At 63.7% G+C, this 57,671-nt stretch carries 44 protein-coding genes, 3 rRNA genes and 1 pseudogene (2 of these 48 only partly in view); 13 read left to right on the forward strand and 35 right to left on the reverse strand.

Features of this window, described 5'->3' with window-relative positions; genetic code table 11:
- The 4 genes from scpB to AC3ANQ_RS15000 all read right to left on the reverse strand — a co-directional run.
- Positions 1-236, reverse strand: partial view of an SMC-Scp complex subunit ScpB gene (gene scpB / locus AC3ANQ_RS14985; RefSeq protein ID WP_488301773.1) — the beginning only. 430 nt of this gene lie to the left of the window's left edge; only the first 236 of its 666 coding nucleotides appear in the window; the start codon lies at positions 234-236; its stop codon lies beyond the left edge, outside the window.
- Entirely contained in the window at positions 233-1,081 is an 849-nt protein-coding gene (locus tag AC3ANQ_RS14990) for a segregation and condensation protein A (protein ID WP_488305340.1), read from the reverse strand. The genes scpB and AC3ANQ_RS14990 overlap by 4 nt, the downstream gene beginning before the upstream one ends.
- Positions 1,082-1,236: 155 nt before the next feature.
- On the reverse strand, positions 1,237-2,136 hold the full coding sequence (locus AC3ANQ_RS14995) for a ParA family protein (protein WP_306866907.1): 900 nt from the start codon (positions 2,134-2,136) through the stop codon (positions 1,237-1,239).
- Between the two features lie 243 nt (positions 2,137-2,379).
- A complete protein-coding gene (locus tag AC3ANQ_RS15000) occupies positions 2,380-3,705 on the reverse strand; it encodes a cation:dicarboxylate symporter family transporter (RefSeq protein WP_488301774.1) in 1,326 nt (441 codons plus the stop codon).
- A 152-nt stretch (positions 3,706-3,857) separates the two neighbouring features.
- Between AC3ANQ_RS15000 and AC3ANQ_RS15005 the strand changes: the two genes are divergently transcribed.
- The 6 genes from AC3ANQ_RS15005 to AC3ANQ_RS15030 all read left to right on the forward strand — a co-directional run bounded on the left by AC3ANQ_RS15005 (position 3,858) and on the right by AC3ANQ_RS15030 (position 10,646).
- Positions 3,858-5,525 carry a sensor histidine kinase gene (locus AC3ANQ_RS15005; protein ID WP_488301775.1) on the forward strand — a complete coding sequence of 556 codons (1,668 nt, stop codon included), beginning with the start codon at positions 3,858-3,860 and terminating at the stop codon, positions 5,523-5,525.
- Entirely contained in the window at positions 5,522-6,235 is a 714-nt protein-coding gene (locus AC3ANQ_RS15010) for a response regulator (protein WP_488301776.1), read from the forward strand. Before AC3ANQ_RS15005 ends, AC3ANQ_RS15010 begins: the two co-directional genes overlap by 4 nt.
- A 121-nt stretch (positions 6,236-6,356) precedes the next feature.
- A complete protein-coding gene (locus AC3ANQ_RS15015) occupies positions 6,357-6,998 on the forward strand; it encodes a GntR family transcriptional regulator (RefSeq protein WP_488301777.1) in 642 nt (213 codons plus the stop codon).
- Between the two features lie 8 nt (positions 6,999-7,006).
- The gene (locus AC3ANQ_RS15020) at positions 7,007-8,527 is read left to right on the forward strand and encodes an MmgE/PrpD family protein (protein ID WP_488301778.1); all 1,521 of its coding nucleotides are present in this window, start codon (positions 7,007-7,009) and stop codon (positions 8,525-8,527) included.
- Positions 8,528-9,436: a methylisocitrate lyase gene (gene prpB, locus AC3ANQ_RS15025; RefSeq protein WP_488301779.1), complete on the forward strand. Its 909-nt coding sequence runs from the start codon at positions 8,528-8,530 to the stop codon at positions 9,434-9,436.
- Between the two features lie 70 nt (positions 9,437-9,506).
- Positions 9,507-10,646 (forward strand): bifunctional 2-methylcitrate synthase/citrate synthase, encoded by a 1,140-nt coding sequence (locus AC3ANQ_RS15030; protein WP_488301780.1) that lies wholly within the window; start codon positions 9,507-9,509, stop codon positions 10,644-10,646.
- Between the two features lie 118 nt (positions 10,647-10,764).
- On the opposite strand, the gene AC3ANQ_RS15035 is transcribed toward AC3ANQ_RS15030, so the two are convergent.
- The 14 genes and pseudogenes from AC3ANQ_RS15035 to AC3ANQ_RS15100 all read right to left on the reverse strand — a co-directional run bounded on the left by AC3ANQ_RS15035 (position 10,765) and on the right by AC3ANQ_RS15100 (position 23,604).
- Positions 10,765-11,682: a hypothetical protein gene (locus AC3ANQ_RS15035; RefSeq protein ID WP_488301781.1), complete on the reverse strand. Its 918-nt coding sequence runs from the start codon at positions 11,680-11,682 to the stop codon at positions 10,765-10,767.
- Positions 11,683-11,750: 68 nt separating this feature from the next.
- Positions 11,751-12,287, reverse strand: coding sequence for an NUDIX domain-containing protein (locus tag AC3ANQ_RS15040; protein ID WP_488301782.1), 537 nt, complete (start codon positions 12,285-12,287; stop codon positions 11,751-11,753).
- Positions 12,288-12,351: 64 nt separating this feature from the next.
- Positions 12,352-13,677, reverse strand: coding sequence for a hypothetical protein (locus AC3ANQ_RS15045; RefSeq protein ID WP_488301783.1), 1,326 nt, complete (start codon positions 13,675-13,677; stop codon positions 12,352-12,354).
- Between the two features lie 2 nt (positions 13,678-13,679).
- Positions 13,680-13,946 (reverse strand): RNA polymerase sigma factor, encoded by a 267-nt coding sequence (locus AC3ANQ_RS15050; RefSeq protein WP_488301784.1) that lies wholly within the window; start codon positions 13,944-13,946, stop codon positions 13,680-13,682.
- A 73-nt stretch (positions 13,947-14,019) separates the two neighbouring features.
- Positions 14,020-14,190: pseudogene (locus tag AC3ANQ_RS15055) on the reverse strand (sigma factor); the annotation flags it as partial.
- 166 nt (positions 14,191-14,356) lie between these two features.
- Positions 14,357-15,319, reverse strand: coding sequence for a site-specific tyrosine recombinase XerD (xerD, locus tag AC3ANQ_RS15060; RefSeq protein ID WP_488301785.1), 963 nt, complete (start codon positions 15,317-15,319; stop codon positions 14,357-14,359).
- Between the two features lie 2 nt (positions 15,320-15,321).
- Positions 15,322-15,984, reverse strand: coding sequence for an NUDIX domain-containing protein (locus AC3ANQ_RS15065; protein ID WP_265979110.1), 663 nt, complete (start codon positions 15,982-15,984; stop codon positions 15,322-15,324).
- Positions 15,985-16,011: 27 nt separating this feature from the next.
- Positions 16,012-17,754: a CTP synthase gene (pyrG, locus tag AC3ANQ_RS15070; RefSeq protein WP_488301786.1), complete on the reverse strand. Its 1,743-nt coding sequence runs from the start codon at positions 17,752-17,754 to the stop codon at positions 16,012-16,014.
- A 212-nt stretch (positions 17,755-17,966) separates the two neighbouring features.
- Complete coding sequence (recN, locus tag AC3ANQ_RS15075) at positions 17,967-19,706, reverse strand: DNA repair protein RecN (RefSeq protein WP_488301787.1); 1,740 nt, start codon at positions 19,704-19,706, stop codon at positions 17,967-17,969.
- A gap of 3 nt (positions 19,707-19,709) precedes the next feature.
- Entirely contained in the window at positions 19,710-20,732 is a 1,023-nt protein-coding gene (locus AC3ANQ_RS15080; protein WP_488301788.1) for an NAD kinase, read from the reverse strand.
- Between the two features lie 13 nt (positions 20,733-20,745).
- Positions 20,746-21,558: a TlyA family RNA methyltransferase gene (locus AC3ANQ_RS15085; RefSeq protein WP_488301789.1), complete on the reverse strand. Its 813-nt coding sequence runs from the start codon at positions 21,556-21,558 to the stop codon at positions 20,746-20,748.
- 2 nt (positions 21,559-21,560) lie between these two features.
- Positions 21,561-21,785, reverse strand: coding sequence for a hypothetical protein (locus tag AC3ANQ_RS15090; protein WP_488301790.1), 225 nt, complete (start codon positions 21,783-21,785; stop codon positions 21,561-21,563).
- Positions 21,786-21,794: 9 nt separating this feature from the next.
- Complete coding sequence (locus tag AC3ANQ_RS15095; protein WP_488301791.1) at positions 21,795-22,784, reverse strand: HAD-IIA family hydrolase; 990 nt, start codon at positions 22,782-22,784, stop codon at positions 21,795-21,797.
- Positions 22,777-23,604, reverse strand: coding sequence for a hypothetical protein (locus AC3ANQ_RS15100; RefSeq protein ID WP_488301792.1), 828 nt, complete (start codon positions 23,602-23,604; stop codon positions 22,777-22,779). The genes AC3ANQ_RS15095 and AC3ANQ_RS15100 overlap by 8 nt, the downstream gene beginning before the upstream one ends.
- A gap of 6 nt (positions 23,605-23,610) precedes the next feature.
- Here AC3ANQ_RS15100 and AC3ANQ_RS15105 point away from each other — a divergent pair, with 6 nt between their 5' ends.
- On the forward strand, positions 23,611-24,624 hold the full coding sequence (locus tag AC3ANQ_RS15105) for a hypothetical protein (RefSeq protein WP_488301793.1): 1,014 nt from the start codon (positions 23,611-23,613) through the stop codon (positions 24,622-24,624).
- Between the two features lie 655 nt (positions 24,625-25,279).
- Here the strand turns inward: AC3ANQ_RS15105 and rrf are convergent.
- The 5 genes from rrf to AC3ANQ_RS15130 all read right to left on the reverse strand — a co-directional run bounded on the left by rrf (position 25,280) and on the right by AC3ANQ_RS15130 (position 34,921).
- Positions 25,280-25,396 (reverse strand): 5S ribosomal RNA (gene rrf / locus AC3ANQ_RS15110).
- Positions 25,397-25,567: 171 nt separating this feature from the next.
- Positions 25,568-28,704: ribosomal RNA gene (locus AC3ANQ_RS15115) — 23S ribosomal RNA — on the reverse strand.
- Between the two features lie 538 nt (positions 28,705-29,242).
- Positions 29,243-30,767, reverse strand: a 16S ribosomal RNA gene (locus AC3ANQ_RS15120).
- The 16S, 23S and 5S rRNA genes sit together here, the layout of an rRNA operon.
- 570 nt (positions 30,768-31,337) lie before the next feature.
- Complete coding sequence (gene tyrS / locus AC3ANQ_RS15125; protein WP_488301794.1) at positions 31,338-32,648, reverse strand: tyrosine--tRNA ligase; 1,311 nt, start codon at positions 32,646-32,648, stop codon at positions 31,338-31,340.
- Between the two features lie 44 nt (positions 32,649-32,692).
- On the reverse strand, positions 32,693-34,921 hold the full coding sequence (locus tag AC3ANQ_RS15130; RefSeq protein ID WP_488301795.1) for a HelD family protein: 2,229 nt from the start codon (positions 34,919-34,921) through the stop codon (positions 32,693-32,695).
- 158 nt (positions 34,922-35,079) lie between these two features.
- Here AC3ANQ_RS15130 and AC3ANQ_RS15135 point away from each other — a divergent pair, with 158 nt between their 5' ends.
- Complete coding sequence (locus AC3ANQ_RS15135) at positions 35,080-35,715, forward strand: GNAT family N-acetyltransferase (RefSeq protein WP_488301796.1); 636 nt, start codon at positions 35,080-35,082, stop codon at positions 35,713-35,715.
- 15 nt (positions 35,716-35,730) lie between these two features.
- On the opposite strand, the gene AC3ANQ_RS15140 is transcribed toward AC3ANQ_RS15135, so the two are convergent.
- On the reverse strand, positions 35,731-36,381 hold the full coding sequence (locus tag AC3ANQ_RS15140; protein WP_488301797.1) for a DNA-3-methyladenine glycosylase: 651 nt from the start codon (positions 36,379-36,381) through the stop codon (positions 35,731-35,733).
- 95 nt (positions 36,382-36,476) lie between these two features.
- Between AC3ANQ_RS15140 and AC3ANQ_RS15145 the strand changes: the two genes are divergently transcribed.
- The gene (locus AC3ANQ_RS15145; protein ID WP_488301798.1) at positions 36,477-38,042 is read left to right on the forward strand and encodes an AlkA N-terminal domain-containing protein; all 1,566 of its coding nucleotides are present in this window, start codon (positions 36,477-36,479) and stop codon (positions 38,040-38,042) included.
- Here AC3ANQ_RS15145 and AC3ANQ_RS15150 read toward each other — a convergent pair.
- The 9 genes from AC3ANQ_RS15150 to argC all read right to left on the reverse strand — a co-directional run bounded on the left by AC3ANQ_RS15150 (position 37,948) and on the right by argC (position 47,567).
- Positions 37,948-38,685: a maleylpyruvate isomerase family mycothiol-dependent enzyme gene (locus tag AC3ANQ_RS15150; RefSeq protein WP_488301799.1), complete on the reverse strand. Its 738-nt coding sequence runs from the start codon at positions 38,683-38,685 to the stop codon at positions 37,948-37,950. The two genes, AC3ANQ_RS15145 and AC3ANQ_RS15150, sit on opposite strands and share 95 nt — an antisense overlap.
- Positions 38,686-38,837: 152 nt before the next feature.
- Positions 38,838-40,259: an argininosuccinate lyase gene (gene argH, locus AC3ANQ_RS15155; protein WP_488301800.1), complete on the reverse strand. Its 1,422-nt coding sequence runs from the start codon at positions 40,257-40,259 to the stop codon at positions 38,838-38,840.
- Positions 40,256-41,461 carry an argininosuccinate synthase gene (locus tag AC3ANQ_RS15160; protein ID WP_265978315.1) on the reverse strand — a complete coding sequence of 402 codons (1,206 nt, stop codon included), beginning with the start codon at positions 41,459-41,461 and terminating at the stop codon, positions 40,256-40,258. The genes argH and AC3ANQ_RS15160 overlap by 4 nt, the downstream gene beginning before the upstream one ends.
- Before the next feature lie 89 nt (positions 41,462-41,550).
- Complete coding sequence (locus tag AC3ANQ_RS15165; RefSeq protein ID WP_488301801.1) at positions 41,551-42,087, reverse strand: arginine repressor; 537 nt, start codon at positions 42,085-42,087, stop codon at positions 41,551-41,553.
- Positions 42,087-43,106 (reverse strand): ornithine carbamoyltransferase, encoded by a 1,020-nt coding sequence (gene argF, locus AC3ANQ_RS15170; RefSeq protein WP_488301802.1) that lies wholly within the window; start codon positions 43,104-43,106, stop codon positions 42,087-42,089. Before argF ends, AC3ANQ_RS15165 begins: the two co-directional genes overlap by 1 nt.
- Positions 43,103-44,419 carry an acetylornithine transaminase gene (locus tag AC3ANQ_RS15175; protein ID WP_488301803.1) on the reverse strand — a complete coding sequence of 439 codons (1,317 nt, stop codon included), beginning with the start codon at positions 44,417-44,419 and terminating at the stop codon, positions 43,103-43,105. Before AC3ANQ_RS15175 ends, argF begins: the two co-directional genes overlap by 4 nt.
- On the reverse strand, positions 44,416-45,360 hold the full coding sequence (argB, locus tag AC3ANQ_RS15180; RefSeq protein ID WP_488301804.1) for an acetylglutamate kinase: 945 nt from the start codon (positions 45,358-45,360) through the stop codon (positions 44,416-44,418). The genes AC3ANQ_RS15175 and argB overlap by 4 nt, the downstream gene beginning before the upstream one ends.
- A gap of 12 nt (positions 45,361-45,372) precedes the next feature.
- Complete coding sequence (gene argJ, locus AC3ANQ_RS15185) at positions 45,373-46,539, reverse strand: bifunctional glutamate N-acetyltransferase/amino-acid acetyltransferase ArgJ (protein WP_488301805.1); 1,167 nt, start codon at positions 46,537-46,539, stop codon at positions 45,373-45,375.
- Positions 46,536-47,567, reverse strand: a complete 1,032-nt coding sequence (argC, locus tag AC3ANQ_RS15190; protein WP_488301806.1) for an N-acetyl-gamma-glutamyl-phosphate reductase — start codon at positions 47,565-47,567, stop codon at positions 46,536-46,538. Before argC ends, argJ begins: the two co-directional genes overlap by 4 nt.
- Before the next feature lie 187 nt (positions 47,568-47,754).
- Between argC and AC3ANQ_RS15195 the strand changes: the two genes are divergently transcribed.
- The 4 genes from AC3ANQ_RS15195 to AC3ANQ_RS15210 all read left to right on the forward strand — a co-directional run bounded on the left by AC3ANQ_RS15195 (position 47,755) and on the right by AC3ANQ_RS15210 (position 55,482).
- Entirely contained in the window at positions 47,755-48,843 is a 1,089-nt protein-coding gene (locus AC3ANQ_RS15195; RefSeq protein ID WP_488301807.1) for a fatty acid desaturase family protein, read from the forward strand.
- 134 nt (positions 48,844-48,977) lie between these two features.
- Positions 48,978-49,943, forward strand: a complete 966-nt coding sequence (locus AC3ANQ_RS15200) for a quinone oxidoreductase family protein (RefSeq protein WP_488301808.1) — start codon at positions 48,978-48,980, stop codon at positions 49,941-49,943.
- Positions 49,944-50,086: 143 nt separating this feature from the next.
- Positions 50,087-54,019, forward strand: coding sequence for a Pls/PosA family non-ribosomal peptide synthetase (locus AC3ANQ_RS15205; protein WP_488301809.1), 3,933 nt, complete (start codon positions 50,087-50,089; stop codon positions 54,017-54,019).
- An 83-nt stretch (positions 54,020-54,102) separates the two neighbouring features.
- A complete protein-coding gene (locus AC3ANQ_RS15210; protein WP_488301810.1) occupies positions 54,103-55,482 on the forward strand; it encodes a M1 family metallopeptidase in 1,380 nt (459 codons plus the stop codon).
- A gap of 13 nt (positions 55,483-55,495) precedes the next feature.
- Here AC3ANQ_RS15210 and AC3ANQ_RS15215 read toward each other — a convergent pair whose 3' ends face one another.
- Positions 55,496-56,149: a 4'-phosphopantetheinyl transferase family protein gene (locus AC3ANQ_RS15215; protein WP_488301811.1), complete on the reverse strand. Its 654-nt coding sequence runs from the start codon at positions 56,147-56,149 to the stop codon at positions 55,496-55,498.
- Positions 56,150-56,187: 38 nt separating this feature from the next.
- Positions 56,188-57,671: the 3' portion of a phenylalanine--tRNA ligase subunit beta gene (pheT, locus tag AC3ANQ_RS15220; protein ID WP_488301812.1), read on the reverse strand. Its footprint extends 1,066 nt past the window's final position; 1,484 of the gene's 2,550 nt are visible here — the last part of the coding sequence; its start codon lies off the right edge, out of view; its stop codon occupies positions 56,188-56,190.

Consider the following 57,671-nt stretch of genomic DNA (forward strand, 5'->3'; position numbering starts at 1 on the left):
TGCAAGCCTTCAGCGTCCCTGCCCGGGGCTTTAACAGTATAGCCGCTGTACTCCTGCTTCAGTCCCGCCAGCAAATCCTCGACGACGGCGACAGTCAGGTTGAGCCCGGCGGCGAGCTCTTCCGCCGTGGCCGGTTCGTCGATCACCATCAGGACTGCCTCCAGAGCCGCACGGGCGCCACCGGGTAGGCCTTCAAGCTCGGCAAGGCCGTCCCCGCCTGTTTCCTGCTCGCTCACAGCGGCTCCTCTGCCTTGTCGATAGTGCCAGTGTCTGTTTCTGCGGTGAGGTCCGATTCATGGTCGACAGGGCCGGAGTCGTACTCGTCGCTCAAGTTGTCGCTGCTCCATCCTTCCGGACGCCCAGTCCAGCGGACGGTCAGTTCGGCGAGGGGCCCCGGCTGTTCAAAGGCCACGACGCGGTCGCGGAACAGTTCCAGGAGCGCCAGGAACCGGGCGACGACAACAAGCGTGGACTCCGCGTCGGCAATGAGGGCCCTGAAGGATTGTGGCAGGCCGCGTTGCAGGCGGTACCCGATGATCTCGGCCTGTTCCTTGACACTGACGGGCGTTCCGTGGAGATGGTCGAGCCCGACTTCCTCAGGCGTGTTGTCCTTCGGCGCCAGGGTCTTGGCCGCCAAGGCCGCGAATTGCTCAGGCGTGTGGCGCCAGATCAGTTCGGGCAGCAATGCCGCGAAATGCCCTTCCAATGCAACTTGCCGCGGGAAGCGCCGGGCCTCGGACTCCAAAGTGCCGGACATGATCGCGGCCACTTGCTTGAAAGCCTTGTACTGCAGAAGCCGGGCGAAGAGGAGATCCCGCGCTTCCAGCAAGGCGACGTCCTCGGCATCTTCGACTTCGCCGGCCGGCAGGAGCCTTGCGGCCTTGAGGTCCAGGAGAGTTGCGGCAATGACCAGGAATTCGCTGGCTTCGTCCAGCGCCCAGTCCTCCCCCAGTTCCTGAAGGTGCCGAATGTACTTGATGAACTCGTCCGTGACGGTGGCCAATGCAACTTCCGTGATGTCCAGCTTGTGCGTTGAGATCAAGCCGAGCAGGAGATCGAAGGGTCCGGTGAAGTTCGCCAGCCGTACCTCAAAGCCGGCCTTCCGAGCGGTGGGCGAGACTCCGGCGTCGTCCGCGGCGCTTGCCGAAGAGGTCGACGGCGGGGCGTCACCGGACTGTGCGAGCCGGGCAGTCTGGGCGGGCGGGGCCGCAGGGGTGAGTGGCTCTGCCACGCTGGCTAGGGCGCGCCGCCGCGCGAAATCAGTTCCTTGGCCAAACGACGGTAGGCGTCAGCGCCGATGTGGTTTCCGGCGTAGCTGGTGATGGGCTCTGCGGCAACCGTGGCGTCGGCGAACTTGATGGAGCGCTTGATGACGGTCTCGAAGACTTTGTCGCCGAACGCCTCCACGAGGCGCGAGATGACTTCACGGCTGTGCAGGGTGCGGGCGTCGTACATCGTGGCGAGCACGCCGTCCACCTGCAGGCGCGGGTTCAGCCGGTCCTGGACCTTTTCGATCGTTTCGACGAGCAGTGCCACCGCGCGGAGGGCGAAGAATTCGCAGATCAGCGGGATGATGACGCCGTGCGCAGCCGTCAAGGCATTGACCGTCAGGAGGCCAAGGGACGGCTGGCAGTCGATGAGCACGACGTCGTAGTCGTCCTCGACGCTCTTGAGCGCGCGGTCAAGCACTTGTTCGCGGGCTACCTCGTTGACCAACTGGACTTCGGCGGCGGAGAGGTCGATGTTTGCCGGCAGGAGGTCGATGCCTTCGACGCCGGTCTTCTGGATGGCGTCGCGGATGTCCACCTTGCGGTCCATGAGTACGTTGTAGACAGTGAGGTCGAGCTCGTGCGGGTTCGCACCCAGGCCCGCGGAAAGGGCTCCCTGCGGATCGAAATCGACGAGCAGGACGCGCCGGCCGAACTCTGCGAGCGCAGCGGCGAGGTTGATGGTTGACGTGGTCTTGCCAACGCCGCCCTTCTGGTTGACCATGGCGATGACCCGGGCCGGGCCGTGGGAGGCCAGTGGCGCGGGTTCAGGAAAGTCGCGGTGCGGACGGCCCGTGGGCCCCATGACGGCGTCTTCCAGATCGAAATCCGTGCCTTCCAGCGTAGTTGCTCCCCATTCGCTGCTCACGTATCTATCTACTCTCTCCACGACGGTCATTTCCTGCGGCTGTTTCCGGCACCAGCACTGCTCCCCACCTAGGCTACAGCGCCCGACACGGCATTCCACGGAACTTGACATTGCTCGCAATTTGAGCCTTTACCTTCTAGTTGAGGTATAAGGTTTGTTCTCCGGCCGCCAAAAAACGAGCAAGGCAGGTCCCGCCAGGGGTCCTGCCTTGCTCGTGTTGATGCTTCTAGGCTGCGTGCCGCACTAAGCGGCCACGGCCTCTTTCACCACGGGTTCCGCGTGGTGGCTGATCATGGTCACCTCGTCGAACGGCTTCGCGCCGGACAGGACGTTTGTGACCTGGTTGCGGTCGATTTCCTTGACCCACGTGCCGATCAACACCGTGGCGACCGCATTGCCCGTGAAGTTGGTAAGGGCGCGGGCTTCGGACATGAAGCGGTCGATGCCCACGATCATGCCTACGCCGCCCAGGAGTTCGGGACGGTGGGCTTGCAAGCCCGCTGCGAGGGTGGCCAAGCCGGCACCGGAAACGCCGGCCGCTCCCTTGGACGCGATGATCATGAAGACCAGCAGCGATACTTGGGCGCCGAGGTCCAGCGGGATGCCCATTGCGTTGGCAACGAACAGGGAGGCCATGGTCAAGTAGATGGCAGTTCCATCCAGGTTGAAGGAGTAACCGGTGGGCACAGTGACACCGACAACCGGCTTGGAGATGCCCAAGTGCTCCATCTTGGCGATGAGCCGCGGCAGCGCTGCTTCGGAGGAAGACGTGGAGAAGATGAGCAGGTACTCACGGGCCAGGTACTTCATCAACTGGAAGATGCTGACGCCGGCCACAACCCGGAGCAAGGAACCGAGGACCACCACGATGAACAGCGCACAGGTGATGTAGAACGCGACCATCAGGGTGAGCATGCCGAAGATAGCCTTCACTCCGGTGGCACCGACCACTGCGGCGATCGCACCGAAGGCACCGACTGGCGCCAGCCACATGATCATGATGAGGATGCGGAAGACGAGAGACTGCCCGTGCTGGATGGCCTTGAGGACCGGCTGCCCCTGCGAGCCCATGCGCTGCAGCGCGAAGCCCACCAGAATGGCGGTCAGGAGCGTCGGCAACACGGGAATGTCTCCGGGGATAATACCCAGCAGGAAGTCGGCGGTACTGTTCGTGGCAGCCTTCGCGTTGGGGTCGTAAGGGATCAGCTTCAGGCCCTCGCCGGGGTGGATGATGTTGCCCACCACCAGTCCAATGGCGAGCGCGAAGGTGGACATCACCAGGAAGTACACCAGTGCAAGCCCGCCGACCTTGCCCACGGTGGCTGCCTTGGCGATGGAGCCAATGCCCAGGACGATGGTGCAGAAAATGACCGGGGCGATCATCATCTTGATGAGCTTGATGAAGCCGTCACCCAGCGGCTTGAGGGATTTTCCGACTTCAGGGAACATCAGGCCGACGACGGCGCCGAGCACAACTGCGGCGATCACGGCGATGTAGAGGTAATGCGACTTGTCCAGCCCCTTGCGCCCGGCCTTTGCGGGTGCAATCTCTCCTCTTTGAGAGGTCATGGCTTTGCTCCTTTTAGATACTCTGGAAAGCGCCGTGGTTCCTGCAAAATGTCCCTGCGTCGCTCTGCTGTGATATCCATCATTCGGGGCAAGGTGACATGTATCACTGTTGCGTTCATATTGGTCGCAGAATTGATCAAAAGGAGGAGCGCGTGATCCGACGCTGGAGCATTGCCCGGAGACTTTTTGTGGCGAACCTGCTGTTCATCCTGGTGCTCACCGCGATCGTGGGGACGGCCGCCTTCGTGGACGCCAGGGACCGGGCCTACAACGACGCCGGCCAGCGCATGCAGGCCGTTGCCGCGGCGATCGCAGCCAACCCCCTCGTACTTCAGGCCGCCGGCACGCCGAATCCCTCGGCGACACTGCAGCCGTACGCGCAGGTAGTGATGGCCAACGCCCACGCCGACTTCATCACCATCATGGCGCCGGACCGGACCCGCTGGACCCACGCGAACCCCGACGAAATCGGCAAACCCTATATCGGCACCATTGACCCGGCATTGCACGGACAAACCTTCACGGAAGTCACAGCTGGCACCCTTGGCCCGTCGGTGCGCACCATCGTTCCGGTGGAAGATCCATCCGGAACCGTTCGGGCCTTGGTAGCCGCGGGCGTCACGGTTCGAACGGTGGACGTCGCAGTGTCGGCGCGGCTCACTGCGATCATCGCAATCTCCCTGGCCATGCTCGCAGGCGGCTCCCTGGCCTCCTGGTTGTTGGGCCGGTACCTGAGCTCCGTGACCCGGGGCTGGGGGCCCGAGCAATTGGCACAGCTGTTCGCGTACTACGAGTCGGTCCTGCACTCAGTCCGCGAAGGCGTGGTGCTCATCGACACCGGAGGCAGGGTGGTCATGTATAACGACCAGGCCGCGGAACTGCTGGGACTGGAACGGGCCGACGTCGACCCCGCAGCAGGAGCAGCCCCGAGCCTTTCGGATCTGCCCCTGGAACCCAGCCTCCACGGCCTGTTCGAATCCGGCCGCACGGCGCACGACGAAATCCACCTCACCGGGTCCCGGATCCTGGTGGTGAACCAAGCGCCCGCGGTGGGGCCACCGGGAATGACGGGTCGCCAGCGCCCCGCCGTGTTCGGCACAGTAGCCACGCTCAGGGATCGCACGGAAATCGAGTCCCTGGGCAGCGAACTGGAGACCATGAAGACGCTGTCCGACGCCTTGCGGGCCCAGACGCACGAGCACGCCAACAGGTTGCACACCATTGTTTCGCTAATGGAACTCGGGCGCACTGCCGACGCCTTGGATTTTGCCACCAAGGACCTCGAACTAAGCCAACAGCTCACCGACCATCTGGTGGCATCAGTGGACGAACCTGTCCTGAGCGCACTCATCATGGGGAAATCGGCAGAGGCACACGAACGCGGAGCGGAGCTCACTGTCACGGTGTCCGGCGGGGACGGCCTTCAGGGCTTGGCCGTCCAGGATTTGGTGACGATCTTGGGAAATCTGCTGGACAACGCGCTCGATGCCGCAGCAGTTGCTCCCCCGCCGCGGAAAGTGGAACTGGGAATCGAGTCGGGACCTAACGGAACCACGTTCACGGTTGTCGATTCCGGCCACGGCATCGATCCCGGCATTGTGGACGACGTCTGGCAATACGGATACAGCACCAAAGCAGCCGGCATCGGACAGAGCGCGGGCCCGGGAGCTCCCTCCCGCGGCGTTGGCCTGGCACTAGTGCGGCAAGCGGTGCAGCGGCTGGGCGGTACGCTGTCCATCAGCGAATCCACCAGCGCCTTGGGCGGTGCGTTGTTCCGTGTGGTGCTCCCCGCGCCGGACTCCAGGAAAGAAGCCGAATGACCGATATCCGCGTCCTCGTTGTCGAGGACGAACCCATCGCCGCAGATGCCCATGGCGTCTACGTCGGCCGAATTGACGGTTTCACTGTTGCTGGGACGGCCCCGGACGGACAGTCTGCCCTGCGGCTGCTCAACGATTTCGCGGCGGCGGGACAGCCGGTGGACCTTGTCCTGTTGGACATGAACCTGCCGGACCTTCACGGACTGGACGTTGCCCGCCGGATGCGCGCGTCCGGCCTGCTAGCCGACATCATCGCCATCACTGCCGTCCGGGAAGTGAACATCGTCCGCAGCGCCGTGTCAATCGGCGTTGTGCAATACCTGATCAAGCCGTTCACCTTCGCGACGTTTGCGGACAAGCTCGCCAGCTACCGCATGTTCCGCGAGCAACTTGCCGCACCGGCGTCGGGCGCGCGTGCCAGCGGGGCCTCGCAAAGCGATGTGGACCAGGCCTTCGCGAGCCTCCGCGCGCCCACCGAGCTCCCACTGCCCAAGGGCCTTTCCGCACACAGCCTGGACTCTGTCAAAGACCTTCTCGCAAGCCTCGGCCGGGCCGTCTCCGCCAGCGAGGCAACCGAGGCCCTTGGCATGTCCCGGGTCACCGTGCGCCGCTACCTCGAGTACTTGGCCGACGCCGGATTGGCTACCAGGAATCCGCGCTACGGCACTCCCGGACGCCCGGAGAACGAGTACCGCTGGAATCGGAGTTAGCCCACGATCCACCGCGGATGTATACACAGTCGGGGCGATGGCTTGTTTTTATCCCCAAAAGCTAGGCCAGGCAGAGGTTTATGTATACACTAAAGACATCCGCACAGCAGAGGGAGGATCCATGCGCGCCAGCGACAAGGCCTATGCTGCCCTGCGCGAGGACATCATTGAATGGCGGCTCGCCCCCGGCACCGTCCTCGCCGAAGTGGAACAATCCGAACGCTTGGGCGTGTCCCGCACACCTGTCCGGGAGGCGCTGGGCCGGCTCAGCGCGGAAGGGTTGACGACGGCGGCAGGGGGCCGCGGCGTCGTCGTCACCGATATCTCGCTGGAGGACATCGACGAGCTGTTCGAGCTGCGCGAGACCTTGGAAGGCAAGGCTGCCGCCCTCGCCGCCGTGCGCGGTGAACGTGCGGTGTTCGAGCAACTCCACGCCGAGCTCCTCCGGGCCCCGGAGCTGATCAGCGAGAGCGATCCCGCACGGCACGACTATTACGCCCTGGTGGGAAGGCTCGACGAAGCGATCGACGAGGCCATCTCCAATTCCTATCTCGCCCAGGCCATGCGTAGCCTGCGAGTCCACCTGGTGCGGGTCCGCCGCCTCGCGGCCGACGACGCCGGGCGCCTCCATGCCGCCGCGGCCGAGCACGCCGCGATCGCGGAAGCCATCGCGGCAGGCAACCCCCGGCTCGCCGAAGCCGCGACCACCCTCCACCTGCACCGCAGCCTTTCCCACGTCAAAGCCACCCACACACCTCACTAAGGAGCACCATGGTGAAGAACAACCACGTCCGCGTCTACAAGAGCGAAGAGAACCTTGCCCGTGAGGAGCAGCTGGCGCACAAGATCGCCACGGTCGCCGCCGACCCCGTCGAGGTCCTTCCCCTGGTCACCGAGATGGTGATCAACCGGATCATCGACAATGCCTCCGTTGCTGTCGCGTCATTGAACCGTGCCCCGATCATCGCTGCCCGGGCGCAGGCCCTGACCCACGCACCGACCACCAACGGCAAGGGCTCCGGTGTCTTCGGGATCAGCGACAAGGTCTCCCCCGAGTGGGCCGCCTGGGCCAACGGCGTCGCCGTACGTGAACTCGACTACCACGACACGTTCCTGGCCGCGGACTACTCCCACCCCGGCGACAACATCCCGCCGATCCTTGCCGTGGCCCAGCATGTCGGTGCCAGCGGCAAGGACCTGATCCGCGGCATCGCCACCGGCTACGAGATCCAGGTGAACCTGGTCAAGGCCATCTGCCTGCACAAGCACAAGATCGACCACGTAGCCCACCTGGGCCCTTCCGCCGCCGCCGGCATCGGCACCCTCCTGGGCCTGGACGTCGAGACGATCTTCCAGTCCGTCGGCCAGGCCCTCCACACCACCACCGCCACCCGGCAGTCCCGCAAGGGTGAAATCTCTACCTGGAAAGCCCACGCCCCCGCGTTCGCCGGCAAGATGGCCGTCGAGGCCGTGGACCGGGCCATGCGCGGCCAGACCTCCCCCGTGCCGATCTACGAAGGCGAAGACGGCGTCATCGCCTGGATGCTCGACGGCCCGGACGCCTCCTACGAGGTCCCGCTGCCCGAAGCCGGGGAGCCCAAGCGGGCCATCCTGGACACCTACACCAAGGAACACTCCGCCGAATACCAGGCCCAGGCCTGGATCGACCTCGCCCGCAAACTCCACAAAGAGCACCCCGAGGCCACTGACCCGGCCAACGTGGCCTCCGTCCTCATCAAAACCAGCCACCACACGCACTACGTGATCGGCTCCGGCGCCAACGACCCCCAAAAATACTCGCCCACCGCGTCCCGGGAAACCCTGGACCACTCCATCCCGTACATCTTCACCGTCGCCCTACAGGACGGCTCCTGGCACCACGTCGACTCCTACAGCCCCGAACGCGCCGGACGCCCCGACACCGTGGAGCTGTGGCACAAGGTCACCACCGTGGAAGACCCCGAATGGACCCGCCGCTACCACTCCCTGGACATCGCGGAAAAGGCCTTCGGCGGCACCGTTGTCATCACACTCGCGGACGGCACCGTCATCACGGATGAGATCGCCGTGGCCGACGCCCACCCGCTCGGCGCCCGGCCGTTCGCCCGCCAGCAGTACATCGACAAGTTCCGCACGCTCGCCAAAGGGCTCGTCGAGGAGAACGAGATCGAAAGATTCCTCGCCGCCGCCGAAGCCCTGCCGGACCTGGGCCCGGGCGAACTGGACCAGCTGAACATCACCGCCGCCCCCGGCGTCATCGACCTCGCCGCCGCACCGAAGGGACTGTTCTAGATGCTCTACTCCAAGACCACGCCGGAGCAGAAGCGCCTCGCCCTGCGCGGGATGCTCGCTTCCGGAACCATCGCCCAGTTCCCCGGCGCGTTCAACCCGCTCTCGGCACGCCTGATCGAAGAAAAGGGCTTCCCCGGCGTCTACATCTCCGGCGCCGTCCTCGCCAACGACCTCGGCCTGCCGGACATCGGGCTCACCACCCTCACCGAGGTCGCCACCCGGGCAGGCCAGATCGCCCGCATGACCGAACTGCCCTGCCTGGTGGACGCAGACACCGGATTCGGCGAACCGATGAACGTGGCACGCACCATCCAGGAACTCGAAAACGCCGGACTCGCCGGCTGCCACATCGAGGACCAGTTCAACCCCAAGCGCTGCGGGCACCTGGACGGCAAGAACGTGGTCGACGTCGACACCGCCGCCAAGCGCATCCGCGCCGCTGCCGACGCCCGGCGCGACCCGAACTTCCTCATCATGGCCCGGACCGACATCCGCGCCGTCGAGGGCATCCAGGCCGCCCAGGAACGTGCCCGGGCGCTCGTCGACGCCGGCGCTGACGCGATCTTCCCGGAAGCCATGAAGGACCTGTCCGAGTTCCAAGCCATCCGTGATGCAGTGGAAGTGCCGATCCTGGCAAACATGACCGAGTTCGGCAAGAGCGATCTCTTCACCGTGGAACAGCTCCAGAGCGTCGGCGTGAACATGGTGATCTACCCTGTCACCCTGCTCCGCATTGCGATGGGGGCTGCAGAGCGTACGCTGGAAACGATCAAGGCCACAGGAACGCAGGAGGCGCAGGTGGAGAACATGCTCACCCGTGCGCGGCTCTATGACCTCGTGGACTACGAGGCTTACAACCACTTCGACACGAGCGTTTTCAACTTCCAGATTCCTGGGCTCAGCCGGTAACTGGATCAATCAAGGGATGCAGGCGCTCCGGCCATTCCGGAGTTCTTGCCGACGAACGAAGGAGGACAGCATGGTAGCTGTTGAGATCAAGAAGGGCCTGGCCGGCGTTGTGGTTGACTACACCGCGATCTCCAAGGTCAATCCGGACACCAACTCGCTGCTGTACCGCGGCTATCCCGTGCAGGAACTCGCTGCCAAGTGCAGTTTCGAGGAAGTTGCCTTCCTGCTGTGGAATGGTGAGCTGCCTACACCGGAAGAACTTACAGAGTTCACAGCCCGCGAGCGCGCGGGCCGAACCCTTGACCCTGTGGTGAAGCAGGTCATCGATACGCTGCCCACTACAGCCCACCCCATGGATGTGTGCCGTACGGCCGCCTCTGTACTGGGAGCACGGCACCCGCTGGCCGACGTTTCCACGCCGGAGGCCAATATGGCCAAAGCAATTGACTTGTTCGCCGCTATGCCGGCGGTGGTCGCTTACGACCAGCGCCGCCGGCGCGGTCAGGGAGTCGTGGAACCCCGCGACGACCTCGGATACTCTTCGAACTTCCTGTGGATGACCTTCGGCGAGGATCCGGTGGAAGAAGTCGTCAAGGCGTTCAACGTCTCGATGATCCTTTACGCCGAGCACTCCTTCAACGCGTCCACCTTCACGGCCCGCGTTGTCACCTCCACCCTCTCGGACCTGCACTCCGCCGTGACCGCGGCGATCGGCGCCCTCAAGGGCCCGCTGCACGGCGGCGCCAACGAAGCCGTCATGCACACCTTCGAGGAAATCGGCATCCGCACCGAGGAATCCCTCGATGACGCCGCCTCACGGGCCAAGACCTGGATGGAACAGGCCTTGGCGCAGAAGAAGAAGGTCATGGGATTCGGTCACCGGGTCTACAAGCACGGCGACTCCCGCGTGCCCACCATGAAGGCCGCGCTGGACAAGATGATCGCCCACTACGGCCGGCCGGAGATCCTGGGCCTGTACAACGGCCTTGAACAGGCCATGGACGAGGCCAAGGCGATCAAGCCCAACCTGGACTACCCCGCCGGACCCACCTACCACCTCATGGGCTTCGACACCCCCACCTTCACCCCGCTTTTCGTAGCCAGCCGCATCACCGGCTGGACCGCACACATCATGGAACAGACCGCGTCGAATTCCTTGATCCGCCCACTCAGCGAATACAACGGCGTGGACGAACGGCACCTGCCGTAATTTCTGGACGTACGACGGCGGGCCGGTCACCTCCCCACGAGCACCCTGACCTCGCAAGCTCGGCCAGGGAACCCTGCTCGCGTGGGCCCAGGTGGCCGGCCCGCCGTCGTACTGCAAGCTATTGAGTGAGCTGCAGGCTGGTGATCATCCGCTTGAGCTTCTTGTATTCAGGTGTCTGCAAGTACTGCGTGGCTTCCGCCATGGTGCTGAAAGTGCGGGAGCCAGAGGCCTGGGCGTCGCTCGTGGCGAAGGACAGCGTGCCCTTGGGCGCGTCGGCCACGAAAGAGTACATCAGGCAGCTGTCCCGGACTTCGCCGCTGGACTTGTCCACCAAACCGATCTGGTAGCCGATGCCGCCGCCCTGGGCTGTCTGATCCAGCACGCGAAAAGAGAACCGGGCTTGCGACGTGGTGACCCACTGACCCGTCAGTGAGGTGGCGGCTTTGTCGAGCTCCGTTTGTTTGTATGTGCCGGGCCCGCAGGCCCCGCCTACGCCGCCGCCCGCGCCATAGTAGAACTTGGCCATGACCCGCCCCGCCTCGTCCTTCACCTGGATCCCGGAGGCGGGATTGCTGGCGGTACCTGCGGGAACATCAGTGGCCGTCCAGCCCATGGGGAGGTCGAACTGAGCGTGTGCGCTGGCACTGACGAAGCTCGTCCAAGTGACGTCGGGCGTGGGAGTTGCTGATGCAACAGCCGAGGCGGTGGCCACCGTTGAAGCCGGAGCCGTCGCCGACGCTGTTGGCGTGGCAGTAATCGTTGCGGGGGCCGTCGTGGCAGCCGGAGCCTGTGGACTTCCGCTCTGCGCCCGGCCCTGGGACCCAAGGTTCCCGGCAACGAGGACTCCCGCGGCCAGGACCGCTGAGGCCACAGCCACCAACACGATGATTCTCAGCCTCCGCATCTTCCTTTTCCGTTCAATGTCTGCTGAGTCCACGCCCAACATGTTCCCGTCGATCTCAGGGCGGTATGAACGCTCCATGCTTTCGTCGTGCATGGACAGTCCGTGGCCATCGTGGCGCTTGGAATCCACCATTCCCCCTTTGTCGGTAAGCGCCCCTAACTGGGCGTCTATCGTGTTAGTTTCCGGCAAACGTCTTGAGGTTACAGCCCGGGTACCCAATTCTGAGCGGGCACATCCGCTGCTGCTCCGTCGTCGGTCCAGTCGGAGTGGAAGACTTCGGCCACGTTCTCGTTGTCGTCGGCGAGCACTACCCGGACGTCCATGCGGCGGCCATTCATCATCGCGGGAAGCCAGTGTTCGGCATCGGCCCACATGTGGGCAACGGGCAGTTCCTCCGCCGGGTACCACTGCGGCGTGATCTCGTCGCTCTCTGTGGGCTCCCCCACCCACGATTCTGCGAGGAACACAGTGGTGTACATGTTCCATTCGGGTTTGGCAGGGAAGACAAAGTCCACAGTGCCCGCGGCCACCAGGTCGTCGGGCTCAACTTGGACGTAGACTTCTTCGCGGACTTCCCGGCAAACAGCCTCGATGGCGGTCTCCCCCTCCTCCACGTGGCCGCCGACGCCCACAACCTTGCCCTTGCCGAAGCCGGTGCGCTTGCGTCCGAGGAGGACCTCCCGACCGGCATCGACCTCGCGGAGGAGAAAACAGAGGGTCACGTGGGCGGCTGTCATGGGATCAAGCCTACGACTGCCTCGCCCCTGAAGAACGACGCCGGGCCGGCGTCGTGGCTCGTCGCTAGCCCGCTTTGGTGATGGTGAGCGAGGTGATGACCGCCTTGAGGTCCTTGTAGCCTTGCGTCTGGGTGAAGGCCGCGGCCTCTTCCATTGTCTTGAACTTGTAGAGGCCCCATGTGGGTCCGCCAAGCGGACGGCGGTCCGTGAAGCTGAAGAACTTCAAAGCTCCGGGTCCTGCGACAGCAAGATCAAGGACGCAGCCAATCCCGTCCTGTCCGGCAATGCGGTTGGTGATGCCAATCCCTGCCTGAACGGGACCTCCGTCATTTGCGGCTGATGTCATGGCGACGAAGACGAATCTTGGTGTTCCTTGACCTGGCAATGCCGGGTCGACGGGCAGCCCGGGCATGGGCTGGCTGTCAAGGATCTTGTAGGGCGCCTTGTTGAGGCAACTGCTCAGGCTCCAGTCGTTGGTTTCCCCCAAGGCGAGCCGTGCCATGGACTGGCCATTGGGGTCCGTGAGCGCTGTCCCAGGACCGCCTGTTAGGGAAAGGCTGCCTGGGTCACCCAATTGCCACGCAGCGGGATAGTTGAAGCTCACTTTGTAGCCTGTGGACCGGTCCTCGTAGGTCTTGATGCCAAGCGCTGCCAGGGATCCCGGCTCCGGGGAGCCGACGAGCGCTGTACGAAGCTCGACTGGGATTCCATTGCTGACAAACGCTTTGTCCATGAATTGCTCAGCCGTCAGGCGATCGTTGTTGGACGCAGCGGCTGCCCAGTTCACAAGGCTGGTTTCCTGCACGTACGTCCCGTTGACAAGTCTGGCGATCCAGAACCAGTCCCCCGGTTCCGGATTCGGATTGTCGCTTGGTGCGGGCGCCATGATGCTCATCCATCCGGCCTTGCAACCCACAAGCCGGAGAATCGGCTTCAGCCGCTCCAATGAAGTCATGGCGCCAGTCAGGTTCTCAATCGTGCATTCACCGTGGCCAACGGCGACGAGGGACGAAGGCGTCGCCGTGGAGCTTGCCGTCGCGGGCGCGGTCGGGCTTGCCGTGCCGGCCGCCGAAGCAGCCCCCGTCGGTGACGCGCTCGGCGCTATCGTGGACGTACCGGCCGGAACGGGCACAGCAATGATCGAACCGAGATGGGTTGCCACGAGCACTCCGGCGGTCACAGCGGCGGCGGCCATCGTCAGCAATCCCGCGATTCTGGCATTCCGGAGCCGTCGCGCGGCCGCCAACGAGCGAACATTCGGCGGCAATTTATCAGCGCCGCCGGCCGGGGCAGCCAGCACCCGGGCCAAAGCCGCCTCTGCATCCGGCACGGGCTCCCCTCCACCGCGCAACGGATCGGCCCCCTCAATCAGATCTCTGATCGGATCCATCCCTACGCCCCCAACTTCTGTGCCACGGCACCGGTACTGGCCGGCAGTAACTTCCGGAAGGCCTCACGCGCCCGGTGCAACCGCACCTTCGCGGCCGACTCACCGCATTGCAGGACCGCCGCGATCTCAGCCACCGTCAGTTGATCCCAATACGCCAACTGCAGAATGTCCCGGTCTTTCTCCCGCAAGGAATCCAACACTTCGTCCACCAGTGAATACCTGCTCCCCGGCGCCATCGCCGGGGACCACGGACTCACGAAGCCGCTCATGCAGCGCTAGCTGGCGCTGATGACTCCGATAAGCATTCCCGAGAAGATTCCTGGCCACCGTGAACAACCAGGCCACATCCACGGACGACGCTTCATCCCATTTCTGCCAAGCCACACGAAACACGTCGGCGGCCAACTCCTCAGCCACCTGTGGGTCATCCACCCGCCGCCGCACAAACCGGAATATGCGCGGATACGTATCCCTGTGCAAGGCGATGAACGTCGATTCCCCCTCGGAAGGCACAATCCCCCACTCTCAATCCGAAACCAAGCCAAAAACCTGACTAACTGTATAGTTTCCGGCACAAGCCCGCAGGTTACAGCTCTGGCACAAAATGGACCCGCGGCAACCAGAGTGTCGCGTTGAGCGACGCGGGGGCAGCGGCCGGAACCGCGTTCAGTGCAAGGTATCAGCCGAGCGCACGGGGATGCGCCGCAGCGTACACCTCTCGCAAGGTGTCGGCGGTGACCAAGGTGTACACCTGTGTGGTGGTCACTGAGGCATGGCCCAGGAGCTCCTGCACAACACGGACGTCCGCACCGCCCTCAAGCAGATGCGTGGCAAACGAATGCCGGAGCGTGTGCGGGGAGACATCCTTGGTGATGTTGGCCTTCTCCGCTGCTGCCTTCAGAATTGTCCAGGCACTCTGCCGGCTGATCCGCCCTCCGCGGGCGTTCAGGAACAGTGCCGGAGTGCCTTTTCCTTTGGCGGCCAACGCGGGCCTTCCGCGGACCACATAGGACCCGACGGCGCGAGCACCATAGGATCCCAGCGGCACCAGGCGTTCCTTGGAGCCCTTTCCGAAGAGCCGTACGATCGCGGGCCCATCGGCTTCCGCTTCGAGCGAGACATCGTCAACGTCAAGCCCCACAGCTTCGCTGATGCGGGCACCTGTGGAGTAGAGGAACTCCAAGAGGGCCCGGTCCCTCAGGCCGGTGGCGGTATCAGCACCGGCCGCTTCGAGGATACGGGTCACTTCGCCGACGCTAATGGCCTTCGGCAGACGCCTGCCGGGCATTGGCGGGTGGACATCGCTGGCGGGGTCCGCCGTCGTCGTCCCCTCCAAAGCCCAAAACTTATGGAGCCCGCGGACGGCAACCACGGTGCGCGCCGCAGAACGCACTCCGAGTGCTGCACCACCATCCGAGCCGTCGGCGAGGGCCTGCACAAAGGCGGTGACATCGTGGCGGGAGATGTTGCCTGGATTGTCGACGCCGGAGGCGGCCAGGAAGTTGGAATAGCGGGACAGATCCCGGCGGTAGGCGGACAACGTGTTGCTTGCGAGGCCGCGTTCCACGCCAAGGTGCTGCAGGTAATCCGTGACGGCCCGGGCAATGGCAGTTTGAATCCGGGCTTCCGCTAGCTGCGGCATGGTCAGCGTTGGCTCGGGTGGGCTGGCCAGGGGGCATGGGCAGGGCGCAGGCTCCTGAAGCCGTCGGCGCGTGCGGCTGCGGCGGCGAGGATCCCGACGACGGCGGACGGGTTGTGAAGGCGGCCTTCCAGCACTGCCACAACAGCTTCGTCGAGAGGGACCCACACCAGCTCGATTTCGGATTCCTCCTCCGTGCGGACGTGGCGTTCGGCCTCGGGCACGTCTCCCAGTCCCCGCGCCAGATAGATTCGGATCGCCTCGCTCGAGGATCCGGGTGAATTGAAGAAGTCCACCAGGACGTTCCAGGTGGCGGCCGTAAGATCGGCCTCCTCAGCCAACTCCCGGGCCGCACCCACTACAAAATCTTCCCCTGCCACGTCCAGAAGCCCGGCGGGAATCTCCCACAGATCCATGCCGACGGGGTGGCGATATTGCTTGAGTAACAGGATTTCGCCGTCGACGTTCATCGGCAACACCGCGACCGCGCCAGGATGGTCAATGTAGTCGCGGACCAAAGTACCAGTATCTTCGCCCAGCTCGAAGGCGTCGCTGACGACGTCCCAAATGCGGCCTTCGTAGACCTTGTTGGACGACAAAAGACGGCGCGGGCTCGGCATGTCCGAAACCTTCCGAAAAGTACTGGGGGTTTCAGAAATACCGGGCATCGCGCCGTCCTTCGTTTGTGTGAGCGATTACTTCGCGGCTACCTTGCGAGCCGACTTTGCAGCCGAATCAACGCCTGCCTGGCGCTCCAGCGCAGCCTTCACGAGGCCCGCAAACAGCGGGTGCGGGCGCGTGGGGCGGGAGCTGAGCTCCGGGTGGGCCTGCGTTGCCACGTAGTACGGGTGTACTTCGCGCGGCAGTTCCACGTACTCAACCAGCTTGCCATCGGGAGACGTTCCGGAGAACACCAGGCCCTCGGCCGCGATCTGCTCGCGGTACTTGTTGTTGACCTCGTAGCGGTGGCGGTGGCGTTCGCTGACAGTCGTTGCGCCATAGGTCTCTGCAACCACGGAGCCTTCGTCCAGCTTGGCTTCATAGAGACCCAGGCGCATGGTGCCACCCAGATCGCCCTTGCCGTCCACGATGTCCAACTGCTCTTCCATCGTTGCGATGACAGGGTATTTGGAGTCGGGCTCGAACTCGCTGGAGGATGCGCCTTCGAGGCCGACCACGTTGCGGGCGTACTCGATGACCATGCACTGCAGGCCCAGGCACAGGCCCAGAACCGGAAGCTTGGTTTCGCGGGCGAACTTGAGCGCGCCCAGCTTGCCTTCCAAGCCACGAATACCGAAGCCGCCGGGAACGCAAATCGCGTCGACGCCGGCCAGGGACTTGGTGGCGCCAGCGAGGGTCTCACATTCGTCCGACGGGACCCAGCGGATCTTGACCTTGGTTTCGTTGGCGAAGCCGCCGGCACGCAAGGCTTCGGTCACGGACAGGTAAGCGTCCGGGAGGTCGATGTACTTGCCCACCAAGGCAACTTCCACGTGGTGCTTGGGGTTGTGGACTGCTTCGAGGAGCTTGTCCCAGCTGGTCCAGTCGACGTCCTTGAACGGGAGATCCAGGGCACGGACGACGTAGGAGTCAAGGCCCTGGGAGTGCAGCGTCTTGGGGATGTCGTAGATGCTGGGAGCATCGGCGGCGTTGACCACTGCATCCATATCGACGTCGCACATGCGGCCGATCTTTTCGCGCATGGCATCGGGCACTTCGCGGTCCGAACGGATCACGATCGCTTCCGGCTGGATGCCGAGGGAGCGCAAGGCGGCAACTGAGTGCTGCGTCGGTTTGGTCTTCAGTTCCTGCGACGGACCGATGTAAGGCACCAAGGAGACGTGGAGGAAAAAGACGTTGTTGCGGCCGATGTCCTGGCGGACCTGGCGGGCCGACTCCAGGAAAGGCTGGGACTCGATGTCGCCAACCGTGCCGCCGATTTCGGTGATGATGACGTCCGGAGCGTTCTTGCCTTCAGCAGGGAGGCGCATGCGGCGCTTGATCTCATCCGTGATGTGCGGGATGACCTGGACGGTGTCGCCGAGGTACTCGCCACGCCGTTCCTTGGCGATGACGGTCGAGTAGATCTGGCCGGTCGTAACGTTGGCCGAACCTTCGAGGTTTTCATCGAGGAAGCGCTCGTAGTGTCCGATGTCGAGGTCGGTTTCGGCGCCGTCGTCAGTGACGAAGACTTCGCCGTGCTGGAAGGGGTTCATCGTGCCCGGATCCACGTTCAGATAGGGATCGAGCTTCTGCATAGTTACAGACAAACCGCGTGCCCGCAGCAGGTGGCCGAGGCTCGAAGCCGTCAGTCCCTTACCGAGCGAGGACGCCACACCGCCAGTGACAAAGATGTGTTTGGTCGTCTTGGACGAGCCCGGGAACCGGGAATTTACACGGGAATTTGATCGCTGCACCACGGAATTCGAGCCTATCATCAATTGCGCCTCCAAAGGATCCGCTAGCCGTTTTCCCAAATGCTCAATAGTCCCCTGCCATCGGGCAAGGATCAAGAGTAAAGTCCACCCGAAACGGCAAAACCAGGTCAGTCGCTCGGGAATCCCCGGCGTGGCAGCGCCCTCCGCGTGAGCCCGCTCCCGCTCCGTCAAGGCCGGGATGTGACTGATGTCCTACGGCTGGAGCCGGCCGGCTAGGCCTGCTGAGGTAGAAGCTTGGCGTCGTCCAGCAATTCCTGGGCATGCGCACGCGCAGACTCCGAGTCTTCCTGCCCCGCCAGCATCCTGGCAAGCTCCTTCACGCGTTCTTCGTCATCGAGGAGCTGTACGTCGCTGGAGGTGAAGCCAGTGGCGGTCTTACCGTCGCTCCCCCTGACTGAGGTCTTGGTGACGCGGATGTGTTGGTCCGCGAACGCGGCGACCTGCGGCAGATGGGTTACCACCAGCACCTGGACGTGGCGCGCCAGCATGGCGAGCCGGCGTCCGATCTCGACGGCCGCACGCCCACCTACTCCGGCATCCACTTCGTCAAAGACGAACGTCGGCACGGGGTCCACAGCGGCAAGGACCACCTCGATGGCGAGCATGACCCGGGACAATTCGCCACCGGACGCTCCCTTGCCGAGAGGACGGGCAGGGGCCCCTGAATGGGGCTGCAGCAGGAAAGAGATGTCGTCGACGCCGTGCGGCCCCAACTGCCCGCCACTGTCTACCTCGATCACCAGGGTTGCGTCGGCCATCGCAAGGGCGGTGAGTTCCGCACTCACGCGCGCTGCGAGGTCCTTGGCGGCCTTCGACCGCGACTTGGAGATCCGCGCGGCCTGCTTCCGCAGTGTGGACTCTGCGGCAGTCACCTCAGCGTCGAGGGCTTCGATCCTGGTGGAGTCGTCCTGCAGTTCGTCCAGCCGGACCCTTGAGGCTTCGGCCCATTCGAGCACCTCGTCGATGCTCGGCGCGTACTTCCGGATGAGTTTGGCCAGCGCCGCACGCCTGTCCTCAATCTCCGCAAGGCGTTCCGGGCCTTCGGAGTCCAAGGAGGCCTGGTAGCTGGACAGCTCCGCCGCGATGTCGTTGATGAGGAAGCCAATCTCGGCGAGCCGCGTGGCCGCTCCTGCCAAGGCTTCGTCATGCTCGGAGACCTGTTCCAAAGTCCGTTTGGCCGAGTCGATCAGAGTCGTGGCATCGGCCGTTTCGCCGAATTCCTCCGAGATCAGAGCTTCATGTGCTGCCGCGGCGGCAATGCGGAGTTCTTCGACATTGGCCAGTTTCACTGCCTCGGCCTTCAGGGAATCGTCCTCTCCCGGCTGGGGGTCGACGTCGTCGATTTCCTGGAGCGCTACGGCCAGCGATTCCGCTTCCCGTAGCCTTTCCCGGGCCTCGCTTCGGAGGGTATCGAGTTCCGCCTGGCTGGACTTCCAATGACTGTAAAGGTCCTGATACTCAGTCAGCGCCGTGACGAGGTCAGCCCCGGCGAAACGGTCCAGTGCGTGCCGTTGCGCCACGGCACCCTTGAGCCGGATCTGGTCCGACTGGCCATGCACCACCACCAGGCTTTCGCCAAGTTCTGCCAAGACGCCCACGGGCGCCGACCGGCCGCCCACGAAGGCACGGCTGCGGCCGTCCGCACCCACGGTGCGGGCCAGCAAGAGCTGAGTGCCGCCGTCGTACTCTTCAGCGTCGCCGCCGGCCTCCACGGCCCGTTCCACGGCGGCGTGCGCCGGATCAAGCAAGAGCCGAGCCTCCGCGGAGGCTGACTTGGCGCCGGAGCGCACCGCACCGGCGTCGGACCGTGCTCCCAAGAGGAGGCCGACGGCGGTGACCACCATGGTCTTGCCGGCGCCGGTTTCGCCCGTCACGACGCTCAGGCCCGGCCCCAACGGCAACGTGGCGTCGGTGATGACGCCGAGATCACGGATCCGGAGTTCCTCGATCATGGTTTACATCTCCTTGGTGGGGTCGGCCGCTCTGCCTGTCCGCACGTCCTGGGGCGTTGGCAAAGGGCTGGGCTTGAAAGTCCTGACCACGGGGGTAGGACCGGTGTGGATGTCCGCCGAACGGGGTGCCGGGCCCCGCCAGCCGTGGATGGGGAGCTCGAACTTCCGGACGAGTCGTGCGGAAAACGGAGTCTGGTGGGTGCGGGCAAGCCGCACGGGCCGCGTGGACCGGGTCACCTCAATCCGGGCGCCCGGCGGCAGGTCCACGGAGCGTCGACCATCGCACCAAAGCACGCCTTGGGCTTCCGTGCGGGTGAGGATCTCCACCGCAAGCCTGGACCGCGGTGAAACGACGAGGGGTTTGGCGAAGAGGGCATGGGCGCTGATGGGCACGATCACCAAGGCTTCCACCTCAGGCCACACCACCGGTCCGCCGGAAGAGAAAGCGTAGGCCGTGGAACCCGTGGGGGTAGCGAGCACCACTCCGTCGCAGCCAAAGGACGTCAGCGGACGTTCATCCACTTCGGTCACTACTTCGATCATGCGCTCCCGGTCAGCCTTCTCAATGGCGGCCTCATTGAGAGCCCAGGTGTGCCAGATCTTCTGGCCACGGACCCACACCTGGACATCAATCGTCATGCGCTCTTCCACGGTATATTCGCGGCTGGCGATCCATTCAACGGTCTGGGCAAGATCGGCCCGCTCGCTCTCGGCAAGGAAGCCGACATGTCCAAGGTTGACGCCCAGCAGGGGAACGTCGACGTTGCGGACCAGCTCGGCGGCGCGCAGGATGGTGCCGTCGCCACCAAGAACCATGACGAGTTCGACGTCCTCCAACCGGACATCCTCGTGGAGGATTTCGATCGGCTTGTCCACAACACCGAAGAACCGTTCGATGTCGTCCAGTTCCGATTTCTGCATCACGGGAATCAGACCTGAGTAGTGGAGCTGCCCGCAGGCATCCCAAGCCGCGCGAAGGGAGTCCTCACGCCCGGTGTGGGCAAGGACCAAAACGCGCCTGCTCATGGTGTTCTGCTTTCTAGTGGGTGGTCCAGATTCGTTCCATCAGTGCAGCAACTTCCTCGTCCCGCTCTTCGATCTTAGGCAAGTCCGCCTGAATCCTGCGTCTTATCCACAGGAAGTACTCCACATTTCCGTCCTGGCCCGGCAAGGGGCTCGGTGCCAGGCCGCGGAGTTCGAGCCCGGCGTCCACGGCCGCCTTCGCAACTTGGGCTACAGCCCGTCGCCGTTCATGATCGGATGTGACCACGCCTGTGCGGCTCAGCCGTTCCTTGCCAACCTCGAATTGTGGCTTCACCATGAGCACAAGGTCTCCCCCGGGTTCGGTGCATGCCGCGAGCGGGTGCAGAACCAGGGTGAGGGAAATGAAGGACAGGTCCGCCACAGTGAGCGCGGCCGGGCCACCGATTTGTTCCGGAGTCATATAGCGGACGTTGAGGCCCTCATAGACAGCGACGCGCGGATCGTTCCGCAAGGACGGCACCAACTGGTCATGCCCGACGTCGACCGCCACCACCTGCGCGGCACCTTGCCGGAGCAGCACGTCCGTAAAGCCGCCGGTGGAAGCTCCGGCGTCGAGGCACCGTTTTCCCTCCACAACAACGGAAGGGAACGCCGCCAGGGCTCCGGCCAGTTTATGGCCGGCGCGGCTGACGTAAATGTCCTCGGCATGGGCCTGGACGTCAAGTTCGGTTGCTTCGGAGACCTGTTGTGCCGCCTTGGCGAGAACGCTGCCCCCGGAGCTGACTTTTCCGTCCGCAATAAGTTTCGCGGCATGGGTCCGCGATCTCGCCAATCCGCGGGTGACGAGTTCCTGGTCGAGTCTGGCCATGCTCAGCGTTCTTCGGCGTCGAGGGCCGCCATCAAGGAGTCGTGGATCTCGGCGTACATGCCGCTGTGCTCGGCCACCGGCAGGGAGGGGATGTCCGCCAGCCGTTCCAGGGCCGAATCCACGGCCACATCACCTATGGGGGCAGCGTCGTCCGGCCATGGAGCATCGTGCGGTTCGACGGCGCTCGGCTCCACGGCGCTCTCCGGGAGATCGTTCAACTCGCTCATTGCACCAGTCTAGTTTTCCAGCCATTCGAGCCGCGGCGATGTAGCCTCTGCCGCGTCCGGGTTGGCGGCCCACCAGGCTGCGCACGCAGCACGCCAGGCGTCCAGGTCCTTCTCGGACCCGGAGATGGTGATCAGGCCATCTTGGACCTCGGCAGTTGCCTTTCCGCAACGGAACGTGCTGTCTTCCTCGACGATCTCAGGGTACGGCTCGTACAGTTCAGTGAGATCAGCCAGCAAGTAGCCGGGGCGTTCCGAACTGCGTGCAGCAAGGATGGACTCGGGCGTGTCGACGCCGGTGAGGACCGCCGCCGTCGCGAAGCCGGCACGGTTGCCGCCGAGGATGTCGGTGTCCAGACGGTCGCCGACGACGATCGGGCGTTTGGACTTCAGCCGCCGCGCAGCGGAGTGGAATAGAGGAGCCTCGGGCTTGCCTGCGACTCGCGGTTGCTTGCCCGTGGCAGACGCGACAGCGGCTACCAGGGTTCCGTTTCCAGGTGCAATGCCGCGGGCTTGTGGAATGGACATGTCCGTATTTGTGGCGACCCAAAGGGCACCCGAAGCGACAACGTAGGACGCCTCGGCCAAGTCCTTCCACGCGATTTCCGGATTGAAGCCCTGGACTACCGCCACGGGCTTCTCTTCGGCGCTGTGGACCGGCGTGAGGCCAACGAGTTCTATTTCGTGAGCCAACGCAGCGCTACCGGTGATCATCACGCGCGAACCGGGAGCCAGGAGACCGGCGAGAAGGTCGCCGGCGGCTTGCGAAGAGCTGACCACCTGATTGTCCTCAGCCGGTGCCCCAAGCTCACGAAGATGCGCCGCAACCTGGGCAGGGGTGCGCGAGGCGTTGTTGGTCACATACCCAAGCCGCACCCCCACCGACTCAAGCCGCTGCAGGGATTCCACCGCACCCGGAATGGCGTGGGGGCCCGCATAGACAACTCCGTCCAGATCGGACAGAACTGCGTCAAAACGTGAAACCAGTGAGGCCTCAGTCATTCTTGGTCTCTTCGCCGCCCTCGGGAGCCTTCACCTGGTCTTCGTCTGCCTCGTCTTCCTCGGCGGAATCGGGATCCGATTCGGCGTCATCGGACTCGAAGTAGTCAGACTCGACGTCGTCGAGTTCCACTTCGTGCTGTTCCGAGTCTTCAGAATCGATGACCGTCTCCGCGCGTGGCGGGGCGGCCTCGGTGCTTGACTCTTCAGCCCGTTCGGTGCCCTCCTCGACGTTCCGGAAGCGGGGCTTGGGAGCTTCGCGCTCGTCGCCTTCGCCGAGGTCGATGATGTCCGGGTCTTCGAACTCTCCTACGCCGAGGGCATTTTCAGCCACGACTGCCTGGCGCTGCCACTTGCCGGCCTCCTCTGTGCGACCCACTGCCGTCAGGGCGTCTGCGTAGGCACGGAACAGGCGCGGGCTGTAGGAGAAGGCGCGGTTGATGTCGAGCTGGATGATCTCCAGCTCGGCCACGGCGGCGTCCAACTGGCCAAGGTCGGTCCTGGCTCCGGAGGCCACAATTGCGAGTTCAACCTTGCCGGGGGCGTCGAGATCCTGTGCTTCGGGAGAGCGGACGACGTCCAGCGCCCGGTCCGGCCGCCCCAGACCGCGTTCGCAGTCGGCCATGAGCGGCAAATGGACGTTGGATCCGCTGATCCGACGGTAGGTGCGGAATTCGCGAAGCGCCTCGCCATAGTGTCCGGCAGCGTAGGCGGTCAGGCCCACGGCTTCACGGACAGCTGCCAGGCGTCCTCCACGGCGGCTGGCAGCCAGGGCGTGCTGGAAGGACAGTTCAGGGTCGATATCGATGAGGCGGCCGGCCATGACGAGGTGCTTGGAAACCCATTCGGCATTGGTGCCTTCGAGGGTCTTGATCTGGTGCTTGGTGACGCGGTCGAGCTCCTGGCCCGTAACGTCGTCGTCGATCTCGGGGGAACGCTCGCGGTCCGGGCGGTTGGCGCTGCGCAGGTCCGCGGCGTTCGGAACCCGAGCGGGACGATCTTCCCAGGATCCGCCGCCGAAGCTACGTCCCTCGGTACGTGGGCCATCGAACTTGCGGGGACCGCGCTCGGGGCGATCACCGAAGCTGCGGCGCTCTCCCTCTCCTTCGCGGCGCGGACGGTCGCCGAAGGGCTTGCGATCACGACGCGGACGATCACCAAACGGCTTGCGGTCGCGATCGCCCTCACGGCTCGGACGGTCGCCAAACGGCTTGCGATCACGGTCACCAAAGGGCTTACGGTCGCGATCGCCCTCACGGCTCGGACGGTCGCCAAAAGGCTTGCGGTCACGATCGCCGAAGCTGCGGCGCTCACCGTCGCCGGCTGGCTTACGATCACCGAACGGCTTACGGTCACGATCACCAAAGCTCGGACGCGCATCCCCATCACGACGCGGACGATCACCAAACGGCTTGCGGTCCCGATCGCCAAAGCTGCGGCGCTCACCGTCGCCGGCTGGCTTACGATCACCAAACGGCTTGCGGTCACGATCGCCAAAGCTCGGACGCGCATCCCCGTCACGACGCGGACGATCACCAAACGGCTTGCGGTCACGATCACCAAAGCTCGGACGCGCATCCCCATCACGACGCGGACGATCACCAAACGGCTTGCGGTCACCATCACCAGCCGGCTTACGATCCCGGTCCCCAAACGGTTTACGGTCACGATCACCGCCGGGAGCGCCGGCAGTGCCGTCACGGTTGTCCCTGGAACGGAATCCTCGCGGGTCGCCCCCGGAATTGTTGTTGGCGCGGAACGGGCCGCGATCGCCTCGGCCACCGCCGAAGTTGCCGCGATTGCCGCCGTTGTGCTCAGCCATAATGGATTCCTCCTGTTGTGAGCTGACCACTGGCGCATGCGCAGCCGCTCTTATCCGTATTTTGATCTCACGCCGCCGGGATCCGGCTCGTATCTCTTATGCAATTCTAGGTGACCGGCCATCCGCGGACGCATTCGAGGACCGCCTAATCAGCTTCCCGTGGGAAGCATCACAAGTTTCGGCCCGCCCGGCTGTCTTGCAGCTGGCTCCCAAAACCAGATCCAGGGATCGGAATATTGACGCTCCTGCAGTTTTGGGGCCTTCCGGCCGGACGCTCGCTCACTTATGGCCGGTCCTGAGCCGACGCGACTGCAGTTCCGGGGCCTCGCCATGTGCGGGTCACGCGGTACAGCTCCATGTGTGATGGAGCGTTCGTGGGAACCCGCCCACATGTGATGGAGGGTTGGTCGTGACCGGCGCATATGTGAAGGAGGGGCCGGGTGTTTCCGGCGCATACGTGAAGGAGGGTCCGGGGTTTCCGGCGCATACGTGAAGGAGGGACCGGGTGTTTCCGGCGCATACGTGAAGGAGCGTTCGTGGGACCCCCCCATATGTGATGGAGGGTCCGGGGGTTTGTGGTGCAGGGGCGGGCGCTCCGGTGGTGTTGTGGTGGGTGTTTAAATGCGGGAGACCCCCCGACCACCGTGGTGGTTGGGGGGTCTCGACCTGGATGGTTGTCCGGCGGTGTCCTACTCTCCCACACCCTCCCGGGTGCAGTACCATCGGCGCTGTGGGTCTTAGCTTCCGGGTTCGGAATGGGACCGGGCGTTTCCCCCACGCTATGACCGCCGTAACCCTGTTGCCCGTCACCGCCGGCCCCCGGGGGGGTGGTGGTGTGGGAAGACTGGTTACAACATTGTGGTGTTGTTATTCAGTTGTGTTGGTTCCTGGAACGGGCAAACAGCCGTGACGGGTGTTTGTTGTCCGGGAACCACATAGTGGACGCAAGCAGTGTTGTGTTTGTGTGGTGTAAGTTGTCGGCCTATTAGTACCGGTCAGCTTCAACAGTCTTTGGTCCTGTCTTCCACATCCGGCCTATCAACCCAGTGGTCTGGCTGGGGGCCTCTCACACACGAGGTGCATGGAAATCTCATCTTGAAGCGAGCTTCCCGCTTAGATGCTTTCAGCGGTTATCCCATCCGAACGTAGCTAATCAGCGGTGCACTTGGCAGTACAACTGACACACCAGAGGTTCGTCCGTCCCGGTCCTCTCGTACTAAGGACAGCCCTTCTCAAATTTCCTGCGCGCGCAGCGGATAGGGACCGAACTGTCTCACGACGTTCTAAACCCAGCTCGCGTACCGCTTTAATGGGCGAACAGCCCAACCCTTGGGACCTACTCCAGCCCCAGGATGCGACGAGCCGACATCGAGGTGCCAAACCATGCCGTCGATATGGACTCTTGGGCAAGATCAGCCTGTTATCCCCGAGGTACCTTTTATCCGTTGAGCGACGGCCATTCCACAATGTACCGCCGGATCACTAGTCCCGACTTTCGTCCCTGCTTGAGATGTCTCTCTCACAGTCAAGCTCCCTTGTGCACTTACACTCGACACCTGATTGCCAACCAGGCTGAGGGAACCTTTGGGCGCCTCCGTTACTTTTTAGGAGGCAACCGCCCCAGTTAAACTACCCATCAGGCACTGTCCCTGACCCGGATCACGGGCCGAAGTTAGATGTCCAAAGTGACCAGAGTGGTATTTCAACGATGACTCCACCCGGACTGGCGTCCGGGCTTCAACGTCTCCCACCTATCCTACACAAGCCACTCCGAACACCAATACCAAACTATAGTAAAGGTCTCGGGGTCTTTCCGTCCTGCTGCGCGTAACGAGCATCTTTACTCGTACTGCAATTTCGCCGAGTTTATGGTTGAGACAGCGGGGAAGTCGTTACTCCATTCGTGCAGGTCGGAACTTACCCGACAAGGAATTTCGCTACCTTAGGATGGTTATAGTTACCACCGCCGTTTACTGGGGCTTGAATTCTCAGCTTCGCCTTGCGGCTAACCGGTCCTCTTAACCTTCCAGCACCGGGCAGGAGTCAGTCCGTATACATCGTCTTGCGACTTCGCACGGACCTGTGTTTTTAGTAAACAGTCGCTTCCCCCTGGTCTCTGCGGCCCCGATCCCCTCCCACCAGCAAGTGGTGTTCAAGGTTGGGGCCCCCCTTCTCCCGAAGTTACGGGGGCATTTTGCCGAGTTCCTTAACCATAATTCTCTCGATCGCCTTGGTATTCTCTACCTGATCACCTGTGTCGGTTTGGGGTACGGGCGGCTGGGACCTCGCGTCGATGCTTTTCTAGGCAGCATAGGATCACCGGATCCCCCCTTGCGGGGGTCCCGTCAGATCTCAGGATCGTCATCAAAGACACAGCGACGGATTTGCCTATCGCTGACCCTACATCCTTAGACCGGGGCAACCATCGCCCGGCCCGGCTACCTTCCTGCGTCACACCTGTTAATACGCTTACCTCCCGGGATCAGGTCCCGCGCTCGGCCAAAACCCGCACACCACAAGGGTGCTTGGGCAGGCTCCGGGCGGTTAGTATCCCCCGCTTGGCATGGGCGGTCCTTCGCCGGTACGGGAATATCAACCCGTTGTCCATCGACTACGCCTGTCGGCCTCGCCTTAGGTCCCGACTTACCCAGGGCAGATTAGCTTGACCCTGGAACCCTTGATCATTCGGCGGACGGGTTTCTCACCCGTCTTTCGCTACTCATGCCTGCATTCTCACTCGTGTAGGCTCCACCGCTGGTTTACACCGCGACTTCACCGCCCACACGACGCTCCCCTACCACTCCAGACGACTGAACCACGAAGGCTTGTCTACTATCTGAAATCCACAACTTCGGCGGTGTACTTGAGCCCCGCTACATTGTCGGCGCGGAATCACTTGACCAGTGAGCTATTACGCACTCTTTCAAGGATGGCTGCTTCTAAGCCAACCTCCTGGTTGTCTTCGCAACTCCACATCCTTTCCCACTTAGCACACGCTTAGGGGCCTTAGTTGGTGGTCTGGGCTGTTTCCCTCTCGACTATGAAGCTTATCCCCCACAGTCTCACTGCTGCGCTCTCACTTACCGGCATTCGGAGTTTGGCTGACGTCAGTAACCTTGTAGGGCCCATCGGCCATCCAGTAGCTCTACCTCCGGCAAGAAACACGCAACGCTGCACCTAAATGCATTTCGGGGAGAACCAGCTATCACGGAGTTTGATTGGCCTTTCACCCCTACCCACAGCTCATCCCCTCCATTTTCAACTGAAGTGGGTTCGGTCCTCCACGACGTCTTACCGTCGCTTCAACCTGGCCATGGGTAGATCACTCCGCTTCGGGTCTAGATCACGCCACTACGATCGCCCTGTTCAGACTCGCTTTCGCTACGGCTACCCCACACGGGTTAACCTCGCGACGTAACACTAACTCGCAGGCTCATTCTTCAAAAGGCACGCCGTCACAACTACAAGGCTGCTCCGACGGATTGTAAGCACACGGTTTCAGGTACTGTTTCACTCCCCTCCCGGGGTACTTTTCACCTTTCCCTCACGGTACTGGTCCGCTATCGGTCATTAGGAAGTATTTAGGCTTATCAGGTGGTCCTGACAGATTCGCACGGGATTTCTCGGGCCCCGTGCTACTTGGGATCCTCTCCAGGCGGCACACAACATTACGGTTACGGGGCTCCCACCCTCTACGGCCGGCCTTTCAAGACCGTTCACCTATGTCCATGCTCTCACCCCACCGGTCCGGCAGAACCAGCACGGAAAGTCCCACAACCCCGCCCATGCAACGCCCGCCGGCTATCACACATGGAACGGTTTAGCCTCATCCGCGTTCGCTCGCCACTACTAACGGAATCACTCTTGTTTTCTCTTCCTGCGGGTACTGAGATGTTTCACTTCCCCGCGTTCCCCCCACGCACCCTATGTGTTCAGATGCGGGTCACCAGATCACCTCACAGCGTCTGGCGGGGTTTCCCCATTCGGACATCCTGGGATCAACGTTCGGTTATCAACTCCCCCAGGCTTATCGCAGATTCCTACGTCCTTCTTCGGCTCCTAATGCCAAGGCATCCACCGTGTGCCCTTAAAAACTTGACCACACAAAGATCAAAAAACTTCTCGAGAGAACCAGGCCACAAGGGCCAGGTTCATAAAAAGAAATTGCTGTAGACACAAACAAGCACAAAGGCCTGCCCGTGTCAGATGCTCGCGTCCACTATGTAGTTCTCAAACAACAACCCCGTACCACACCCCCCGCACCAACCACCCCCACAAAAAAGGGGACAGCCGCCACGCACGAAGACATGCAGCCAGGAAACCAGAAACACCAAACCCGCAACCCCGCACCCCCCCAAAGGAAGGACCCGCAGGCCGCGGCCCTGTTGCCTCAGGACCCAACAGTGTGCCAAACACGAAAACCGGCCCTCCCCCACCCGCACCGTTCCAGGACGCCCCGCCCCGCAAAGGGACAAGACAACCGTACTAGGGGCGGAAAAGGAAACCACCGGCCGCTATCTGCTGATATTCCACCCATGAGCACCCACCGCAGAACAGACGCCTGCGCAATGGGCTTTGCTTCCACCCACCCCCCAACCAACCATGCGGCAGGACAGGAAGCGGAAATGGTGCTCCTTAGAAAGGAGGTGATCCAGCCGCACCTTCCGGTACGGCTACCTTGTTACGACTTAGTCCCAATCGCCGGTCCCACCTTCGACGGCTCCCCCCACAAGGGTTAGGCCACCGGCTTCGGGTGTTACCAACTTTCGTGACTTGACGGGCGGTGTGTACAAGGCCCGGGAACGTATTCACCGCAGCGTTGCTGATCTGCGATTACTAGCGACTCCGACTTCATGGGGTCGAGTTGCAGACCCCAATCCGAACTGAGACCGGCTTTTTGGGATTAGCTCCACCTCACAGTATCGCAACCCTTTGTACCGGCCATTGTAGCATGCGTGAAGCCCAAGACATAAGGGGCATGATGATTTGACGTCGTCCCCACCTTCCTCCGAGTTGACCCCGGCAGTCTCCCATGAGTCCCCACCACTACGTGCTGGCAACATGGAACGAGGGTTGCGCTCGTTGCGGGACTTAACCCAACATCTCACGACACGAGCTGACGACAACCATGCACCACCTGTAAACCGACCGCAAGCGGGGCACCTGTTTCCAGGCGTTACCGGTTCATGTCAAGCCTTGGTAAGGTTCTTCGCGTTGCATCGAATTAATCCGCATGCTCCGCCGCTTGTGCGGGCCCCCGTCAATTCCTTTGAGTTTTAGCCTTGCGGCCGTACTCCCCAGGCGGGGCACTTAATGCGTTAGCTACGGCGCGGAAAACGTGGAATGTCCCCCACACCTAGTGCCCAACGTTTACGGCATGGACTACCAGGGTATCTAATCCTGTTCGCTCCCCATGCTTTCGCTCCTCAGCGTCAGTTAATGCCCAGAGACCTGCCTTCGCCATCGGTGTTCCTCCTGATATCTGCGCATTTCACCGCTACACCAGGAATTCCAGTCTCCCCTACATCACTCTAGTCTGCCCGTACCCACTGCAGAACCGGAGTTGAGCCCCGGTCTTTCACAGCAGACGCGACAAACCGCCTACGAGCTCTTTACGCCCAATAATTCCGGATAACGCTTGCGCCCTACGTATTACCGCGGCTGCTGGCACGTAGTTAGCCGGCGCTTCTTCTGCAGGTACCGTCACCCGAAAGCTTCTTCCCTACTGAAAGAGGTTTACAACCCGAAGGCCGTCATCCCTCACGCGGCGTCGCTGCATCAGGCTTTCGCCCATTGTGCAATATTCCCCACTGCTGCCTCCCGTAGGAGTCTGGGCCGTGTCTCAGTCCCAGTGTGGCCGGTCACCCTCTCAGGCCGGCTACCCGTCGTCGCCTTGGTAGGCCATTACCCCACCAACAAGCTGATAGGCCGCGAGTCCATCCAAAACCGCAAAAGCTTTCCACCACCACACCATGCGGCGGGCGGTCATATCCGGTATTAGACCCAGTTTCCCAGGCTTATCCCAGAGTCAAGGGCAGGTTACTCACGTGTTACTCACCCGTTCGCCACTAATCCCCGGTGCAAGCACCGGATCATCGTTCGACTTGCATGTGTTAAGCACGCCGCCAGCGTTCATCCTGAGCCAGGATCAAACTCTCCGTTGAAGTAAAACAAAAACAGACACAACCCCCGCACCGGAAATAACGGACACGGGAACTGCACAAAATTTGAAACCAGCTGAAAAAACCAGCCCCGCACCACGGAGGTGACACAGGACCAGCCAAAACAACCAATTTAATAAAAAATCGGTATCAACAAACTTGGCACACTATTGAGTTCTCAAACAACAGACACAATCCGAATACTTCTCGGAACAAATTCAATTGAATTCGATGTTCCGCATTTCCTCGCTGCGATATTTCTACTCTATTTCATTCATTTTCACTTTGCAAATCCAGGATTTCTCCCGAAATTCATCCAAAAGTGAGTCGAATATCCCCAAAGGGTCGATAAATTTTCCGATTTCCAGACTTTCGTCCAAACCGGATCATTCACAATTCAATGGGATTTTGTCGCAATTTGTCCGCATCAGCGGCAGCAACTCAGAAAACGATACACGCTCCCCCGGAGCCGCGCAAGTCGGCCTCGGAGGAGCGTGCAATAGTCGGCGTCGGCGCGCGTGCGCCGCAGCACAGAGCGGAACCAACCAGCCCCGCTGTGGAGTCAAGGAACCGTCACACGGTCACTTCGACTGTTGCCAGATTCTTCTTCCCACGGCGCAACAACAGGTACCGGCCGTGAAGCAGTTCCGTCTGGTCGATGACGGCGTCGGGGTCCGTCACCTTGCTGTTGTTCACGTAGGCGCCGCCCTCCCCCACCGTACGACGAGCAGCGGACTTGCTCTCGGACAGTCCTGAAGCGACCAAGAGGTCAACGATACCCAGGCCATCCGCGCCGATCGAGGCTGACGGCAGCTCGGCCGTGGCGGACGCCAAGGTGACTTCATCCAGAGCCGAGAGATCGCCATTGCCGAACAGCGCGGCGGAAGCAGCGATCACCTTCTCCGTTGCCTCGACTCCGTGCACCAGCGACGTGACTTCGTAGGCGAGCCTGCGCTGGCCCTCGCGAGCGAACGGGCGCTCGGCAACAGCGGCCCCAAGTTCCTCAATTTCGGCGCGGCTAAGGAAAGTGAAGACCTTAAGGCGATCAACGACGTCGGCGTCTGCGGTGTTGAGCCAGAACTGGTAGAAGGCATACGGGCTGCACATGTGGGCGTCCAACCAAATCGCGTTGCCCTCGCTCTTACCGAACTTGGTGCCGTCCGAGTTGGTGATGAGAGGCGTGCCCAGGGCGTGGACAACCTTGCCGTCAACCTTACGGATCAGCTCCGTGCCGCTCGTCAGGTTGCCCCACTGGTCCGAGCCGCCGGTTTGCAGCACGCAGCCGTAATCGCGGTTGAGTTGGAGGTAGTCCATGCCCTGCAGGATCTGGTAGCTGAACTCGGTGTAGCTGATGCCTTCGTCGGAACTGAGACGGGAGGCAACGGCATCCTTGCGAAGCATGGTGCCCACGCGGAAATGCTTCCCGATTTCACGCAGGAAATCGATGGCACTCAGGGGCGCCGTCCAGTCAAGGTTGTTCACCATGCGTGCGGCGTTGTCGCCCTCGAAGCTGAGGAAGCGGCGGACTTGGGCCTGAAGGTAGCCAACCCATTCCGAAACCGTGTCCTTGGTGTTCAAGGTGCGTTCCGCCGTCGGGCGCGGGTCACCGATCAGTCCGGTGGAGCCGCCCACGAGGCCGAGCGGCTTGTGACCGGCCAGCTGGAGGCGACGCATGAGCAAAAGCTGGACCAAGTTGCCGAGGTGCAGGGACGGTGCCGTGGGGTCGAAGCCACAGTAATACGTGATCGGGTCCCCGGCGAGCAGCTTTTCCAATTCCGTTTCATCAGTGGAAACGTGGATCAGGCCGCGCCATTTGAGCTCTTGCCAGATATTGGCAAAGCCCGGGTCGTTGTGCTGGGACTCGAGGTTGTTTACGTGTGACACGAGTTCTAAGTTAGCAGGATTGCCATTCAGCTTGCTTGTTTCCCTCAGCGCTCGATACCCGCAGGCAGTGGCGCGGCAGTAATGAGCCGGAGTCGCTGCGTCGGACGGGTCATTGCGACGTAGAGATCGCCCACCTTGCCGTGCTCGTGATTGAGCATGGCAGCGGGTTCCAGAACCACCACGCCGTCGAACTCGAGGCCCTTGGCTTCCTTCGGGCTGATGACCACGATGTCCTGGGAGTAACTCCCCGCTCCGGTGCCCACGCGGTGGCCGTAGACGCCACGGAGGGCGGCTGCAGCGCGCGGCAGGAGGGCGCCGTCGGCAATCACGGCGAGGAGGCCGCCGTCGATCGCTTCCAGTTCCTCAGGAAGGATTTCGACGAGGCGGTCCACCATTTCCGCTTTGTCCACGCGGTCCACGATGGGCGACCATTTGCCTTCGCGGACGGCCTTGGGAGCCGAAACAACCAGGCCTGCACGGTTCGCCATGCGGACCGCCGCTTCGGCGATCTGCGAGGGGGTGCGGTAGTTGACGGTGAGTTCTTCGAGTTGCCAGCGGTCCCCGAACGACGGCGCGAGGGCACTCTGCCAGGAATTCGCCCCAGCCGAGGAACTCGTCTGGGCGATGTCGCCGACGATCGTGAAGGACTTCAACGGGCAGCGGCGGACCAAGAGCCGCCACTGCATGGGCGAGAGCTCCTGGGCTTCGTCCACAACGATGTGTCCGAACGCCCACGAACGATCGGTCGTGGCACGTTCTGCCGCCGTCAGTCGCGTCTCGCGCTCCTGGTTCTGATCGGCGAGTTCCTCGGCCGTCATCAGTACGTCGACACCCATCGCCTCCATGTTGACCAGGGTCTGCTTGGCGTTGGCGATGTCGCGGGCGCGGTCGTGCTCTTGCTGCGCCAGTCCCCTGCCGGCGGCAGGATCCAGCTCGCCCAGAAGCTCAGCGGCCTCGTCGAGCAACGGAACATCGGCTTCCGTCCACGGGGCATCCGCAGGCCGCAGCAGCAACGCACGCTGCGCCGGTGTGAGGTGCGGTGTGCAGGCTTCCAGGATGGCGGGCTTGCTGAAGAGCTCGGACACAAGTTTCTCGGGTGTCATGGGCATCCAGCACAGGTTCAAGACGATCCTGACGTCGCGTGCCGAGCGGACGTCTTCGGCGAGGTAGGAACGGTCGGCGTTGTTGCCGATGTTCGACTCTTCGACGATCTCCGTTAGCTGCTCCGTGAGCTCGCGCAGCAGGATCTTCACAAACGTGACGCGTGCTTCGTTGTGGGGCTTGCCTGTGGCGCGCGCCCTGTCGCGGGCACGGCGTACCTGCCGGACAGACAGCGTGAGCTTGCGGGAATCTACCTCGAGGATGCGGTCCTCTGCGGGAGTCCTCTGCCGGTTGGCCACGGCATTGGCGATGACACCCGCCATGTCCAGCTTGCCCTTGAGTGCTGCGACATCGGGATCCTGTTCCGGCACGGCATGGATCCCGGGCATGAGGCGTCCAAGGCTGGCCATGACGACGCCGGTCTCGCCGAGGGAAGGCAGGACCCGCTCGATGTAGTGCATGAACGACGACGACGGGCCAACGAGCAGCACGCCCGCGGACTTCAGGCGGTCACGGTGGGTGTACAGCAGGTAGGCGGCGCGGTGGAGCGCGACGGCCGTCTTGCCAGTACCGGGACCGCCCTGGACAACCAAGGCACCGGAGATGGACGAACGGATAATGCGGTCCTGCTCGGACTGGATGGTGCCCACAATGTCCGACATGCGGCCGGTGCGCTTGGAATTCAGGGCCGCAAGCAGCGCGCCCTCGCCCTGGAGGGACGCGTTGTCAGCCAGCATGCTGGCATCCAGGACATCGTCTTCGATTGCCTTGACCTCGCGGCCTTGCAGTATCAGGTGACGACGACGGCGGACGCCTTGCCGGTCGAAGGCGGTCGCCTGGTAGAAATGGCCGGCTTCCGGGGCGCGCCAGTCGACCATAAGCCGCTGGAGATCCGCCGTGGAGAGGCCGATGCGGCCAATGTACTGCGCCTCTCCGGTGTCCAGGTCAAGGCGCCCGAACACAAGACGGTCGTCGACGGCGTCGAGCTGGGCGAGGCGGTCCTCGTACAGTGCCGCGAAGGCGTCGCGTTCGGAAACGTTCTGCATGGTGCCCACCGCTCCAGCGCGCCGGACTTGTGCAAGCTGCTGGCGCTTTTCCTCCCGCAACTCATCCAGGCGCGAGTAAAGACCGGCCACGTACTCCCGTTCGTGGAGCAAATCAGCGTCGTGCATCGAAACGTTCCCCTATCGAAAAAGACGGACCGTCCATTCTACAGCGGTTTTGCTTGACGTGTGTGAAACGGTCTCCACGCCGGTACGTCACGCAATGTTCACTCAGAGCTAACCTGCAGAGCTTTTCTGTCCGTACCCGGTAGTGCTTAAATGCTGCAATGCAGCACGACGTTGCCCTGACCCGACACGGCATCAGCTTGGTCCCGCTCTCCCCCGCCCACGCCGGCCCACTGTTTGACTTCGTGGACTCCGGGATGTGGTCCGGGATGGCCGCCGAACAGCCTTTGAGCGCCGCGGAACTGGCCGAACTCTTCTCGGCCCGGCTCGAAGACCCCGCAACCATTCCGTTCGCCGTCGTCGAGCAGCGGACAGGAGCTCTGCTTGGGACCACCTCCCTGTGCGATTACAGTCCCCGACAGCAGCGCCTGGAGATCGGCGGGACCTTTTACGGGCGCCCCTTTTGGGGCAGCCACGTCAATCCTGCGGCGAAACAGCTGCTTCTGGCCTACTCTTTCGAAGTTCTGGACGTCCACCGGGTCGGGTTCCGCTGCGACGCGCGCAATACGCGCAGCGCTTCAGCCATTCAGCGGCTCGGCGCCAGCTACGAGGGCACTCTGCGCGGGCACCGCTTCGCTCCAGACGGCAGCCGCTGCGACACGGCCGTGTTCTCGATCCTGCAGGCGGAATGGCCCCAGGTGCGTGAGTCTTTGCTTGGTCGCCTGGCGCCCTTCGAACTGCCAGACAACCACTGTGCGTATGTCGCCGAGCCAACCCGGACCGAACACGCCGCTTGAGGGATACCTCCGGAGCTAGACGGCGCGGCTTCGGCCCGGCTTGTAGCGGGACACTGTGGGGTCCCCGGAGAGCCAAAACCGCCACGGGTAGTCAGCGGAACCGCCGTCGCCTGATACTCCCACCCGGAGACCGCTGGCGACTGCTGATCGCGCTGCCGGGGTAGCCGGAAGTTCGAGGCCGAACGGCTCAGCCAAGGCATCGCGGCCGCTATCCGCCGCGGTCAACCCCAAAGCGGAGGCTAGCCGGGCGGGCCCGCTGGCGAGGTCGGTCAGGGATCTCGACGCCGGACGGCGGGACTGTGCCAGGGCTTGCCCGGCCACCACCTCGCCTGCCCGCAACAGCAGCGCGGACGCAACGCCGTCGGGACCGCAGACAATGTTGGCGCAATAATGCATGCCATACGAGAAGTAAACGTAGAGATGGCCGGCCGGACCAAACATGGGCGCATTCCGGGCGGTGGGGCCGCCAAAGGTGTGGGATCCAGGATCGGGTTGGGCCGAGTCCCGCGGACCCAGATAGGCCTCGACCTCGCTGATCCGGACGGACACCGTGCCCTCAGGAGTCCGGTGGCTCAGCACAGCGCCAAGGAGCAAAGGCGCTACATCCCGCGGATCTCCGGAAAGGATGGCCCTGATGGCTTCCGGAGCTGCACCCTGCGTTGTCATGCCCAGACCCTAGCAAGAATCCGCCAACTGGATCCGCCGCCGGCAATGTCCGATTTCCGCTAGGAACAGCGTGCGGAGACTGCGAGGATGGAGCAATGGACTTTTGGCAACGCTACCGTGCCATCGATGCGCGGGATCCCCGGTTCGACGGCCAGTTCTTCACCGCCGTCCGCTCGACGGGCATTTACTGCCGGCCGTCATGCCCGGCCCGTACGCCGAAGGCCGAGAACGTGACGTTCTACGAAACCTCGGCAGCGGCACACGAGGCCGGGTACAGGGCGTGCAAGCGATGCCTCCCGGAGGCAGTTCCGGGGACGCCCGCGTGGAACCTACGCTCGGACGTCGCCGGCCGGGCAATGCGGCTCATCAACGATGGCGCGATCTCCCGGATGGGCGTCGAAGGACTCGCCACCAGGCTGGGCTACTCTTCCCGTCAGCTCAGCAGGATCCTCAGCCATGAGCTCGGTGCCGGTCCACTGTCCCTGGCGCGGGCCAGCCGGGCGCAGACGGCCAGGACGCTCCTGGTGTCCACCTCGATGAAGCTCGCGGACGTGGCGTTCGCCGCCGGATTCAACAGCGTCCGCCAATTCAACGACACCATCAATGAAGTCTTTGCCCTGACCCCGACAGCGCTGCGGGCCACCGCGAAGCCTCTTGGCCATGAGGGCAGGCAGGCGGGGGCTACTTCGCTGACTCTCAACCTCCCGTTCCGGGAGCCTTTCGACACCGGGATTTTCGATTTCCTCGCCGCCCGAGCGGTTCCCGGCATCGAGCTGGCCAGTCCTACCAGCTACGCGCGAACCATTCGCCTGCCCCGCGGAAATGCCGCGTTCACTGTGGAGTACGACGCCGGGGCGCGCGGCGGTGCGCTGACCCTCGCCGTCAGCGCCTTGGACCTCCACGATCTTCCAGTCCTCCTGAGCCGCGTGAGACGGTTGTTCGATCTCGACGCCGATCCCGTAGCCGTGGACGAGGCGCTGGCCACGGATGCCCGGCTCAGCCCATCAGTGCGTGAGATCCCCGGGATCAGGGTCCCGGGCGCCGTGGCCCCCCAGGAACTGCTCATCCGGGCGATGATCGGCCAGCAAATCACGGTGGCGGCCGCGCGCACCGCTTTGACCCAACTGTCCGACGCCGGAACCCGCCTGCCGGAAGGCCACGCCGGACATGCACTTGGCCTGGATCGTTTGTTCCCCACGGCGGAGGAAATCGCCCGCTCCGGCGCGAGATTGCTGAGAGGGCCGCAACGCCGCATTGATTCGGTGCTGTCCGCGGCGGGGGCCATGGCCAACGGGGAACTCGACTTCGACTATGGCGACGGCCCCCAAACCCTGGCCGACAAGCTGTTGCCGCTGCCCGGCGTCGGACCCTGGACGGTCGGCTATGTGGCGATGCGGGTGATCGGCGATCCGGACGTTTTCCTGGCCAACGACGCCGCGGTCCGAAACGGACTCAAGAACCTCGCGGCCGCGGAGGAACTGCCTGCCGACTTCCGCAATGTGAGCCCGTGGCGTTCCTACGCCACGATGCACCTCTGGAGGGCAGCAGCGAGCAAACGCAGGCGGACTAATGCGCCGCCGGAACGCTCGATGGCCACGGCAGCAGCTCCGGCAAATCAACACCGTCCGCGTCGGCAGAAGCCCGCAGGCTCCCCAGGGTAGGCGTGCGGCCGGCGAGCCACGCCGCGATATCCGTGATCATGCCGTTAATGGCGACCGACTGGCGCCCCGAGCCTATGACGAGCTGCGGGAGGCCCAAAGGCTGAAGCACGAATTTCTGGTCCGTCGGTACGCGGGCCGAGAGGAAATCGAAGAGATGCTCGCAGAACTGCCGGCTCCAGGTCTCCGGGCCGCGACCCATTCCCAGATCCGTGACGTGAATGACCAGTTCGCGCCAAAGCGCCAGAGCGCCGTCGAGCACAGTTCCGTTCCGGAAGCTGATCCGGGTGTTCCAGCCGGACTCCACAAGTCCATCGAAGGCCCTCAGGGCCCGGGCGAGGGCGGCTTCCGTAGCGGCACGGTGTTCGGTGAGGCTATGGCTGGCTGCGAGCTCAATGGCCTTCGTACGGCCCTCGTAACCGCCGTCGTAGATGTCGATGGTCTCGCCGCGGGCGGCGTATTCCAGTTGACGGGCCATCGCGTTGGAAATGCCGGCAATATGCGCCAGCACGTGGCCGCGGGTCCAGCCGGGCAGTTGGGAGGGAGCTTTGACATCGGCGTCGTTGAACTTGGAGACGACTTCGGTGACAGTGCCGGCTGCTTTGTGGAGCTCGGCAAGAAGCGCTGAGGTAGTGATCTCGGTCATAGCGCCATAGTATCCGACGAGTTAAGCGCGCTGTTAACAGGGATTAACTGACAACGCCCCCTCAGCTTTGGCGTGAAAATCACCGACGCTCCTGCACTTGCTGAAGGAGCGTTGGCGGAAATCATGCCAAAGCTGAGGGAGCGTCCGGGACGCTAGCCCGCGTACTCGCGCACGCGGTCGAGTTCAGCCTCGAGCGCCGTCAGTTGGCGTTCGACGGCGGCCGGTGCCGTTCCGCCCTGCGAGTTGCGGCTGTTGAGCGAACCTTCGGTGCTAAGCACGGAGCGGACCTCGGGAGTCAAGTGCTCCGAAATGCTCGCGTACTCCTCGTCGGTCAAGTCCCAGAGCTCAACGCTGCGTCCTTCGGCCAGCTTCACCGCTGCACCGGAGAGCTCGTGGGCTTCCCGGAACGGCACGCCCTGGCGGACAAGCCACTCGGCGATGTCAGTGGCCAGCGCGAAGCCCTGCGGTGCCAGGGATGCCATGCGCTCGGCGTTGAAGGTGAGCGTCGCGATCATGCCGGAGACTGCAGGGAGCAGCACCTCCAAGGTGTCCGCGGCGTCGAAGACCGGTTCCTTGTCTTCCTGCAGATCGCGGTTGTACGCGAGCGGCAGGCCCTTGAGCGTCGCCAACAGGCCGGCCAGGTTGCCGATGAGGCGCCCTGCCTTGCCGCGGGCGAGTTCGGCAACGTCCGGGTTCTTCTTCTGCGGCATGATCGAAGACCCCGTGGAGTACGAATCATGCAGCGTCACGAAGGAGAACTCCTTGGTGGCCCACAGAATGACTTCCTCGGAGACCCTCGACAAATCGATGCCGATCATCGAGCAGATCCACGCGAACTCGGCGAAGACATCGCGCGAGGCGGTGCCGTCGATCGAGTTGTGCACCGCCGAGAAGAAGCCGAGGTCCGCAGCGACGGCCTCGGGATCCAGGCCCAGCGAGGAACCCGCCAAGGCACCGGAACCGTAAGGCGAGATGCCGGCCCTCTTGTCCCAGTCCTGGAACCGCTGCACATCGCGCAGCAGGGCCCAGGCGTGGGCCAGCAGGTGGTGGCTCAGCAGGACGGGCTGGGCGTGCTGCAAGTGGGTCCGGCCAGGCATGGCAACGCCCCGGTGGGCCTTGGCCTGCTCCACGAGGGCATCGATCGTGGCGAGCACGCCGCGGGCAACGATGCGGGCGTGGTCGCGCAGGAACATGCGGCCCAACGTGGCCACTTGGTCGTTGCGCGAACGCCCTGCCCGGAGCTTGCCGCCCAAGTGGGTTCCAGCCCGCTCGATGAGTCCGCGTTCCAGGGAACCGTGGACGTCCTCGTCGGATTCGGCAGGCTGGTAGGCGCCGCTCGCGACGTCGTCATCCAGCAGGGTCAGCGCTGCGAGCATGCCTTCGAGTTCGCCGTCGTCCAGCAGTCCCGCTTTGTGCAGCACGCGCGCATGCGCCTTGGAACCGGCGATGTCGTAGCGGGCCAGCCGCCAGTCAAAATGCGTGGACTTGCTCAGTGCGGCAAGGGCATCTGCGGGGCCACCGGCGAACCGGCCACCCCACAGAGCGCCTTCATTTGTCCCCGAACGCTCCATCATTGGCCTGACACGCGCAGGTCGCGGCCTGCGGCAACCTTGGAGGACATGCCCCACAGTTCGATGAAGCCCTTGGCCTGCGACTGGTCGAAGGTATCGCCGGTGTCGTACGTGGCGAGGTCGAAGTCATAGAGCGAGGTTTCCGAGCGGCGGCCGTTGACGATGGCCTGGCCACCGTGCAGGACCATGCGGATGTCGCCGGAAACGTAGCGCTGGGTGTCCTCGATGAAGGCGTCCAGGGAACGCTTGAGCGGGGAGAACCACTGACCGTCGTAGACCAGCTCGGACCAGCGCTGGCCTACAGTGGCCTTGAAGCGGGCCTGCTCGCGCTCGATGGTGACGTCTTCGAGGTGCTTGTGCGCGGTGATAAGGGCCATTGCCCCCGGAGCTTCGTAGATTTCGCGGGACTTGATGCCAACAAGGCGATCCTCAACCACGTCGATCCGGCCGACGCCCTGGGCACCGGCGCGGCGGTTCAGTTCCTGGATGACCTGGAGCGGAGTGCGCTTGACGCCGTCGACAGCCACGGGCACGCCGGCTTCGAAGGTGATGGTGACCTCGTCCGGTGCCGGCGGGAACTCCGGGGTGGCCGTGTAGTCGTAGATGTCCTTGGTGGGAGCGTTCCAGATGTCCTCGAGGTAGCCGGTCTCGACGGCGCGTCCCCAGACGTTCTGGTCGATCGAGTACGGGTTCTTCTTGGTGGTCTCGATCGGCAGTCCCTTTTCCTCGGCGAAGGCAATGGCCTTGTCGCGGGTCAGGGCGAGGTCGCGCACGGGGGCGATGCACTTCAGGTCCGGGCCGAGGGTCTGGATGCCCACCTCGAAGCGGACCTGGTCGTTGCCCTTGCCGGTGCAGCCGTGCGCCACGGTGGTGGCACCGAATTCACGGGCGGCCTTGACCAGGTGCTTGACGATCACCGGGCGGGAGATGGCCGAGACCAGCGGGTAGTGGCCCTGGTAGAGGGCGTTGGCCTTCAGCGTGGGCATGGCGTATTCGTTCGCGAACTCGTCGCGGGCGTCGGCCACGTAGGCCTCGACGGCGCCGCAGCCGAGGGCACGCTGGCGGATGGTCTCCAGCGACTCGCCGCCCTGTCCGACGTCGACCGCCACGGCGATGACCTCGGCACCGGTGGCTTCACCGATCCAGCCGATGGCTACGGAAGTATCAAGGCCACCGGAGTAGGCCAGAACAATGCGCTCAGTCACGAGAGTGCTCCTTTATTGTTGCTTGGTTCTTTTGAGTCAAATGCTTGGGACCGACCCGAAGGCCGGAATGGTTCAGTTACTGGGCCGGGTTAGTTTCCCGGTCCGGCTTCCTGGGCCAGTTGGAGGAACCGGGCTGCCAATTCGGCCCCGCCGTCGGGATCCCTGGCAACCAAAAGCAAGGTGTCGTCGCCTGCGATCGTACCCAATACAGACGGCATCACCGAGTGGTCGATGGCCAGGGCCAGGAAGTTGGCGGCACCTGGCGGCGTCCGCAGCACCACGATATTGCCAGAAGCCTCCGCGGTGACCAGCAGTTCCCCGCAAAGCCGCGACAGACGCGCGTCCAGGATTTCCTGGGTGACACCGCTCTTGGCGTTGCGGTCGCCACCCTCGCCGGGCACCGCGTAGACCAGTGCGCCGTCCTTGCCGCGCACGCGCACCGCCCCCAGTTCCACCAGGTCCCTGGAGAGGGTCGCCTGGGTGACCTGGACGCCGCCGTCCGCCAGAAGGGCCGCGAGCTCTGCCTGCGAGCGCACGGACTCACCCGTCAGGATCGCGGTGATCCGCGCCTGCCGGGCAGTCTTGGTGGCGGGGCTGGCGCCATGCGACGCCGGATGGGTGGACACTAGAACGTGTTCTCCGCAGCGCCTTTTCCAAGAGAAACAGCGCCTTCAACGGGGGAAAGCCCGTCGACGAATGCGAGTCCCGATCTGTGCATGAGCCAGGCCATGAGCGCCTTCTGGGCGTGCAAGCGGTTCTCGGCTTCGTCCCAGACGATGGACTGTGGCCCGTCGATAACGCCTGCAGAGATTTCGTAGCCGCGGTAGGCGGGCAGGCAATGAAGCACGACGGCGTCCGGTGCGGCTAGCTCCATGGCAGCCTCGTCCACGGAGTACTCGCGGAAGAGCTGCATCCGGGCTTCCTTTTCGGCTTCCTGCCCCATGGACACCCACGTGTCTGTGGCGACGACGTCGGCCCCCCGAAGGGCTTCTGCGGCGTCAGTGGTGATGAGCACGGAACCACCGGTCTCTGCGGCCCGTTCCTCGGCTGCAGCAACGATGTCAGCGGCTGGCAGATAGCCTTCCGGCCCCGAGATCCGGACGTGCATCCCCGCCGTGACGCCCGCAAGGAGGTACGAGTTGGCCATGTTGTTCGCGGCGTCGCCGAGGTAGGCCATGGTGAGTCCGGCAAGTTCGCCCTTGTGCTCCTTGACCGCCAGGAGGTCCGCCAGAAGCTGGCACGGGTGGTAATCGTCGCAGAGAGCGTTGATGACGGGAACCTTGGAGTTCTCGGCCATCGCCACGAGGCCGGAGTGCGCGCCGGTGCGCCAGACGATGGTCGATACCATGCGTTCGAGTACCTTCGCGGTGTCCTCAACGGACTCCTTGTGGCCGATCTGCGCCTCGCCCGGATTGATGATGAGCGCGTTGCCGCCCATGTCCGCGATGCCGGTGGCAAAGGAGACCCGGGTTCGGGTGGAGGTCTTGTCGAAGATGACGGCGACGGTCTTGCGTCCGTTGCCGTCCGCTGCGAACGGTTGGACGCTGTACGGTGCGGCCTTCATCCGGACTGCGAGCTCTAGCACCTCGGCTTGCTCGGCCGGTGTGAGGTCCGTGTCCTTGAGGAAGTGACGGGTGGTATTCACTGTGCGTCCTTAGCGGTCAGGGGTGCAGCGGTCAGGGGTGCAGCGGTCTGGGCAGCTGCCGCCCGGATGATGCCCGGCAGCGCCTCGAGGAAACGGTCGGCTTGTTCCGTCGTCAGGATGAGTGGCGGAGCCAGCCGGATGGTGCGCGGGCCGGGGCTGTTGATGATGAAACCGGCGTCGAGCGCTGCGGTCACCATGGCGGGCGCGATCTCGGCGTCGAGATCGAAACCGATCAGGAGGCCTTCTCCGCGGACTTCCGTGACGCCGTCGACCTCGGACAGGCCGGCACGCAGCCGGGCGCCGACGGTGAGCACGTTTTCCAGTACGCCCTGGCTTTCGATGGCATGCAAGGTGGCGAGGGCGGCGGCCGTGGCCACCGGGTTCCCGCCGAACGTGGTGCCGTGCTGGCCGGCTGTCAGGAGCGACGATGTCCGCTCACCGAAGGTGATGAGTGCACCAACCGGGAAGCCGCCGCCCAGGCCCTTTGCGAGGGTCACGGCGTCGGGGACGATTCCGGCGTCTTCACTGGCCAGCCACTTGCCGGTGCGCCCGATGCCGGTCTGGACCTCGTCCAGGATCAGCAGCGCGCCAGCAGCGGTGGTGGCTTCGCGGGCCGCGCGAAGGTATTCGACGCTGAGCGGGCGGACGCCCGCCTCGCCTTGGATAGGCTCGAGGAACACGGCCGCCGTCGTTTCGTCGACAGCGGCGCGGAGGGCTTCGATGTCGCCGAACGGGATGTGGACCACGCCGCCAGGCAAGGGTTCGAAGGGCGCCCGGTAGGCTTCCTTGGCGGTCAGGGCCAAGGCACCCATCGTGCGGCCGTGGAAGGCGCCTTCGAGGGCGATGATCTTGGTGCGCTTGGCTGATTTTGCACCGGCCGGCGCTCCACTGTTTCGCCGAGCCAGCTTGAACGCGGCCTCATTGGCTTCGGTCCCGGAATTGGCGAAAAATACCTTGGAACCAGCAGGAGCGCTCGTGATGGACAGGAGCTTCTCAGCGAGCGCGATCTGCGTGGGGCTCGTGAAGAAGTTGGAGACGTGCCCCAGCGTGGCGAGCTGGCTGGAGATGACCGACGTGACGAAGGGGTGGGCGTGGCCAAGGGCGTTGACGGCAATGCCGCCCAGGAGGTCGAGGTATTCCTTGCCGTCGGCGTCCCACACAAGGGCCCCTGCACCACGGACCAAAACACGCTGCGGGGTGCCGAAGACGCCCATAAGCGAAGAAGAGTAGCGCGCCAGCCAGTCCGATCCCGTGCTGTGCCCAGCTATAGCGTCTGCAGGCGTTTCGACCAGTTCTGCTTCGTTGGCGTTCATGAGTTCACTTCCTCGTCGGGGACAACCTGGGTTCCGATGCCCGCGGTCGTAAAGGTTTCCAGGAGCATGGAGTGCGGCAAGCGGCCATCCACGATGTGCGCCCGTTCCACTCCTTCATCAATGGCCTTCAGGCAGGCCGCCATTTTGGGGATCATGCCGGACTCCAGCCGCGGCAACATCTCCCGCAGTTCCGTGGCCGTCAGCGAAGAGATGAGCGAGGACTTGTCCGGCCAGTTGGCATAGAGTCCCTCGACGTCGGTCAGGATAACGAGCTTTGACGCGCCCAGCGCAGAGGCGACTGCGGCTGCAGCCGTGTCCGCGTTGACGTTGAGGACCTGGCCAGTGGTGGAGCCTGTGCCGTCCCCTTCGTCAATGATCTCGGGGGCAACCGTGGAAATCACCGGGATGCGGCCGGCGTCGAGGATGTCCTCGATACCCGTGGGATCAACGCCCACAACCTCGCCCACCAAGCCGAGGTCTACTTCCTCGCCATCCACCACGGTGCCGGTGCGCACGGCGCGCAACAGACCGCCGTCTTCACCGGACATGCCGACTGCATAGGGTCCATGGGAGTTGATAAGACCAACGAGTTCGCGTCCCACTTGTCCGGTGAGCACCATGCGGACTACCTCCATGGCCTCGGGAGTGGTGACGCGCAGGCCGCCCTTGAATTCGGATTCAATGCCGAGCCTGCTGAGCATCGAATTGATTTGCGGGCCGCCACCGTGCACCACGACGGGGTGGATACCCACGTGGTGCAGGAAGACGATGTCCTCGGCGAAGGCACGGCGGAGTTCCTCGTTGACCATGGCGTTTCCGCCGTACTTGATCACCATGGTGGTGCCGGCGAAGCGCTGGATCCAGGGCAACGCCTCAATCAGGGTCGCCGCCTTGTCCTGGGCATCACTCATGGACGTGTTTTCGCGGGTGTGCGCAGTCATGGTCATCCCCGTCTAGCTCGAGTAGGCGCTGTTCTCGTGCACGTAGTCGTGCGTGAGGTCGTTGGTCCAGATAGTGGCCTCCGCGTCGCCTGCCTGCAGGTCGATTTCCACAAGTACCTCGCGGGGCTCAAGATCCACGAGGTTGCGGTCGTCGCCGATGCCGCCGTTACGGCAGATCTGGATGCCGTTCATGGAGACGTTGAGCTGGTCCGGTTCGAAGACGGCGTCCGTGGTGCCCACCGAGGACAGGACCCGGCCCCAGTTCGGGTCCTTGCCGAAGATGGCGGTCTTGAAAAGGTTGGAGCGGGCCACGGAACGGCTGACGACTTCGGCGTCACGTTCGCTCGCCGCGTTGAACGTACGGATGGCAATGTCGTGGCTGGCACCTTCGGCGTCGCCGATCAGCTTGCGGGCAAGTTCGGCACACACCTGAGTGATGCCGGAACCAAGCTGTTCAGCCGATGGGATGGCCTCGGAGGCCCCGGAGGCCAGCAAGACGACGGTGTCGTTGGTGGACATGCAGCCGTCCGAGTCCGTCCGGTCAAAGGTGACGCGCGTGGCGTCGCGGAGCACGACGTCGAGCTCTTCCGCCGGGACCTGGGCATCCGTGGTGAGTACCACCAGCATTGTCGCGAGGCCCGGCGCCAGCATGCCGGCACCCTTCGCGATGCCCCCGACAGTGAAGGTCTTGCCTTCGGCGTCGGCGCCGGTGAAGACAGCCTCCTTGGCAACGCTGTCCGTAGTCATGATCGCCGTAGCGGCGGCAAAGCCGCCGTCGTCGGAAAGCTCCGCAAAAGCTGCGTCAATGCCCGGGATGATCTTGTCCATGGGCAGTTGCTCACCGATGAGGCCGGTGGAGCAGACCACGACGTCGGAGGCGGAGATCCCGAGGACATCCGCCACTTTTTCTGCGGTTGCGTGCGTATTTTGGAATCCCTGTGGCCCGGTGCAGGCGTTTGCCCCGCCGGAATTCAGCACCACCGCATCCACTCGCCCGTCGGAGACCACTTGGCGGGACCAATGCACGGGAGCCGCGGCCACGCGGTTGGAGGTGAAAACGGCTGCTGCCGCTTTGAGCGGGCCGTCGTTGACAACCAAGGCGAGGTCAGGATTGCCCGACGCCTTGATGCCTGCTTTGACGCCGGCGGCCCGGAATCCCTGGGGGGCGGTGATGGTCACGGTGCAACTCCTTGGACGTTGAGGCCTGCGGATTCGTCCAGGCCGAGGGCGATATTCATGGACTGCACAGCGCCGCCGGCGGTCCCCTTGGTCAGATTGTCGATGGCGCACGTGACAATCACGCGGCCGGAGTGTTCGTCGAAAGCCAACTGTATGACTGCATGATTGGAACCCTGCACCGACTTGGTGGTTGGCCACTGGCCTTCAGGAAGCAGGTGGACGAACGGTTCGTCGTCGTAGGCTTCGGCCCAGGTGCTGCGGAGTTCGGCTGCGGTGACGCCTGCCTTGACCTTGGCCGTTGCCGTGCTCAGGATGCCGCGGCTCATGGGCGCAAGGGTGGGAGTGAAGGACACGGTGACTTGTTCACCGGCGGCATTGGAAAGCCCCTGCTCGATCTCAGGCGTGTGGCGGTGGCCGCCGCCCACACCGTAGGGACTCATGGAGCCCATGACTTCGGAGCCGATGAGGTTGACCTTGGCCGCCTTGCCGGCACCCGAGGTGCCGGAGGCCGACACAATCACGACGTCGTCCGGCCGGAGAAGCTTGTTGGCAAAGCCGGGTGTGAGGGCGAGAAGGGCCGACGTCGGGTAGCACCCGGGTACCGCAATGCGCTTGGCGCCTTTGAGGGCTTCACGCTGGCCGGGGAGTTCCGGCAGCCCATACGGCCAGGTGCCCGCATGGGCCGAACCGTAGAACTTTTCCCACGCCAGGGAGTCTTCGAGCCGGTGGTCCGCGCCGGCGTCGATCACAAGCGTGCCTTCCGGCAGTTGCGCGGCGATCCCGGCGGAGGCTCCGTGCGGAAGCGCCAGGAACACGACATCGTGGCCGGCGAGGTTCTCCACGCTGGTATCTTCGAGAATCCGGGTGGCCAAACCATGGAGATGCGGCTGCAACTCCCCTAGTCTGGAACCGGCATTGCTGTGCGCGGTGATGGCACCGATAGTGACGTCCGGATGGCCAGCCAAGAGGCGCAACACCTCACCACCGGCGTAGCCGCTGGCACCGGAGACGGCAACAGAAATAGTCATGGTAAGGACTATACAGTAAAGATATTCATGGTTGCCAATATTTATGCACGCCTTTTCCGGGGCCTCCGATGCCGGATCGTCCCGGCACAGCTGGTTTGGGGGCGTATGCTGAATAGAGGGTGATCTAGACCGTGCAGCCGATCGTCGGTTGCATCGTTGCCCGTTATTGTTACGGGGCAAACTGCATATGTCACCGACCTCCACCACGGAACGTCCCACTAGGAGCGTCCGCCAGCCAAATGCTGTCGTGCTCAGCTATTCCGAACTCCTCAAGACGGTCCGCGCGGAAGGGCTTTTGAAGCGCCGCGTTGGCTTCTATGTCAGCATTTTTGTGGCACTGGTCCTCTTGCTGACCGGCACCTGGTTTGGCTTCGCGCTGATCGGCCCCAGCTGGTACCAACTCCTCATCGCCGCAGCCCTGGGCATCCTCTGCACCCAGTTGAGTTTCCTGGCCCATGAGGCCGGTCACTGTCAGATTTTTGCCTCCCGCAGGGCCAATGACTGGTCCGCCCGCATCCTTGCCACTTCGGTTGCCGGCATCAGTTACTCCTGGTGGGAGCAGAAGCACGGCGCACACCACAACCACCCCAACGTGATTTCCAAAGACCCGGACATCAAGACCGGAGCCTTGGCTTTCCACGTTGAAGCCGCTGCCGGCAGGCAAGGACGCTTCGCGTTCCTCACCCGCAGGCAAGGCTGGTTCTTCTTCCCGCTCCTCATGTTGCTGGGCATCAGCCTGCAGTGGGAGTCCCTGATGTACATCCTTCGGCCCGGCGCCATCAAGCACCGCTGGGTGGAGACCCCCATCCTTCTGGCACGGCTCCTCGCACTCCCGGCCCTCGCCTTCACCTTCCTCCCAATGGGCATGGCCTTCGCCTTCCTGGGCGTCCAGATCATGGTGTACGGCTTCTACATGGGCGCTTCCTTCGCTCCCAACCACAAGGGCATGCCGGTCCTGCCTACCGACTCCCGCGTCGATTTCCTGCGTCGCCAGATCCTGACTGCCAGGAACATCTCCGGAGGACCCTTCATGAACATCCTGCTGGGCGGACTCAACCACCAGGCCGAACACCATCTGTTCCCGGACATGGCACGCCCCCACCTGCGCCGCGCCTCGGAGATCGTTCGAAGCTACTGCGAAGAGCACTCCATTTCTTATACCGAAACCACGCTGATGCAGTCATACGGAATCGTCGTGCGCTACCTCAATGAGGTGGGACTCGCCGCAGGCCGCGGCTTTGACTGCCCGGTGGCTTCCGCGCACGGCAGAGGCTGACACTCGGAGGACCACAGGGGCACATTACGGCGAAACACGGGCCTGTGCCCCTGAGTGGACGCTCGCCGGACTCCGCTCCCTAGGATGGTTGTGTGAATGCGGGCGCGAAAGTGCCTCGACGGAGAAGGAGACCCATGACTCATGCGATCATCGCCCGGCAAGCCGGAGGACCCGAAGTCCTCGAACTCACCGAAGCAGAGGTTCCGGCCCCGGGCCCACGTCAGTTGCTCGTCAAGGTCGCAGCCGCCGGGGTGAACTTCATTGACACTTATCAGCGTGGCGGCATCTACAAAGTTGAATACCCGTTCACTCCCGGCTCTGAGTCGGCAGGCACTGTTGAGGCCATCGGCTCGGACGTCGCGGACTTCGCCGTTGGAGACAGGGTGGCCACGGCTGAAGGATCGCGCAGCTACGCCGGGTACACCCTCGTAGATGCCGACAAGGCGCTTCCGGTGCCGGACGGCGTCGACGACCACGCAGCGGCCGCTCTTCCGCTGCAGGGAATGACCGCGCACTACCTGATCAACTCTTCCTTCCGCGTGGAACCGGGCCACACCGTCTTGACCCATGCAGGTGCCGGCGGCGTGGGGCTCATCCTGACGCAATTGCTCAAGGCCCGCGGCGCCCGTGTCATCACCACTGTCTCCTCGGACGAGAAGGAAGTCCTTTCGCGGGAAGCCGGCGCAGACGAGGTCCTGCGTTACACCGGATTTGCGGACAAGGTCCGCGAGCTCACGGACGGCGAAGGGGTCAACGTGGTGTACGACGGCGTCGGCAAGGATACTTTTGACGGTTCCCTTGCGAGCCTGCGAATCCGCGGCTCGCTTGTCCTGTTCGGGGCAGCTTCCGGGCCGGTGCCTCCCTTTGACCCCCAACGGCTGAACGCGGGCGGATCGTTGTCCCTGACACGCCCGACCCTTGGCCACTTCCTCCAGAACCCGCAGGAACGGCGTTGGCGCTCGGCCGAGGTCTTCAGCGCAGCCGCCAGCGGCGAGCTCAAAGTCCGGATAGGCGGGACGTACCCTCTCGCCGAAGCGGCCCAGGCCCACCGCGACTTGGAAGCCCGCAAGACCACGGGCAAGCTACTGTTGGTCCCATAATCAAAGGAACGGCACACAGTCTTTTCAATTAACACTGTCTTTTCAATTAACGGTGTCTTTTCAATTAACATTGGGCTAAGCCAAAGCAACGGCCACGCGACCGCTGACACTTTTTGTTCACCTCAATCCGAGAAGCTTCGAACGTGACCCAGGAACACGAAATCCCGGCAGACCGCCTGGAACTCCAAGCTGTGCACCTCCCCCAGCTGCAGGGCGCAGGAGCCGCGCCGCCTACGCGCACGCTCATCGAAATCATCGATGACACGGCCCGAACGTTTCCGGAAGCCTCGGCCCTCGATGACGGGCGCAGGTCGCTAAGCTACTCCGAACTCATGGCGCAAGTCCGCGGTTTTGCCGCCACGCTCAGTGCGGCTGGACTGGGCCCCGGGGACAAGATCGGCGTCCGGATCCCGTCCGGTACGAATGATCTCTACATTGCCATCCTGGCGATCCTCTCGATTGCGGCTGCCTATGTGCCCGTGGACGCGGACGATCCCGAGGAACGGGCACGGCTGGTTTTCGGAGAAGCCAAAGTGTCTGCCGTTGTCACAAAGAGCCGAAGGATCGACGTCTCCGGGGAGCGGCCAACACCACACCCGGCTCCGCGTGCACCGGGCCTGGATGACGATTCCTGGGTCATCTTCACCTCAGGCTCCACCGGCACACCCAAGGGCGTGGCGGTGCAGCACCGTTCATCCGCGGCCTTTGTTGACGCCGAAGCCCGGCTTTTCCTCCAGCAAGATCCCATCGGGCCGCAGGACCGGGTCCTCGCGGGTCTTTCCGTGGCGTTTGACGCTTCATGCGAAGAGATGTGGCTGGCGTGGCGGCACGGTGCCTGCCTGGTCCCGGCTCCGCGTGCCCTCGTGCGTTCCGGCATGGATCTTGGCCCGTGGCTCATCAACCATGGAATCACGGTGGTGTCCACCGTTCCCACGCTCGCAGCGCTATGGCCCGCGGAAGCCCTCGAGAACGTGCGCCTGCTCATTTTCGGCGGCGAAGCGTGCCCACCCGAACTCGCCGAACGGCTCGCAGTGGACGGCCGCGAAGTGTGGAACACCTACGGCCCTACGGAAGCAACCGTCGTGGCCTGCGCAGCTCCACTCGGTGGCAGCGGTCCCGTACGCATAGGTTTGCCGCTGGACGGTTGGGACCTCGCCGTCGTCGACGCCGCAGGGATTCCCGTCGAGGAGGGCGAGACGGGTGAGCTGATCATTGGCGGCGTAGGGCTGGCCCGCTACCTCGATCCCGCGAAGGACGCAGAGAAGTACGCGCCGCTGCCGTCCCTGGGGTGGGAACGCGCGTACCGATCCGGCGACCTCGTCCGCTATGAAGAAGCCGGTCTCATCTTCCAAGGCCGCGCGGACGAACAAGTCAAACTTGGTGGCCGGCGGATCGAGCTCGGCGAGATCGACGCCGCACTTCAGGCCCTGCCCGGCGTTGGAGGAGCGGCCGCTGCCGTCCGTACGACGGCGGCCGGGAACCAGATACTTGTCGGCTACCTGGCTCCCGCGGGACCCGAGGACATCGACCTCGCAGCTTCCCGGGAGTTGCTCACCGAAAGCCTTCCCGCAGCGCTGATCCCGCTGCTGACGGTGGTGGATTCCCTACCGACGAAGACCAGCGGCAAAGTGGACAGGCATTCGCTGCCCTGGCCGCTGGCGGGCGCGGGAGCTGCCGAGGCGGAAAAGGCACCACTCAATCTTCCCGAGGATGCCCAATGGGTGGCTGAGCAATGGGAAAGCGTCCTAGGCTCCCGGGTCACATCGCTCGACGCCGATTTCTTCGCCTACGGTGGCGGCTCCCTCGCCGCGGCCCAACTCGTCTCGGCCCTGCGGGTGCGTTACCCCACCATCACGGTGGCTGAGATCTATGCGACCCCCCGAGTGGGTGCCCTGATCGATGCCGCGCGGCAGTCACTGCCGGAAGGCGGGATCCAAGGGCCGGCAGCCGAACGCACGGTTCGCCCGACCTCCCGGAAATCGCAGATCTTCCAGACCCTGATGGGCATTTTCCTGAACATCCTGGTGGGCATGCGCTGGCTCACCTACCTGATGGCCGCCAACCATTTGCTGGCCGACTTCGCCGGTTTCTCAGCCGCCCCTGTGGTGTCATGGTGGTGGATCCTGGCGTCCTGGCTGGTGTTCGTCAGCCCGCCTGGACGCATGGCCATTTCGATTCTGGCTTCGAGGACCCTCCTCCGTGGCCTCCAGCCCGGAACCTACCCGCGCTCGGGCAAAGTTCACTTGAAGTTGTGGCTTGCGGAACAGATCCAGGACCTCTCGGGCGCCATCAGCCTCGCCAGCGCGCCGTGGGTTCCGTACTACGCCAGGGCGCTCGGGGCGAAGATCGGGAACAACGTCCATTTGCATTCCCTGCCTCCGGTCACAGGACTGCTTTCCCTGGGCAACGGTTGCAACATCGAACCCGAGGTGGATCTCTCAGCCTGGTGGATCGACGGCGACTACGTCCACATCGGCGCCATCCATGTAGGTGCCGGCGCAACCGTGGGCTCCCGCAGCACGCTCATGCCGGGAACCAGCATCGGCGCCGGCGCGCGCGTGGAACCCGGCTCCGCAGTCTTGGGCAAGGTCAAGGCCGGACACCTCGTTGCCGGCTCCCCCGCCGAACGCCGTGGCAAAGCCAAGAATGGATGGCCGGAGACTCCGTCGTCACACCATCTGATCGGCAGGCTTTGGTTCGCGGCGTTCGCCGCGGCTTCCGCACTGCTCGCCCTGATCCCCTATATCTCGGCGTTCGCCGGTGCCTGCGTGGTTCTGGGCTTCATCCAAGGCAGGAGTTCCCTCCAGAATGCCTTCCCGGAGCTCTTGCTTGCCATCCCCTTGGCCGCACTGGCCTGGTTCCTCTGCAATCTCCTGTTGATCCTGGCGACCACCCGGATGCTCGGCATCGGTCTCGCCGAGGGGTACTACCGCGTTCGCAGCCGCGTTGGCTGGCAGGTCTGGGCCACTGAACGCGTGCTGGACATGGCACGGGATCTGTTATTCCCGATCTATGCCAGCCTCTTCACCCCCGTGTGGCTGCGCCTGCTTGGCGCCAAAGTAGGCCGGAATGTGGAGGCCTCCACGGTGCTTCTGCTGCCGCGCATGACGACCATCGGTGAAGGTGCATTCCTCGCCGACGACACCATGGTGGCCTCCTACGAGCTTGGCGGCGGCTGGATGAAGATTGGACCCGCCAAAATCGGCAAACGCTCGTTCCTCGGCAATTCCGGCATGACCGCCGCGGGCCGCAGCGTGCCCAAGAATTCCCTGGTCGCAGTGCTGTCGGCTACGCCGGCCAAGGCAAAATCGGGCACCTCCTGGCTGGGCAGCCCGCCGGTCAGGCTACGCCGGACCGCCGTCAATGCCGATCAGAGCCTCACCTTCAATCCCCCTCTTGCACTCAAGACCAAACGGGCCCTGTGGGAACTGTGCCGCCTGATGCCGGTCATCCTGACAGTGGCAATCGCCATCGGCATCATGCTGGTCCTCGACTGGATCGCTTCGGAGTCCTCTTACTGGCTGGCGGCCCTATTGGGCGGCATCGTGGTCCTCGCCGCAGGTGCCGTGGCCGCAGCAAGTTCGGTTGCCGCGAAATGGATTCTGGTGGGCCGCATCAAGAAAGGCGAGCATCCCCTGTGGAGCTCGTTCATCTGGCGGAACGAAGTGGTTGACGCCTTTATCGAGATGGTCAGTGCTCCATGGTTCGCGCGTTCGGCATCCGGGACGCCGGCGCTGGTGTGGTGGCTCAGGGCACTCGGTGCGAAAATCGGCCGGGGCACCTGGTGCGAAAGCTATTGGTTGCCCGAGGCCGACCTTGTCACGCTCGGCGAAAGTTCCACAGTCAACCGCGGCTGCGTGGTCCAGACACATCTCTTCCACGACCGCATCATGAGCATCGATACGGTGGTTCTCGGGGACGGCGCCACGATGGGCCCGCACGGCGTGATCCTGCCGCGCGCCAGCATCGGGGCGGGCGGAACGGTTGGACCGGCGTCGCTCGTCATGCGCGGCGAAACTGTTCCCGCTGGCACCTACTGGATCGGCAACCCCGTCAGCCCATGGTCCGGGCCGTAGCGTAGATTGGCAAGACGACCCGTGAAAATTGACAGCCCATGACAACAGCAGCACAGCAAGCTACACGGAGGCAGCCAGCACACATGAGCCGCAGCGAACCAGGAACAACAAGAACTGCCGCCGATCCCTATACCCTTCACCACGGGAGTACGGCATTCCAGGTGTTGCGGTATGAGTTGGATCTGGACTACAGCCTGGGCAGCAATAGGCTCAACGGCCGCGCGACGCTTCGTTGCATGGCGCTTGAAGACACAGACTCCGTAGTCCTGGATCTGGTGGGGTTGAAAGCTTCCAAGATCCTCGTGGACGGCAAGAAGGTGCCGAAGTTCAGCCCTCGCGGCGAGCACGTTGTTGTCACCGTAAAGGACCAATTGCGGGCTGGCCAAGCCTTCACTGTCGAGCTCCGCTACGACGGCAATCCGAAGCCGCGCCGGGGCCTGTGGGGCGAAGTCGGTTGGGAGGAGCTCGACGACGGCGTCTTGGTTGCGGGCCAGCCGAACGGTGCCGCTTCCTGGTTCCCGTGCAACGACCACCCGCGGCACAAGTCCAGCTACTTGATCAGCATCACCACCGACGACAACTACCGCGCCATCTGCAACGGCCGCCTCGTCTCGCACAGCCGGAAGTCAAGCCGTGAGACCTGGGTGTACGAACAGAGCGAACCGATGGCCAGCTATCTTGCCACGGTTCAGATCGGCCGCTACCGGCTCCACCAGCTGAGCCCCTCGCTCAACAGGGCCGACGCCGGAACGGCTCACCACGCCGAGGGCGCGAGGCACACTTCAGTGCCCCAGTTTGTTGCCGTCTCCTCCGGCTTGTTGTCCGAGGCCAAGGAAGGCCTGGCAAGGCAAACCGACATGATGCGGACGTTTGTGGAGTGTTTCGGCCCGTATCCCTTTGCGGAATATACGGCCGTGGTCACCGACGATGAACTCGAAATCCCCCTTGAGGCACAGACTGTCTCCATCTTCGGCCGCAACCACATGGAGCAATCGTGGGAGGCCCAGCGCCTGATCGCCCACGAGCTGTCCCACCAATGGTTCGGCAACTCGCTCACCGCGAGCAGTTGGCGGGATATCTGGCTGCACGAGGGCTTCGCCTGCTATGCCGAATGGATCTGGTCCGAAGAGGCCGGTGTCATGTCCCTCGCCAACCGCACGAGGGCTGCGTGGCGAAAGCTCGACGCCGGCGCCCAGGATCTGGTGATCGGCGACCCCGGGCCGGAGCGAATGTTCGATGACCGCGTCTACAAGCGCGGGGCACTGGCTCTCCATGCCATTCGTCGTGCATGCGGCGACACGGCGTTCTTCGGTTTGTTGCGGCATTGGACTGAGACCAAGCGCCATGGCTCGGTCTCTACGGCGGAATTCATCGTCACAGCCAACGCCTACGTTCCGGGGCTCGACGCCGCCAGCGTGCTGGAGCCCTGGCTGTACCAGGCAAAGCTCCCCGCTTTCAGTTAATCCACCGGTCCAGCTAAGGGGCTGTCAGCGCAACGGCAGCAGCCAGTCCGGCCGGAAGATCCTGGCTGTCAGCGCTGGCCGGGAGTTCGACGTCCCATAGCCCTGGCCTTTCCAGTACGTCGAGGGAATTCGGGTCCACCCTGAGCCCAACACCCGTCATCTTCAACCAGGCCTCCTTGCGAGCCCATAGTCGCGCCCGCTCCAGCGCACGGTGGCCGGCGTCCAGGGTATCGAAGTGGCGACGCTCGCGCGCGGTCAGCGCGACGTCGTCGAAGCCGGCGAACTCCGTGCCTGCCGCGCTTTCCAGATCGGCTCCCAGCCGGAGCCCGGGTTCGGGATGTACGACGGCGGCAAACAGCACCCAGCCCGACGCCCGCGAGGCGCTGAGCACCAGAGGTGCGGGGCCGCCGTCGAGCAGGTATCCGGGCCGGCCATGCGCAATGTGCGGACCGGCCCCACAGTCCGGGCACTCATAGGCCGCCTGGAGTTTCGAGGCCGGGACACCCAAGAGGGCGGCAGCAAAGTTCTGTTGGGCCACCCTGGACGCCAGGAATTCCAGGCACACTCCCGGGGCCATGGCGTTTCCGCGAAGGATCTCGGCCGCAGACAGCAAATCCGCCGCTATCTGCGCGATGGCGGCGGACTGCGCGGGTCCGAGGGGCTGCATGTGAACAGCCAGCCCCTCGATACCGGTGTTGATGCGGGTCAGCGCTGGACTGCTCCGAACCGCTCTGCGGCGACGGCGACGGCGGCCTCACGGGCCTCCGATGCCTCATCGGCCGTCAGCGTGCGGTCGGTGGCACGGAATCGCAACCCGAAGGCGAGCGACTTCTTGCCGTCCTCGATGCCCTGGCCGGCGTAGACATCGAACAAGGCGACGTCTTCGAGGAGTTCCCCCGCGCCTTCCCGGAGGGCAGCCAAGACGGCGTCCGCCGGAACGTCCCGCGGTACCACGAGGGCAACATCCTGCGTGGCCACCGGGAACCCGGAAATGTGCTTGGCAACAATGACGTCCGGAGCGGCGTCGAAGATCGCGTCCGCGTTGAGCTCGAGCGCCACGGAGCGGGCCGGCATGTCATGGGCAGCGAGCAGCTTCGGGTGTAGTTCGCCCGCGTAACCCACGACGTCGCCGGAGCGGAGCGCCAACTGGGCGGCACGGCCCGGATGGAACGCCTGGTGGCTGCCTTGGCTGACCACAAGCTCCACACCGAGGACGTCGCCGATGAGCCGGGCGACATCGAGGGCGTCTGCCCAGTCCCAAGCACGCGGCGCGTGTGCCGCGGCAGCAGGGGAATCATGGCCGGTCAAAACAGCGGCGATGTGCAGCGGCTGGTCCGGGACGCCGTCGTACAGTCCGTCAAGTACTTCCTCGGACGGCTTGACGCCCAGCGGAGGGATGGACGCCGTGCCCAGCTGACCGTCGGGAAGGAACACCGAGCCGGCCTCGAAGAGGGCGAGGTCGCGGAACCCACGGGAGTGGTTGCGGCGGGCAACCTCGATCAGGCCGGGAAGAACGGAGGTACGCAGGTAGCCGTGTTCCTCATTGATCGGGTTGGCCAGTTTGAGGGCGGTGCGTGCCGCGCCTTCCTCAGCGACACCAAAGGTGTCATTGGACGACTTGGAGACGAACGGATACGAGAGGACCTCTGTCAGGCCGGAATCTGCGAGGGCCTGGACCACCCGGCGCTTTTGCTGCTGGGTCCGGGTCAAGCCGCGGCCCGGAGGGGCCACGGGCAGGGTGGCCGGGATGTTGTCATAGCCCACCAGCCTTGCGATTTCCTCGGAGAGGTCTTCCTTGGTCTCCAGGTCATTGCGCCAGCTCGGTGCCGTGACCACATAGGAGCCGCTCACCTCGCCGTTCAGGACGATGGCGCCCAGGTCCCTGAGGGAACCAGTGATCTGTTCTTCCGTGAAGTCAATGCCAATCCGGGAGGCCGCGTAGCCAGCCGGCAACTCGATGGTCACCGCGTCGGGAGCGGTCCCGACGTCGGTCCCGGCTTCGTCAGCGGTGCCGCCTGCCAGCTCCACGAGGAGGTCAACGACGCGTTGCGCGGCAATGTTGGCAACCTGCCAGTCCACGCCGCGCTCGAAGCGCTTGGACGCCTCTGACGGCAGCTTGTGCCGACGACGGGACCGTGCGATCGAGACCTCATCGAAGTGCGCAGCTTCGACCAGGATGTTCGTGGTTG

It is taken from the genome of Arthrobacter sp. DMZ02-1R (genome assembly GCF_057747935.1).

Bases quoted from the DNA above. Each gene is read 5' to 3' on its own strand.
- AC3ANQ_RS15000 (WP_488301774.1), bottom strand. From the start codon at position 3,705: ATGACCTCTCAAAGAGGAGAGATTGCACCCGCAAAGGCCGGGCGCAAG.
- AC3ANQ_RS15010 (WP_488301776.1), top strand. From the start codon at position 5,522: ATGACCGATATCCGCGTCCTCGTTGTCGAGGACGAACCCATCGCCGCA.
- AC3ANQ_RS15015 (WP_488301777.1), top strand. From the start codon at position 6,357: ATGCGCGCCAGCGACAAGGCCTATGCTGCCCTGCGCGAGGACATCATT.
- AC3ANQ_RS15020 (WP_488301778.1), top strand. From the start codon at position 7,007: ATGGTGAAGAACAACCACGTCCGCGTCTACAAGAGCGAAGAGAACCTT.
- prpB (WP_488301779.1), top strand. From the start codon at position 8,528: ATGCTCTACTCCAAGACCACGCCGGAGCAGAAGCGCCTCGCCCTGCGC.
- AC3ANQ_RS15030 (WP_488301780.1), top strand. From the start codon at position 9,507: ATGGTAGCTGTTGAGATCAAGAAGGGCCTGGCCGGCGTTGTGGTTGAC.
- AC3ANQ_RS15035 (WP_488301781.1), bottom strand. From the start codon at position 11,682: ATGGTGGATTCCAAGCGCCACGATGGCCACGGACTGTCCATGCACGAC.
- AC3ANQ_RS15040 (WP_488301782.1), bottom strand. From the start codon at position 12,287: ATGACAGCCGCCCACGTGACCCTCTGTTTTCTCCTCCGCGAGGTCGAT.
- AC3ANQ_RS15045 (WP_488301783.1), bottom strand. From the start codon at position 13,677: ATGGATCCGATCAGAGATCTGATTGAGGGGGCCGATCCGTTGCGCGGT.
- AC3ANQ_RS15050 (WP_488301784.1), bottom strand. From the start codon at position 13,946: ATGAGCGGCTTCGTGAGTCCGTGGTCCCCGGCGATGGCGCCGGGGAGC.
- xerD (WP_488301785.1), bottom strand. From the start codon at position 15,319: ATGCCGCAGCTAGCGGAAGCCCGGATTCAAACTGCCATTGCCCGGGCC.
- AC3ANQ_RS15065 (WP_265979110.1), bottom strand. From the start codon at position 15,984: ATGCCCGGTATTTCTGAAACCCCCAGTACTTTTCGGAAGGTTTCGGAC.
- pyrG (WP_488301786.1), bottom strand. From the start codon at position 17,754: ATGATAGGCTCGAATTCCGTGGTGCAGCGATCAAATTCCCGTGTAAAT.
- recN (WP_488301787.1), bottom strand. From the start codon at position 19,706: ATGATCGAGGAACTCCGGATCCGTGATCTCGGCGTCATCACCGACGCC.
- AC3ANQ_RS15080 (WP_488301788.1), bottom strand. From the start codon at position 20,732: ATGAGCAGGCGCGTTTTGGTCCTTGCCCACACCGGGCGTGAGGACTCC.
- AC3ANQ_RS15085 (WP_488301789.1), bottom strand. From the start codon at position 21,558: ATGGCCAGACTCGACCAGGAACTCGTCACCCGCGGATTGGCGAGATCG.
- AC3ANQ_RS15090 (WP_488301790.1), bottom strand. From the start codon at position 21,785: ATGAGCGAGTTGAACGATCTCCCGGAGAGCGCCGTGGAGCCGAGCGCC.
- AC3ANQ_RS15095 (WP_488301791.1), bottom strand. From the start codon at position 22,784: ATGACTGAGGCCTCACTGGTTTCACGTTTTGACGCAGTTCTGTCCGAT.
- AC3ANQ_RS15100 (WP_488301792.1), bottom strand. From the start codon at position 23,604: ATGGCCGGCCGCCTCATCGATATCGACCCTGAACTGTCCTTCCAGCAC.
- AC3ANQ_RS15130 (WP_488301795.1), bottom strand. From the start codon at position 34,921: ATGCACGACGCTGATTTGCTCCACGAACGGGAGTACGTGGCCGGTCTT.
- AC3ANQ_RS15135 (WP_488301796.1), top strand. From the start codon at position 35,080: ATGCAGCACGACGTTGCCCTGACCCGACACGGCATCAGCTTGGTCCCG.
- AC3ANQ_RS15140 (WP_488301797.1), bottom strand. From the start codon at position 36,381: ATGACAACGCAGGGTGCAGCTCCGGAAGCCATCAGGGCCATCCTTTCC.
- AC3ANQ_RS15145 (WP_488301798.1), top strand. From the start codon at position 36,477: ATGGACTTTTGGCAACGCTACCGTGCCATCGATGCGCGGGATCCCCGG.
- AC3ANQ_RS15150 (WP_488301799.1), bottom strand. From the start codon at position 38,685: ATGACCGAGATCACTACCTCAGCGCTTCTTGCCGAGCTCCACAAAGCA.
- argH (WP_488301800.1), bottom strand. From the start codon at position 40,259: ATGATGGAGCGTTCGGGGACAAATGAAGGCGCTCTGTGGGGTGGCCGG.
- AC3ANQ_RS15175 (WP_488301803.1), bottom strand. From the start codon at position 44,419: ATGAACGCCAACGAAGCAGAACTGGTCGAAACGCCTGCAGACGCTATA.
- argB (WP_488301804.1), bottom strand. From the start codon at position 45,360: ATGACTGCGCACACCCGCGAAAACACGTCCATGAGTGATGCCCAGGAC.
- argC (WP_488301806.1), bottom strand. From the start codon at position 47,567: ATGACTATTTCTGTTGCCGTCTCCGGTGCCAGCGGCTACGCCGGTGGT.
- AC3ANQ_RS15195 (WP_488301807.1), top strand. From the start codon at position 47,755: ATGTCACCGACCTCCACCACGGAACGTCCCACTAGGAGCGTCCGCCAG.
- AC3ANQ_RS15200 (WP_488301808.1), top strand. From the start codon at position 48,978: ATGACTCATGCGATCATCGCCCGGCAAGCCGGAGGACCCGAAGTCCTC.
- AC3ANQ_RS15210 (WP_488301810.1), top strand. From the start codon at position 54,103: ATGAGCCGCAGCGAACCAGGAACAACAAGAACTGCCGCCGATCCCTAT.
- AC3ANQ_RS15215 (WP_488301811.1), bottom strand. From the start codon at position 56,149: ATGCAGCCCCTCGGACCCGCGCAGTCCGCCGCCATCGCGCAGATAGCG.